The following is a 57,671-nucleotide window of genomic DNA, read 5'->3' on the forward strand; positions in this document are numbered from 1 at the left end:
CGCAGACCAGCGCCGTCACCGCCGCCATCGTCAGGCTCGCCGCGGACAGCAGCTGCCACTGCTGGACCGCCACCGGCAGGAACGCGGACAACGCCGCCAGCAGCGCGCAGCAGAGCAGCCACCACGTGTTCGACCACGCCCGGCCCAACCGGAACAGCGCCACGCACGTCGGCGCCCACGCGAGCCCACCGACCAACCCGGGCAGGCACAGCAGCAACGACAACAGCGGACACCGATGCCGCAGCACCAGGCCGGCGCACGCGACCAGCGCCGCGGGCAGGGCCCACGCCTGGTCGGTCTCCGACAGCAGCACCACCACCACCGGCACCAGCACCGCGAGCACGTCCAGCAGCAGGCGCTCGCGACCGAACCCGGCCGGCCCGCTCAACGCAGCTCGCCCTCACCCGTCCCCGCGACGCGCTGCGCGATCAACGCCGCCTGCACCCGGTTCTCCGCACCCAGCTTGCTCAACACCGTCGAGACGTAGCTCTTCACCGTCGCCTCGGTCAACCCCAGCCGGTCACCGATGTGCGCGTTGGACCGACCGGCGCCGAGCAGCTCCAGCACCTGCCGCTCCCGCGCGGACAGGCTCCGCACCAACCGCACCTCGTGCGTCGAATCGCCCATCGAGCGGAACCGCGGCAGCAACCGCACCACGATCCGCGGATCCAGCACCGCACCACCCGCGGCCAGGTCCTGCACCGCCCGCACCAGCGCGTCCGGTTCCGCATCTTTGAGCAGGAACCCGTGCGCCCCCAGGCGCAACGCCTCCGACACGTAGTCGTCCAGGTCGAAGGTGGTCAACATCGCGCACACCGGAGGACGGGGCAGGCCGCGCAGCTCCCGCAACGCCGCCAGCCCGTCCTTGCCCGGCATCTGCACGTCGATCAGCGCCACGTCCGGCTGGTGCGTGCGCACCACCGACAGCAGCTCCTCACCGGTACCGGCCTCGGCGACGACCCGGATCAGGCCGTCGTGCTCCAGCAGGACCCGCAGGCCGCGCCGCAGCATCACCTCGTCATCGGCCAAGACCAAGCGGATCGGCCGCACCGCGGAACCTTCCGCAGCGGAGTCAGCACGCACCCTGGGTCACCTCCCCCTGTACAAAGGGCCGACCGAAGGTTATCGGCAAGGCAATCTTGGTCTGCGTGCAGTACCCGGCCGTTGGTCCGATCAGCCGCGTGCCTTGCGCCCGTCCTTGCGCTCGCGCACCCGCACCGAGATCCGGACGGGACTGCCGGTGAACCCGAACTCCTCGCGGAACCTGCGCTCCACGAACCGGCGGTAACCGGCCTCCAGGAAACCGGTGGTGAACAGCACCAGTGTCGGCGGGCGCGGGTGCGCCTGCGTCGCGAACAGGATCTTCGGCTGCTTGCCACCGCGCACCGGCGGCGGGCTCGCCGCCACCAGGTCCGACAGCCACGAGTTGAGCCGCCCGGTCGGGATCCGGGTGTCCCAGGACTCCAGCGCCGTGCGCAGCGCCGGCGCCAGCTTCGCCACCGAACGCCCCGTCTCCGCCGAGACGTTCACGCGCTCCGCCCAGCGGGCGCGCACCATCTCGCGGTCCAGCTCCTTGTCCAGCCGGTGCCTGCGGTCCTCGTCGACCAGGTCCCACTTGTTGCACACCAGCACCAGCGCCCGGCCTGCCTCGATGACCATGCCGATCACCCGCAGGTCCTGCTCGGTCAGCGGCTCCGAGGCGTCGATCAGCACGACCGCCACCTCCGCCGCCTCGATCGCGGCCTTGGTGCGCAGCGACGCGTAGTACTCGGTGCCGCTGGCGGTGCGGACCCGCTTGCGCAACCCGGCGGTGTCGACGAACCGCCACACCTCGCCGTCCAGCTGCACCAGCGAGTCCACCGGGTCCACCGTGGTGCCCGCGACGTCGTCGACGACCGCGCGCTGCTCACCGGTGAGCCGGTTCAGCAGGCTCGACTTGCCCACGTTCGGCTTGCCCACCAGCGCCACCCGGCGCGGGCCGCCGGTGGCGCCGAACTGCTCGTGCGGCACCTCCGGGAACACGTCCAGGATCGCGTCCAGCAGGTCACCGGAACCGCGCCCGTGCAACCCGCTGATCGGCCGCGGCTCACCCAGGCCCAGCGACCACAGCGCCGCGGCGTCCGCCGCGGTCCGCTCGTCGTCGACCTTGTTCGCCGCCACCAGCACCGGACGCTTCGAGCGGCGCAGCACCCGCGCCACCGCCTCCTCCGTCGCGGTCGCCCCGACCTGGGCGTCCACCACGAGCAGCACCGCGTCCGCCGTGGACATCGCCATCTCGGCCTGCTGGGCCACCGCGGCCTGCAAGCCCTTCGCGCCCGGCTCCCAGCCGCCCGTGTCGACCACGGTGAAGCGCCTGCCGTTCCACAGCGCGTCGTAGGCCACCCGGTCCCTGGTCACGCCCGGCTTGTCCTGCACCACCGCCTCGCGGCGCCCCAGCAACCGGTTCACCAGCGTCGACTTGCCCACGTTGGGCCTGCCGACCACCGCCAGCACCGGCTGCGGACCACCTTCGGCGTCCTCCTCGGCGCCTTCGACACCGTCGAACTCGGCCCACTCGGCCTCGTCCGACCACGTCCCGTCCAGGCCGCCGTCGAGCGGCGCACCCACGTCTTCCGGGCCGCCCACCGACTCTTCGGTCACGCTTGTTTCCCTCTCGCATCGTCGCTTTCGGAGGTCCCGGCGATCAGCCCGTCCAATTCGGCGATCAGCCCGACCAGTTCGTCGCGGACCTGCTCGGTCGCAGCCGTCAACCCGGCGCGCCCCTTGGCGACCGGCAACGTCACCGGCTCGCCGAACAGCACATCCACCCTGGGCAGCAGCCTACGGCCCCGTCCCTCCGGACGGCGCGTGCCCCGGCAGGCCACCGGCAGCATCCGCGCCCCGGAGGTCCGCGCCAGCCACGCCGCCCCGTGCTCGGCGTTGGCCACGTCGCCACCGCCGCTGCGGGTCCCCTCCGGGAACACCGCGACGAGCCCGCCCGCGCGCAGCACCCGCACCGCCGCCAGCAGCGGGGTGCGGTCCGGTTCTCCGCGGCGCACCGGGATCTGCCCGATGCGGCGGAGGAACCAGCCCAGCGGGCCCTTGAACATCTCGTGCTTGACCAGGAACACCGCTTCGCGCGGCAGCATTCCGAACAGCAGCGGACCGTCGATCAGCGAGCTGTGGTTCGCCACCAGCACCAGCGGTCCCGTCCGCGGCACCCGGTCCAGGTGGTGGACGTGCGTGCGGTACGGCAACCGCACGAAGGTCCGGCCGATCCACCGCCCGAACCGGTGCATGCGCCGCGACGCGCCTTCCGGCAGATCGCCTTCGCCGGGCTCGCTCATCGGATCGTCCCCACTCCGGCGAACAGCCCGCGGGCCTCCGCCAACCCCAGCAGACGGTCCAGCACCCCGGCCACGTCCAGGTCCGTCGTGTCCAGCTCCACCGCGTCCTCGGCCATCCGCAGCGGCGACACCGCGCGCCCGGAGTCGAACGCGTCCCGCCGCTGCACGTCCGCGTGGGTGCGCTCCAGGTCGGCGAGCCGCCCGGCCGCCACGTCCTGGTCGCTGCGGCGGCGCGCCCGCGCCTGCGCGGACGCGGTGAGGTACACCTTCAGCCCCGCGTCCCGCGCGACCACCGTGCCGATGTCGCGGCCTTCCACGACCACGCCGCCCGGCGAGGCCAGCGCATCGGCGATGATCCGGCGCTGCTCGGCGACCAGCAGCTCGCGCACCCGCGCCACCGCCGACACCGCGGAGACCGCGCCGGTGACCTCCGGACCCCGGATCTCCAGCGCCACGTCCTCCCCGGCCATCGAGACCGCCGGGTCCCGCGGGTCGGAGCCCATCTCGGGCAGCGAGGCCGCCGCGACCTCCGCCACCGCGTCCGCGTCCGCGACCGGGACCCCGGCGCGCAGCACGGCGAGCGTCACCGCCCGGTACATCGCGCCCGTGTCGAGGTACGACGCCGACAGCGCCGCGGCCAGCTTCCGGGCCACCGTGGATTTCCCAGTGCCCGAGGGACCGTCGAGGGCCACCACCCCACGAAGCTCGGCGTGTGCCACGTCGAGTCTCCTCCTTCATCACCGCCGGCCGAGGAAACGCCGGACCAACAGCCCATTGTGCCCGCTGGTCCGAGCGGTTCCCCACTCGCGTCCGGATCCGGCGCGCGCCGCCCCCACCACCCGTTCGCGCTGCCCGTTCCGCCCCGGTTCCGCGCCGGTTCCGCGCGGGGCACGCACGTGCGCGCGGGTTCCTGTACTAGGATCGAACACGTGGACGTCACAGTGACCCCGCTTCCGGGACTCGGGACCCAGCAGGACTTCGTTACTCGTTCCGGGCACAGGATCGGTGTGATCACGTATCGCGACGGACGCTTCGAGCTGATCGTCTCCGGTCACGACGACCCGGACAAGGTAGCCGCCTCGGCAGGTCTGACCGCCGAGGAGACCAACACCCTCGCCAACTTGCTCGGCGCCCCCCAGCTGGTGGCCCGCCTGAGCGAGCAGCAGCGCGAGGTTGCCGGGATCAACACCTGGCAGCTCCCTGTCGATCAAGGCTCTCCCTACGACGGGCGCACTCTCGGCGAGACCGAGATGCGCACCCGCACCTCGGCGTCGATCGTCGCCGTGGTGCGCGGCGGAACCGTGCACCCGTCACCGCGTCCCGATTTCGAATTCAGTGCCGGCGACCTCGTGGTCGTGGTCGGCACCGCCGACGGCCTGCGGGCCGCAGGCGAGATCCTCGAACGCGGCTAGGCGCTCCGCGCCGAACGCCGCGAGGTGATGGTCGTCCGCACCGCCCGGGAGCACCGCGCTCTCGGGCGGGAACCCCGTGCGCTCTGGGCACGGGACAACTGAACAGGTACTCGGACAGGGCGAGAGGAAACACTGGTGCACGACACGGCGATCTCCCTCATCGAACTGGGAGCGGTGTTCTTCGGTCTCGGAGTTCTCGGCCGCCTCGCCTGGAAGATCGGCATCTCACCGATCCCGCTTTACCTCATCGGCGGAATCGCTTTCGGAACCGGCGGCTTAATACCGCTGCACGGTATCGAGCCGTTCACGCATCTAGCCTCCGAAATAGGCGTGGTGCTGCTCTTGCTCCTACTCGGGCTGGAGTACTCGGCTGGCGAACTCGTCACGGGGCTCCGGCGTTCCTGGCTGGCAGGTCTGGTGGACCTGGTGCTCAACGCGGCCCCCGGCGCGATCGTCGCGCTGCTGCTGGGGTGGGGCCCGATCGGCGCGCTGACGATGGCAGGCGTCACCTACATCTCCTCCTCCGGCATCATCGCGAAGGTCCTCGGTGACCTGGGCAGGCTCGGCAACCGCGAAACACCGGTGGTGCTGTCGATCCTGGTCTTCGAAGACCTGGCGATGGCGCTGTACTTGCCGATCCTCACCGCGGTGCTCGGCGGGGTGAGCCTGCTGGGCGGGTTGACCGCCGTCGGCGTCTCGCTGATCGTCATCTCGGTCGTGCTGGTGGTGGCGCTGAAGTTCGGGCGCTACGTCTCGGCGCTGATCGACAGCCCCGACCCCGAGGTGTTCCTGCTGCGGCTGCTGGGTTCGGCCCTGCTGGTCGCCGGGATCGCCTCGGAGCTGCAGGTCTCGGCGGCGGTGGGATCGTTCCTGCTGGGCATCGCGATCTCCGGTTCCACGGCGCAGAACGCGACGCGGATGCTGGAGCCGCTGCGCGACCTGTTCGCCGCGGTGTTCTTCGTGGTGTTCGGCTTGAACACGGATCCTTCGAAGATCCCGCCGGTGCTGGGCTTCGCGCTGCTGCTGGCGGTGGTCACCGCGATCACGAAGATCGGCACGGGCTGGTTCGCCGCCCACTCCCAGGGGATCGGCAAGATGGGCCGGGCGCGCGCGGGTGCGGCGCTGGTGGCCCGTGGTGAGTTCTCCATCGTCATCGCCGGCCTCGCGGTCGCCTCGGGCGCCGTCTCGGGCGAGCTGGCCGCGCTGGCCACCGCTTACGTGCTGCTGATGGCGATCCTCGGGCCGGTCGCGGCGCGCGTGGTGGAGCCGGTGGCGCGCAGGCTGGTCTCGCGGAAGCAGGCCGCGAAGGCGTGAACCCGCGGCACGGCGCGGATCTTCCACCTACCCGCTGAGGTCTCCCGCGCGGCCGAGCGCCGCCGGACCCGTCCAGGCCGGGGACGCCGGACGACCACCAGGTCGCCGCGCCTCCCCGGCCTGCTTCGTCTCCGGGTCTCCGGCGAATTGATTTCACCCGGCACTGAGACGATCGCAGATTCCGAACACGTCGGGCGAAGAAGAACCCGCCTCGCCGAGCGGGGCGGGTTCTCCGGGAAGATCACATGCCGACGGCCCGGTAGAGCGCGCCGACCTCCTTGCGGTCCAGCTTGCGGATCGCGCCGGGACGCTCGTTGCCCAGCCGGACCTCGTCGATCGCGGTGCGCACCAGCCGCTTCACCGGGTGACCCACGTGCTCCAGCACCCGGCGGACGACGTGCTTGCGGCCCTCGTGCAGCACGACCTCGACCAGCGCGCGCCCCTCGTTCACGTCGACCAGCCGGAACTTGTCCAGCTTCACCGGACCGTCGTCCAGGGTGACCCCGGCGCGCAACCGCTTGCCCAGGTCCTTCGCGATCGGCCCCGGCACCTCGGCCAGGTAGGTCTTGAGGACCTGGTACGACGGGTGCATCAACCGGTGCGCCAGCTCACCGTCGTTCGTGATCAGCAGCAGGCCTTCGGTGTCCACGTCCAGCCGCCCCACGTGGAACAGCTTGCCGTCCCGCTCCCGCAGGTAGTCGCCGATGCACGGCCGCCCCTGGTCGTCGGACATCGAGCAGAGGATGCCCTTGGGCTTGTTCAGCAGCAGGTGCTGCACGTCCTCGTTCACGACGACCCGGGTGCCGTCCACGTGGATCACCGAGTTCTCCGGGTCCACCCGCCTGCCGAGCTCGGTGACGACCTCGCCGTCCACCTCGATGCGGCCCTCGGTGATCATTCCCTCGGCGGCGCGGCGCGAAGCCACCCCCGCTCGGGACAGCACCTTCTGCAGGCGGATTCCCTCCGGCTGCGCATCCGCGGCGGAGGAAGAAGCCGGGGCACGGTGTTCAGACATCGTCGATCGTATCCACTTCAGGCAGCAGGGGAGCCAGCGGCGGAAGGTCCTTCAGCGACGACAGGCCGAGCCGTTCCAGGAACAGCTCCGTCGTGCAGTACAGGAACCCGCCGGTCTCCGGGTCGGTACCGGCCTCCTCGACAAGGCCGCGCCCCACCAGGGTACGGATGACGCCATCGACGTTGACACCGCGTACCGCCGCCACCCGCGCCCGGGTCACCGGCTGCCGGTAGGAGATGACCGCGAGCGTCTCCAACGCGGCCCTGGTCAGCTTCGCGCGCTGCCCGTCGAGCAGGTAGCGCTCCACGTACGGCGCGTAGGTCTCCCTGGTGTAGAACCGCCACCCCTCGCCGACCCGGCGCAGGTCGATGCCCCGCCCGGCCTCCTCGTAGCCGCTGGCCAGCCGCTGCAGCGCGGTGCGGATGCGGGCGACGGGCTGGTCCAGGACGTCGGCCAGCAGCTCCTCCCCCGCCGGGACGTCGACCACCAGCAGCAGGGCCTCCAGCGCGGAGTCCAGGGCGTCGTCCTCGGTCAGGTCCGGCGGGGTGCGGGACACCGCGACGGCCGCGTCGGACCGGGCCGGGGCGTCGTCCTCGGGTTCGGAGCCCGCGGGGCGCCCGTCCTCGGCCTGGCCGGTTCCGGGCGCTACCTCGGCCGGATCTGCCGCCGGGTCTTCGGCTCCGGTGGGCGGGGTGTCGATGGCGTCGGTTCCGGACCGCTCGTCGGCGGACGGCTCTCCGGTCGCGGACTCGTCGCCGGTGGAGTCGGCGTCGTCCGGCGCGGCAGTGCCCGTCCCGGCGTCGTCCGGCTCGGCGGCTCCCGGCTCAGCCGTGTCCAGTCCGGCGTCGTCCGACTCGGCAGACCCCGGCTCGGCAGCCCTCGGTCCGGCAGCCCTCGGTCCAGCAGTGCCCGGCTCGGGAGTGCCCGGCTCGGCGTCGTCGGTGTCGGCGCCCGGTTCCGCGCCCGGCTCGGCGGCGGAGATCTCGTCCACAGCGGCCTCGCCACCGGCGGGCTCGGCCGCGGGGAGCTCGTCGCCGACGGGTGCACCGCCGATGGGCGAGTCGCCGGCGGACGTGCCCGCGTCCGGTTCACCGCTCACCACGCGGGATCCGGTCGACGGCTCGGCACCGGCCCGGCCGTCACCCGGCTCGGCGGGCCGAGTCCGTCCCCCCGGCACGGTCTCCGGCGCCACCGCCGCATCCGCGGCCTGCTCGGCCTCGTCCGCACCGGAAGCTTCGTCGTGCACTGCGCTCACCCGTATTCCTCTTCGTTCGCGCTGCGCCGGTCGGCCTCGGCCGCCAGCCGCGCGTCCTCCAGGCTGCCGCCGACCCAGCGCACCACCAGGTCGCCCAGCGGATCCTCCTGCTCGAACGCCAGCACCTTCTCCCGGAACAGCTCCAGCAGCGCCAGGAAGCGGGCGACGATTTCCACCGTGTGCTCGCAGTCCGCGACCAGCGCCGAGAAGTCCGCCGCGCCCCACTCGGCCAGCCGCACCCGCAGCAGCGCGGCGTGTTCGCGCACCGACACCTGGTGCTGGTGGATGTGGTCCAGCGACACCGACGGCGGCGGCTTCGGCCGGAACACCGCGGCCGCGATCTCCGCGAGCCGCTGCGGCCCCACCCCGATCATCACCTCGGGCAGCAGGTTCTCGTAGCGCGGCTCCACCGCCACCGACCGCGGGTAGCGGCGCAGCGCCCCCGCTTCCAGCTCGCTGAACAACGCCGCGACCTGCTTGTACGCGCGGTACTGCAACAGCCGCGCGAACAGCAGGTCCCGCGCCTCCAGCAGCGCCAGGTCGTCCTCGTCCTCCACGTCGGCGGCGGGCAGCAACCGGGCCGCCTTCAGGTCCAGCAGCGTCGCGGCCACGACCAGGAACTCGGTCGTCTCGTCGAGGTTCCAATGCTCGCCCAACGCCTTGGTGTAGGCGATGAACTCGTCGGTGACCTTGTGCAGCGCCACCTCGGTGACGTCCAACTGGTGCTGCGAGATCAACTGCAACAAGAGGTCGAACGGGCCCTCGAAGTTGTCCAGCCGCACCGTGAACCGCCCGGTCGAGGCGGTTTCCTCCGCGGCGGCCACGCCCGGAGCCTCGGCGTCGGCCTCGTCCTGCACCTCAACAGCATCGACCCCGCCGGGAACGGAGTCGGTCACTCGCCGGACTCCCGCCGCAATTCGCGCACCAGCACCGAATCCGCACCCCGCGCCTCAAGATCAGCGAGCAGCATCGCCACCCCTTCACGCACGACCCTGCCGCGATCCACCGCGATGCCGTGCTCAGCGCGCAGCGCGAGCCGGGCCTGTTCCAACGCCAGCAACTCCTCATCGGAGACGTACACGGTGATTTTCGCATCGTGCTTGCGGCGTCCCGACCCCGACCTGCCCCGCGATCCGCCGGAGCCCGGCTCGGCCGCACGCGCACCGGCGCCGGGGGCGGGCTCGATCCGGGGCTCGGCAGGTGGTTCCGGCAGCTCGGAGGCGCGCGCCGTGGTCCGGAACAGCTCGGACGCACCGGGCAGCTCGGCACGACGCCTCACGCGCCCTCCCCGACAGCGGATCGCACGGGAACCGTCACCGCGCGATCACCTCGCGCGCCAGCGAGCGGTACGCCTGCGCGCCTGCGGAACGCGGCGCCCAGCGGGTGATCGGCTCCCCGGCGACCGTCGTCTCCGGGAAGCGCACCGTCCGGTTGATCACGCTGTCGAAGACGACGTCGCCGAACGCCTCGACCACGCGCGCCATCACCTCGCGGGAGTGCAACGTCCGCGGGTCGAACATGGTCGCCAGGATGCCGCTGATCTCCAGCTTCGGGTTCAGCCGCTCCTGCACCTTCTCGATCGTGTCGATCAGCAGGGCCACCCCGCGCAGGCTGAAGAACTCGCACTCCAACGGGATGATCACGCCGTCCGCGGCGGCGAGCGCGTTCACCGTCAGCAGGCCCAGCGACGGCTGGCAGTCCACCAGGATGAAGTCGTACTCCTTCATCGCCGGGAACAGCACGCGCTGCAGGGTCTGCTCGCGGCCCACCTCCGCGACCAGCTGCACCTCGGCGGCCGACAGGTCGATGTTGCTCGGCAGCAGGTCCATGCCCTCGACGGTCGTGGACATCACCACGTCCCGGATGTCGACGGACCGCTCCATGATCACGTTGTAGATCGTCTGGTCCAGCTGGTGCGGCTGCACCCCCAGGCCGACCGAGAGCGCACCCTGCGGATCGAAGTCCACCAGCAGCACCCGGCGCCCGTACTCGGCGAGCGCGGCACCCAGGTTGATCGTCGACGTCGTCTTGCCGACGCCGCCCTTCTGGTTGCACATGGCCAGCACCGAGGCCGGGCCGTGCCGGTCCAGCAGCGGCGGTTCCGGGACGTGCCTGCGCGGGCGGCCGGTCGGGCCGATGTTCGCGTCCGGCGACAACTCGGCCTCACCGCCCGAAGCCGAGGGCTTGTGCGGGGCGATGCTCAGGTCGACCGCGCCCCGGGACCGCCCTTCGGCGGAGGGCTGCGGTGTCGACATGGCGCTAGGACTCCTTGTCTGCCGGCGACGATCATACCGATCGAGCGCAGCCTAAGTGGCATTCGCGACCAGCGGCAACGCGCCTCGCCGAGCACCGGCGAAATGCGTTCCACCCCACTCCATCGGGTTCACGGGTCCCGCCGCAACGCCCTCGGATGGGCGGTCGCGTACACCTCGCGCAACGTGTTCACCGTGACCAGCGTGTACACCTGCGTGGTCGTCACCGAGGCGTGCCCGAGCAATTCCTGCACCACTCGCACGTCCGCTCCGCCTTCCAGCAGATGGGTGGCGAACGAATGCCGCAGCACGTGCGGCGACACCGCGCTGCTGATCCCCGCCCGGTCGGCGGCGGACTTCAACGCGTTCCACGCGCTCTGCCGGGACAACCTGCCGCCGTGCGAATTCAGGAAGACCGCCGCGTCGCCCTTGCCGCGGGCGGCCAGCACCGGCCGCGCCCGCACCAGGTAGGCATCCAGCGCCTCCAACGCGGGACGCCCGATCGGGACCAGCCGCTGCCGGCCGCCCTTGCCGTTGAGCAGCACCGTGCGCTCCGCCGAGTTCACGTCGTCGACGTCCAGCCCCACCGCCTCCGAGATCCGAGCTCCCGAGGAGTACAGCAGTTCCAGCAGCGCCCGGTCCCGCAGTCCGCGCACGTCCCGGCTGTTCGCCCCGTCCAGCAACCGCAGCACGTCGGCCACCGGCAACGCCTTCGGCAATCGGCGGGCCGGGCTCGGCGGCGACACCTCGCGCGCGACGTCCGCGTCCACCCACCCCTCGGCGTGGGCGAACCGGTGCAGGCCGCGCACCGCGACCAGCGCCCGCGCCGCCGAGGAGGGCGCGAGCGGCGGGTGCTCGTCCGTGCCCTCGCGCAATTCCGCGGCGAACTCCGCCAAGTGCGACGCGGTCACCTCGCGCAACGCGCGCACTCCCGAACCGGCCAAGTGCCCGCCGTAGCGGCGCAGATCTCGCGAATACGAATCCAAGGTGCTGCGGGCGCTGCCCCGCTCCACCGCCAAGTGGTCCAGGAAACCGGAGCAGGCGGTGCGCAATCCCTCGGGAAGGTCCTCGAAGGCTTTCACGGGCCGAACTCCTCTGCGCGAAACGAACAGGTCGCAGCGTAAGCCGCCGCACCGCCGGAACTCCGGCCACCCGCCATGGTGCCGAAGGACTCCCGACCGCGAGCAGTGCGTATCCCGCAACGAGAGAACGGAGCAAGCGCGATTAGCCCGAAAGCATGCCGACCCGCTCCGAATCGCCATTCCGAGCGGCCCGGTTCGACTAGCCTGATCACCGTGACTTCCCCGTACGATCCCGGCCGGATGCGCATCGGCGACCACGAGCGGGCGCAGGCCATCGAAGCGCTCGGCGAGCACTACTCCCTGAGCAGGCTGAGCCTCGGCGAGTACGAGGAACGCGTCGACCAGGCGACCCGCGCGGTCACCGGCGACGACCTGGTGGCCCTGTTCACCGACCTGCCCGCGCCCCGCCCCGCCGGAGGCGCGGCCCCCTACCCGGCGGCACCTCCCCCACCCGGGCCGAGCTGGGGCCAGGGCGCCCCGATGCCGTACGGCATGCCGCGGAACCCGTACGAGGACGTCGCGCTGTCCGACAAGTCCAAGCTCGGGGCGGGGTTGTTGCAGATCCTGCTGCCGTTCGGGGTCGGGCGGTTCTACACCGGGCACACCGGGATCGCGGTCGCGCAGCTGCTGTTGTTCACCCTCGGCGGGTTGATCTTCTGCGGGTTGGGCACCATCGCTTCCATCATCTGGTGCGTGATCGACGGGATCGTCATCCTCAGCACCGAGAGCACCGACTCGAACGGGCGCGTGCTGCGGTCCTGAGCCGGTCGTGCTCGGGTGGTGCGGCGCGGGAGCGTTCGGGCCGGCATCCGATCGGCGGCGAACCGCACGGGTCGATCCGCCGGGGGGCGTAGGACTCCGGTCCGCGTCTGAACGCCCGGATGGAGCCGGTGCCCGGAGAAAGCCGGGTGATCGGATCGGGAGGCGGGGCCGACCGTATCGGGGCCCGGCCGCCGGATCGGGCCGTGCCGGCGGACTGGGCGGGATCACCGGGCCGAACCGGACCACCGGGCCGGACCGAACCACCGGACCGGACCACCGGATCGGACCGGCTGCCGGGCGGGGGCGGGTGTCCGGGCGAGCGGACCTCGACATGGATCGGGCGATTGAATCGAGGCTGGGCGTCGGGATGGCGTCGCTCGCCGGGTGCGGCTGCCGCACGAACAGCTGCAAGATCAACTCGAAGCGACAGGTGACATGTCGTCCCTGCTGCCGAGTCCCCCGGTACCGGCCGTCGGAGTTTCCCGCGGTCCCGGGCCTGCGAGTGGAATCGAGATCAGCGCGGCGGCGGGCCCTCCATCCCGTCCACGCGCACCGGCACCGGGCACCTCTGCGCCGGAACCGACTGCGCACAGCCGAACGCCCCACTCGATCGACCGATCGAGTGGGGCGCTGCACATCAGCTCTGCGCGGGACCGCTTCCCGTCAGCCGGGCAACCGCTCGGCCAACCGGTGCGGGCGGTCGAGCCACTCCGCCGACGCGGGCCGCGGCTCGGCACGACCGGACCGGACCGCGGCCGCCGCCAGCAGTCCGGACACCGCGGGAGCGTTCACGATCTCCCCGGCGAACACCATCCGCAGCGCCTCGTCGAACGGGACGCGGCGCACCACCAGGTCCGCTTCCTCGTCACCGGCGGCAGGCGGCCTGCCCACCTCGGTCAGGGAGCGGGCCAGGAACACCCGCTCGCTCTGGTCGGTGAAGCCCGGGGACGAAGCGATGTCCACCAGCACCGACCAGTCCTCGGCGGCGAGTCCGACCTCTTCGGCGAGTTCCCGCTGCGCGGTGCGCAACGGGTCCTCCCCCGCGACGTCGAGCAACCCGGCGGGCAGCTCCCAGAGCCGCCGCCCCACCGGGTACCGGTACTGGTGGATCAGCACGACCCGGTCGTCCGCGTCGAGCGCGACGATCGACACCGCACCGAGGTGCTCGACGACCTCGCGCCGCGCCTGGCCACCGCCCGGCATCGCGACCTCGTCGGCCCGCAACGCGAGGATCTTGCCCACGTACACGTCCTGGGACGCGACGGTGGCGAACTCGTGCGTGCCGTCGGTCCGCTGGACGTCGCCACCACCACTACCCGTGCCGTTCGTATTCGCTGCGCTCACGGCGTCACCCTACGGGCCGGATCAGACCCCGGCTTCCACGTTGTCCGACAGCTCGACCGGAAGCCGCTCCGCCGCGCGGTAGTCGACGGCGGCCCGGACGAAGGCGGCGAACAGCGGGTGCGGGCGGGTCGGCCTGCTCTTGAGCTCCGGGTGCGCCTGCGTGCCGACGAAGAACGGGTGCTGCTCGCGCGGCAGCTCCACGAACTCCACCAGGCGGTCGTCGGGCGAGGTGCCCGAGAACACCAGGCCGGCCTTGGTCAGCCGGTCGCGGTAGGCGTTGTTCACCTCGTAACGGTGCCGGTGCCGCTCGGCGATCTCGGTCTCGCCGTACGCCTCGGCGACCACGGACCCCTCCAGCAGCTTCGCCGGGTAGGAACCGAGCCGCATCGTGCCGCCCATGTCCCGGTCCCCGGAGAGCACGTCCCGCTGATCGGCCATCGTGCTGATCACCGGGTGCTGGCAGGGCTCCTCGAACTCGGCTGAGTTCGCCCGCTTCAGGTCGGCCAGCGAGCGGGCCGCCTCGATCACCATGCACTGCAGGCCGAGGCACAGGCCGAGGGTGGGGATGCCGTGCGTGCGGGCGTAGCGGATCGCCCCCAGCTTCCCCTCGATCCCGCGCACGCCGAAGCCGCCGGGGATCAGCACGCCGTCCATGCCGGCCAGGGCGTGGGCCGCCCCCGCATCGGTGTCGCACTCGTCGGAGGGCACCCAGGCGATCTCGACCTTCGCGCGGTGCGCGAACCCGCCCGCGCGCAGCGCCTCGGTGACCGACAGGTACGCGTCCGGCAGGTCGACGTACTTGCCGACCAGCGCGATCCGCACCCGCTCGGTCGGCTTGTGCACGCGGTCGAGCAGGTCGCCCCACACCGTCCAGTCGACGTCCCGGAACGGCAGTCCGAGCCGCCGCACCAGGTACGCGTCCAGGCCCTCGCCGTGCAGCACCCGCGGGATGTCGTAGATCGACGGGGCGTCCGGGCAGGCGACGACGCCGTCGGAGTCCACGTCGCACATCAGCGCGATCTTGCGCTTGAGGTCCTCGGGGAGCTCGCGGTCGGCCCGGCAGACCAGCGCGTCGGGCTGGATGCCGATGTTGCGCAGCGCGGCCACCGAGTGCTGGGTCGGCTTCGTCTTGAGCTCGCCCGACGGCGCCAGGTACGGCACCAGCGACACGTGCAGGAAGAAGCAGTTGTCCCGGCCCACGTCGTGCCGCATCTGGCGGCACGCCTCCAGGAACGGGAGCGATTCGATGTCGCCGACCGTGCCGCCGACCTCGGTGATCACGACGTCGGGCGTGCGCCCGTCCTCGTCCGGTTCGGCCATCGCGCGGATGCGGGCGATGATCTGGTCGGTGATGTGCGGAATGACCTGCACGGTGTCGCCCAGGTACTCACCCCGGCGTTCCTTCGCGATGACCGCCGAGTAGACCTGCCCCGTGGTGACGTTCGCGTTCTTGGTGAGGTCCCGGTCCAGGAACCGCTCGTAGTGCCCGATGTCGAGGTCGGTTTCGGCCCCGTCCTCGGTGACGAACACCTCGCCGTGCTGGAACGGGTTCATCGTTCCGGGGTCGACGTTGAGGTAAGGATCGAGCTTCTGCATCGTCACCCGCAGTCCGCGGGAGGTCAGGAGTTCGCCGAGGCTCGACGCGGTCAGGCCTTTGCCGAGCGAGGAGGCGACACCTCCCGTGACGAACACGTGCTTGATCGTGCGTGTTTGCGGCACCAAGAAGGCTCCCCGTGGTCAAGCCGTCGCCGGGCTGAATGAATCTGCGCTGGCAGGACGGCTGAATCCGTCGCTCCCACGGGATTTCAGCCTAACGCACGATGAACCGCGGGTACACGGCGACCCGCATGGCCTCCACCACGGCGCAGAGCTCCAGGTCAACCGCCGTCGGGGGCACAGTCCGGACGACCACCCCAGTCACCGCACGCGCCCCGCGCGGTCACCCGGACATCGCGGGGCTCCCTTCCGCGCGGAGCCAGCGGACCGATTCCTCGGGTGGCAGCGCGGCCGCCGCCAAGCGTCGCAGCAGCTCGTGGTGCGCCCCCGCCGAAGCCGGGTCGTCGGCGAGCTCGGTGGCCCCGGCGGCGGAGGTCACCACCACCTCGGGCAGGTCGAGTTCGAAGGACAACACCGAGAAGGGCACCCCCGTCGCCAGCGCGCCGGCGCTGAACGGCAGCACCCGGACCGCCACCGTCGGCAGTTCCGCGAGCCCGCGCAGCGCGTCCAGCTGCCGCGCCAGCACCTCCGGACCGCCCACCTCGCGGCGCAGGGCCGACTCGGCGAGGACCAGGTCCAGCGCCAGCGCGCCACCTTCGACCCGGCGCCGCCTGCGCCGCAGCACCTCCAGCGACCGCTCGGCCGCCTCCGACGAGCGCTCCGGAGCACGGGCGTCGTCGACCGCTGCGGCGTACTCGTCCGTCCGCACCAGCTCGGGGAGCTCTTCGACGGCGAACGCCCGCACCACGACCGCCTCCGCCTCGAACCCGACGTGCCGGCGGACGTCCGGGGGCAGGACGTCCCGGTACGCCTCCCACCAACCGCGGCCTCGCGCGGAGTGCGCCAGCTCGACCAGCCGGTCCCGCCGGTCGGCGCCCGCGTGGCAGATGTCGGCGAGCGCGATGACCGCCTCCACCCCGACCTGCTGGCGGGCACCTTCGATCTTGCTCACCTTCGCCTGCGGCCAGCCCAGCCGCTGGGCCACGTCGGCGTGGGTCAGCCGCGCCGCGTGCCGCAGCTCCCGGAGTTCGCCCGCGAGCAGGTGCCGCCGGACCATGGGGCTCGGTTCGGTGCGCGGCTGGCGGTCGTCCTGCTGCCGGTCGTCCTGCTCCGGGCCGCCGGGCGCTCGCCCTGTCGAGCCGGGGTCCGCGGCGCTTCGCATCTCGTCCATGGATCCGATTCTGGCCGCGATCTTCGGCGCAGCACAGGAATGTCACTCCATCGAATTATCGCGGATCGAATAATTCTCGAACATCATCGATGGCATGGCTCTCCGAACCCGGCTCGGCACCGACCCGACCCGCCGCGTCCACCCCCGTCCCGAGGCGCGGCGCGGGTGCCCCCCGTGCCGAGCCGCCCAGCCGGGCGGCGCCCCCGCGTCCGCGCCGCCCGGCGCGGCCATACCGCCGGGCCGGGCACCGCGCCGGTCAGTCGCGCACGCCGGGGACCGCTCCCTGCGCGCTGCTGGCCGTGCCGTAGTGCCCGGCCCGGTGGTCGAGCTGCTCGCGGAGCGCCAGCACCGCGGCCACCCGTCCCTGGGGGCTGTCCGCGTTGTCCACCGTGGACAACGCGGAGGACACCGTCCGGTCGGCGCGGGCGACGCCGACCGCCCCGTCGCCGTCGGCGGAACCGCGCGCACCCGCGAGCACCGCGCCGCCCCCGGAGCGGTCCAGCTGCGAGGCGAAGCGGGCCAGGAAGGCAGCCCGGTCGGCCGCACCGGGCTCTGCCCCGGGGCCCGCCTGATCGCCGCCGGTCATCACCAGCGCGAGCGGCGCGGCGCGCACCTCGCCCACCACCGTGGCGAAACCGCCCTCGGACAGGCCGGTCAGCGCCGCCGCGCGCTCCTCCGGCGAGACCTGCGGCGCACCGGCTCCTTGGTCGAGCAGGGTCAGCGGCCCCAGCAGCCCGCCGGTCAGCGTTCCGACGTCGGTGGCGGTGGGCAGCTGCACCCCCGCGGGGAGCAGCCGGGTGACCAGCTTCCGCGCCTGGTCGGCCCGATCCGGTTCGGCGATCGCCCGGTCCAGCTGCACCTCACCGGTCACCTCCGCGCCCGACTCCTCGATCAGCCGGCGCATTCCGGCGCGGTCCTGCTCGGAGACGTCCCAGGTGCTGAAGAGGACGACACCGCGATCGGCCAGGCTGCCGCGCACCGTCATCGGGGCCGTGGCCGCGCTGAACCGGTTGGCGCCGTCCAGCTCGTCCCGGAGCGCGGTGCGCTCCGCACCGAGCTCGTCGACCTGGTTGCTCAGCGAGTCGCGCTCCTCGCCGACGTGCGAGAGCAACCGCTCGCTGAGCGAGGTCGAGCCGAGCACGATGCCGACCCCCAGGGCCAGCAGCACCGCGGCCAGGGAGATCACGTGTTGGCGCATCGAGATCATGCGAACCACTCCTGCAGCTGCCCGAACGCGGACCGGCCGAAGTCGGCGAGCACCGCGAGGAAGGACGTTCCGAACCCGGACACCGCCAACGCCACGCCGAGCACCAGCAGCGCGGCCACCAGCAGCAGGACCACCGCCCAGTTCGACCCGGCGTTGCGCTGCAGCGCGGTCACCGCGGCACCGTCGACGAGCCTGCTCCCCAGCCGCAGCCGGGTCAGGAACGTGGACGGGTTGGAGCCGGACCGGCCGCGGTCCAGGAACTCGTGCAAGGTCGCCTGGAAGCCCACGGTCACCACGAGGCGGGCGTTGTGAGCATCGGCGATCAGCAGCGCAAGGTCCTCCGGGTTCCCGGAGGCGGGGAAGGTCAGCGCACCGATGCCGAGGTCCTGGATGCGCGCGATCCCCGGTGCGTGCCCGTCCAGGTGCGCGGGCACCACGACCTCGGTGGCCCGCTTCAGCGTGTCCTTCTCGATGCCGTTCGGATCACCGACGATCACGTCCGGGCGGTACCCGGCCCGCAGCAGCGTGTCCGCACCTGCGTCCACCCCGATCAGGACCGGCCGGTAGTGCTTGATGTAGCGCTTGAGGCGCTTCAGGTCGTCGGCGTGCCCGTAACCGGGCACCAGGACCAGGACGTGGCGGTCCTCGATGGGCACGGTCACCGCGGGCACCCCGACGCCGTCGAGGATGAGCATCCGCTCGGTGCGCAGGAACTCGATGGTGTTCGCCGAGAACGCTTCGAGCTGCGAGGTCATCCCCGTCTTGGCCTCGATCAGCTGGTCCGCGATCGAATCGGCGTCCTGCTCCACACCGGACGCGATCTCGCGGTCGCCCGAGTAGATCGTGCCCTCGTGCAACCGCACCTTGGAACCGTCCTTGACCGCGCGCATCGCCTCCCGGCCGGCGCGGTCGATCAGGGTGACGCCGGCCGCGGACAGCACCTCGGGGCCCAGGTTGGGAAACCGCCCCGAGATCGACGGCGCGGCGTTGACCACCGCGATGACCCCTGCCGCCACCAGGACGTCCGCCGTCCGGCGGTCGAGGTCGACCTGGTCCAGCAGGACGATGTCACCGGGACCGAGCCGCGAGGGCAGCTCGCCGGTGCGGCGCGGGACCCGCGCCGTACCGGTCACTCCCGGCAGCTCCTCCTCCTGACGTGTGAGCAGACCACTGAGCTTCATGCACCGATGGTGACAAATGGATCACCGCCCGGGAGGTCGCCACGCCGTACGACCACACCCGTTCAGCCCTACTTGATTGATCCAAATGGATCAATCGGGTCAGCGGGGGTTCGCGGCGGCGCTCTTCCCGCCGCGCCCGCCCTTCGCGGGTCCGGCCTTCGACTTGTCGGACGCGGCGGTCGCCAGCAGCTCCTCGGCGTGCGCCCGGCCGGTGGCGGTGGAATCCAGACCCGCGAGCATCCGGGCCAGCTCGGCGACTCGTTCGCCGTCGGCGACCGTGCGCACGTCGCTCCGGGTGAGTCCGGTGTCGTTCGACCCCTTGTCCACCACGAGGTGCCGGTCCGCGTAGGCGGCCACCTGCGCGAGGTGGGTCACCACGACCACCTGGTGGGTCCGCGCCAACCTCGCGAGGCGGCGACCGATCTCGACGGCCGCCCGGCCACCCACCCCGGCGTCGACCTCGTCGAACACCAGCGTCGGCACCGTGTCCGCGTCGGCGAGCACGACCTCCAGCCCGAGCATCACCCGCGAGAGCTCACCACCCGAGGCGCCCTTGTGGATCGGCAGGGACGGGGCCCCGGAGTGCGCGATGAGCCGCAGCTCGACCTCGTCGGTGCCGTCCGGGCCGGCGGCCAGCGTCCGGTCCCCCACCGCCAGCGCCGAGGTGTCCGACGCCTCGGTCTCCTTGGGCTCGACCACGACCTCCAGCCGTGCCTGAGCCATCGCCAGTCCGGCGAGTTCCTCGGAGACCGCGGCCGCGAGCCCCACGGCGGCCTCCTGCCGTTCCTTCGTGAGCACCTGGGCGTGTTCCGCCAGTTCGGCGGCGAGCTCGTCGCGGCGCTGCGCCAGGGCGGCCAGCGCCTCGTCGGAGGTGTCCATCCCGGCCAGGCGCTCCCGCGCGTCCGCGGCCCACGCCAGCACGCCGTCGACGTCGGCGGCGTACTTCTTGGTGAGGTTCTTCAGCTCGGCCTGCCTGGCGAGCACCTGCTCCAGCCGTCCGGGGTCGGCGTCGAGCCGGTCCAGGTACCCGCCCAGCTCGGCACCCACGTCCGAGAGCACCGCGGTCGCCTCCGCGACCCGCGAGTCGAGGTCGAGCAGCACCGGGTCCTCGGCGGCACCGAGCCGGCGCCGGGCGTCACCGAGCAGGCCCATCGCGCTTGGAGACTCCGGATCGCCGTCGGCCGCACCGCTCACCGCGTGCTGGGCACCGGCCGCGATCTCGCGCAGTTGGTCGACGTCGGACAACCGCCGCGCCTCGTCGACGAGGGCTTCGTCCTCGCCCTGCTCCGGCGCCACGGCTTCGATCTCGTCCAGGCCGTGCTTCAGCAGCTCCGCCTCCCGCGCCCATTCCCGGGCCCGGTCGGTGCGCTCCGCAAGCTCCCGCACCACGGCGGTCCAGTCGGCGCGAACCCGCTGGTACTGCTCCAGGACGGCGGCCACCGGCTCACCGGCGAAGCGGTCGAGCACCGCGCGCTGCTCGCCGGGGCGCAGCAGCCGGAGCTGGTCGTTCTGCCCGTGCACCGCCAGCAATTGCTCCGACAGCTCGGAGAGCACAGCGTTCGGCACGGCCCGGCCGCCCAGGTGCGCGCGCGATCGACCATCGCTGTTCACGCTGCGCAGCGCGATCAGGCTGCCGTCCTCGTCCGGTTCGGCACCGGCTTCCCCGGCGACCTTCGCCGCCCCCGATTCGGGGGCGACCTCGAACCGCCCTTCCACCAGAGCCCGCGGAGTGTTCGATCGGACTCGCGAAGCATCGGCGCGACCACCGCTGAGCAGGTGCAGCCCCGTGACCACCATCGTCTTGCCAGCTCCGGTCTCACCGGTCACCACGGTCAGGCCTGGGTGCAGCTCAAGCGTGGCATCGTCGATGACTCCCAGTCCCTGGATGCGCATCTCAGCCAACACATCAAGCACCCTAGCGGGCGGCCCCGACCGCTCGGCCCCCGCCAGTCCGATCAATCCCGCCGATCCGCGCGCGGCGGTGCCGCGCGACCGCGCTCGACTGCGGTTCGCAGCCGGTCAGTCGGCTGCCGGGCCGCGCCACCCCTGGACCGGGAGCTCGAACTTCCGGACCAACCGGTCGGTGAACGACGCGTCATACAACCGGACCAGGCGCAGCGGGTTCGCCCCGGCCACGACCTCGACCCTGGCCCCCGCGGGCAGGTCGAAGTGCCGCTGCCCGTCGCAGCACAGCACCGCGTCGTGCCCGCCGTGGTCGATCTCCAGCGCTACGGTGGAGTTCCGCGACACCACCAGCGGGCGGGCGAACAGCGCGTGCGCGTTGCTCGGCACCACCAGCAACGCCTCCACTTCCGGCCAGACCACCGGCCCGCCAGCGGAGAACGCGTAGGCCGTGGATCCGGTCGGGGTGGAGCAGAGCACCCCGTCGCAGCCGAACGCGGACACGGGATGGCCGTCGACCTCGACGACCACGTCGAGAATGCGTTCCCGGCTGCTCTTCTCCACGCTGGCCTCGTTCAGCGCCCACGTGGTCGCGAGCACCTTCCCGTCGAGCATCGCGGTGATGTCGACGGTCATCCGCTCTTCGACGTGGTACCGGCCTTCGACCACGGCCAGCACCGCTTGGTCCAACGCGTCCGAGTCGGCCCCGGCGAGGAAACCGACCCGCCCGAGGTTGACGCCGAACACGGGGACGCCCGGCAGCCGGGCCAGCTCGGCGGCGCGCAGCAACGTCCCGTCGCCACCGAGCACGAACACCAGCTCGGTGCCCGCGGCGGAGTGCGGCCCGGAAGGAACCGCTTGGGTGTAGCAGCCGGGGCTGAGGTCGCGCGCCTCGTCCTCCAGCACGCGCACGCGCACGCCGGCTCCCACCAGTTGCCCGGCGACCTTCTCCGCGGTGCGCAGGTTGTGCTGTTTACCGGTGTGGACCACCAGCAGCACCTCTCGGGTCAACTGCGGCCCCCTCGTCGGTTTCCGGCCGTGCCGGCGGCGGCCTTCTGGGCCCCACCGCCCTTGTCCGCCGTCTGCGGCCCGGTGCGCACCGCTTCCGCGACGAGTTCAGCCGCTTCCGCCGGGTCGGTGCTCGCACCGGACCGCAGCCAGACGAAGAACTCCACGTTGCCCGAGGGCCCCGGCAGCGGGCTGGCGGTGACGCCGCGCAGCCCCAGCCCGGACTCCGCAGCGAAGCGGACCACGTCCAGGACCGCTTCCGCGCGCAGCTCGGGGTCCCGCACCACGCCGCCGGAACCGAGCCGCTCCTTGCCGACCTCGAACTGCGGTTTGACCATCGGGACCAAGTCGGTCTCCGGCCCGGAGCACGCCAGCAGCGCGGGCAGCACGAGCTTCAGCGAGATGAAGGACAGATCGGCCACGACGAGATCCACCGGACCGCCGATATCGGCGGGTTCCAAGGCACGCACGTTGGTGCGGTCGTGCACCCGCACCCGGTCGTCGGTCTGCAGCGCCCACACCAGCTGGCCGTACCCGACGTCCACCGCCACCACTTCCCGAGCACCCTGCCGCAGCAGCACGTCGGTGAAGCCACCGGTGGAGGCACCGGCGTCGAGGCACCGGCGCCCCTCGACGGCCAGCCCGTCGGCGCCGAAGACCTCCAAGGCGCCGAGCAGCTTGTGCGCCCCGCGAGAAGCCCACTTCGGGTCGTCGACGTCCTCGGCCACCACGACCGGGGCATCGATCTCGACGGCGGTGGCCGGTTTCCCGGCGACCATGCCCCGCACGGTCACCCGACCGGCGGCGATCAGTTCCGCGGCCTGCTCCCGCGACCTCGCGAGCCCGCGGCGCACGAGTTCGGCGTCCAAACGCGCCTTGCGCGGCACTCCGATCACCCGCCGCCCGTCGAACCGGACAACATGTTCTCGGCTCTGCTCAACGCATCGGACAACGCCGTGTGCACCGCCTCGAACCGCTGGACGTGATCGGCCACCGGCAACTCACGCACCTCGTCGAGACGCGCGAGCGCTTCGCCGATGGCGTGCTCGGCCGCCGAACCGTCGTCCGAGGACTTCGCCAGCATCGACGGGTTCGGCGCGAATGCACCGTCCTGCCCTGGAGAGGTCATCGTCTCCCGCTTCTGTCGCCCACATCGCCGGACGTCTCGCGGCGACTACATCAACGCTATCCGAACTGAACCGCGGACGTGCGGAGCCGGTCGCTTCAGGCGAAGCCCAATCGGCGCAACGCATCGGTGGACGTGGAATCCGCCGAGCGCACGGTCACGTGCCCGGAGCCGACCGGCCACCACGCGGCGCACAGGGCCCGGAGCGCACCGAGCGCGTGCTCCCGCGTCCCGGACGACTCCGGCCGGTCCGACGCGGCCGACAGTTCGAGAACACCGTCCGCGACTCGAACCTTCCAGTCGGGCTGGTCGCCGACGGCGGTCACCTCGTGCGGCAGGTGCAATCCGCGCAGATCGTCCGCGATGTGCTCGGGACGGAGTTCCACCGGCGCGAACAACGCGTCGGCCGGGGTTCCCACCCCGGTCAGGACCATCAGCGAGGGCATCCCGGACCGCACGGCACCGCTGATGTCGGTGTCGAGTCGGTCTCCGACCATCAGCGGCCGACCGGCCCGCGCCGAAGACACGGCGCGGTCCAGCAACGGGCGTTCCGGTTTGCCGGCGACCTGCGGTTCCTGACCGGTCGCCGCGCGCAACGCCGCGACCATGGAGCCGTTGCCCGGCAGCTCACCGCGTTCGGTGGGGAGCGTGGCGTCCGCGTTGCAGGCGACCCACGTCGCTCCGGCGCGGATGGCCAGGCACGCTTCCGCCAGGTTCCACCACCCGGTGTCCGGGGAGTGGCCTTGCACGACCGCGACCGGTTCGTCCGCGTTCTCCCGGACCGGGGTGAGTCCGAGCTGCTCGACCTCCGCTGCGAGCGCCTCCGAGCCGACGACGAGCACCTTCGCGCCGGTCGGCAGCTGTTCGGCGAGCAGGGCGGCACCGGCTTGAGCGCTGGTGCTCACCTCGTCCGCGGTGGCCTGCAGGCCGAGCGCGTTGAGGTGGTCGGCGACGGCCTGTGCCGGTTTGGACGCGTTGTTCGTCACGTACCGCACCTGCACGCCCTTCCGGCGCACCTCCTCGATGGCCTCGTCCGCCCCGGGCGCGAGTTGGCCGCCGCGGTACACGGTGCCGTCGAGGTCGAGCAGCACCGCGTCGTGGTGGTCGAGCAGCGTTCCGGTCACTGCGATTCGTCCCCTCGCGGGTCGCTCGCCTTCACCGCTCGGTCGGCCGACTGCGTTCCGTCCACCGCTGCCTGCTTCGAGGCCGGGGCCTGTTCCACCGCGGCGGCATCGGGCTCGGCGGTCGCGGGGGCGTCCTGCGCCGTGGTCGGTTCCGCAGCGGAGTCACCCGCGGCCACGGGTTCCTCCACCGTCACCTCGGCTTCGGCTTCGGATTCGGTGGTGAGCTCGACGTCGTCGGCGTCGTCGAGCGCGGCGGGTCCGGCAGCGGTCGCTTCAGCCACGAGTTCTTCGGCTTCGGCATCACCGCCGAGCAGGACCACCAGCTCGTCCAGGCGTTCCGGGGCGTCCGTCTCACCGTCGTCGTCGGCGTGCGCGGCGTGCACGAACCAGGTGAACGCCTCCTGCACCCGGCCGGCGGCGAGCAGGTTGTCGGCGTACGCGTAGAAGAGCCGGGCGCTCCACGGTTCCTGGACCTTCGGGTCCAGTTCGGGAATCTGCAGGCTCACCACGGACGCTTCGACCTCGCCGAGGTCGCGGCGGGCACCGGCGGCAACGATGCGGAGCTCCACCGCTTCCCCACCGGTCAGCTCGGCGGCTTCGGCGCTGCGGCTCAGTTCCAGGGCCCGTTCCGCACGGCCCAGCGCACGCTCGCAGTCCGCCATGATCGCGATGTGCCCGGGGCCACCACCCATGCGGCGCGCGGCGCGCAGCTCGGACAGCGCCTCGGTCCACTCACCCATCTGGTAGGCGCACAGCCCGTTGGCTTCGCGCGCGGCACCGATGCGGGAAGCGCGGTGCCGCGCGTACCGCGCGTGCACGAGCGCCTGTTCCGGGTCGGTGTCCATCAGCTTCCCGGCCGCGACCAGGTGCAAGGCGACCTTGTCCGCGAGTCCCTTCGGCAGCGAGCGCATGTCCCGGCGGACCTCACCGTGCAGCTCGGAGACGTCGACGTCCTCCGGCAGTTCCGGGGCGACCTCGACGGGCTTGGTCTCGACGTTCTCCTCGGCTGCCGCACCGGAACGCTGCGCGGCGTCCCGGTCGTGTCGGCGCGGACCGCGGTTGTCGGACTGCGGCCGCTGCCGGTCGTCGCGCCGCGGGCGGTCGTTGTCGAAGCGGTCGCGCTTGCCCTGCGGACGGTCACCGCCCCTGCGGTCGTCCTTCGGACGCCCGTAGGAGGGACGGCCGCCGCGGTCATCGCGACGATCGTCGCGTTGCCGCCGGTCGCCGCCACGATCGTCGCGCTTGTCCGACCAGGAGCGGCCGCCGCGGTCCCGGTTGTCGCTCTTGCGGTCCTGCCACGGGCGGTCGTTGCGCGGACGGTCGTCGGAACGGTGGCCGCCGCCTTGGTGGCGGTTGCCGCCCGCGCGGTTGTCGCTGCGCCGGTCGCCGCCCCGCTTGTCGTCGTCGCGCCGGTGATCAGGGCGCCGGTTGTCCGGGCGCTGGTCGTCGCGCTTGAAGTTCGAGCCCTGGCGATCGCGGCGGTCGTCGAACCGCGGCTTGTCCCGGCGGTCACCGCCGCGGAAGTCACCACGGTTCCGGTCGCCCCCGCGGTCGTCCCGAGGCCGGTCGTCGCGAGGCCGGTCGTCGCGGTAGGAACGGTTGGGCCGGTCGTCCCGGTTGAAATTACGGCCGCGGTCGTCCTGCCGGTCGAAGCGACGTGCGCCTCCCGAGCCGCCACGGCCGCCGTCGTTCCGACGATCGTCACCGCGACGCTCGTCGCGGAAGCCACCACGACGTTGTTCGCCCGGACGTCCGCCCTTGCGGTCGTCGAACTTGGAGTCCCGTCGGAAGCCGCCCTTGTCGGCCGGACGGCCCCGGCTGTCCTTGCGGAACTTGGAGTCGCCCTTGTCGCCCGGGGCACCCCAGGTCTGCTCGTCGCGTCCCTGCCCGAAGGCGCGCTGACGGTGCCCCCCATCGGCCCGGCGATCTTCGATGCGCGGTCCGCCGCGGTCGCGGTTGTTCGAGAACCGGCTCCCACCGCCCTGCCGGCCGCGGTCACCGCCCGAGCCGCGGGATCCGCCGTCTCGGCCTCGGTCGTTCCGGCCGCCGAAACCGCGCCCTGCCGATCCGTTCTTGCCGGCCTGGCCGCTGCGGCCGGAATCGGCTCCGCGGCGGTCGCCGCCGCCACGCGTGTCGTCGGACCCGGACACCAGACCTCCTGGACGTGCAAACTCGGTTGAGTACCAGCGTAGACCTCGGCGCCACCGCTCTACCGGTGCCGTCCGAGTGTGCGATGCCGCGTCGCTCCAGTCGAGGCGCAGCACAAAAAAGGGCCGACCGGGCCGTCCTGCTGGACAGGCCCGGTCGGCCCCTCATGAGTATTGTCGGCGGTGTCCTACTCTCCCACACCCTATCGAGTGCAGTACCATCGGCGCTGGAGGGCTTAGCTTCCGGGTTCGGAATGGGACCGGGCGTTCCCCGCTCCGCTAAAACCACCGACAAATCCAACCACACCAACACCCCACCCGGGGCGCCGTGTGAAACCTCTATCCAATTCAACAACCAACCAGTTGCTGTCTCAGACACCGTATAGTGGATGCGTAGCAATCTTCGTGAACAAGTCCTCGGCCTATTAGTACCCGTCCACTCCACACATTACTGTGCTTCCATGCCGAGCCTATCAACCCCATCATCTCTAGGAGGCCTTAACCCACAAAGGGGTGGGAGACGTCATCTTGGAACAGGCTTCCCGCTTAGATGCTTTCAGCGGTTATCCCTCCCGAACGTAGCCAACCAGCCCTGCTCCTGGCGGAACAACTGGCACACCAGAGGTCCGTCCGTCCCGGTCCTCTCGTACTAGGGACAGCCTTCCTCACATCTCCTACGCGCGCGGCGGATAGGGACCGAACTGTCTCACGACGTTCTAAACCCAGCTCGCGTGCCGCTTTAATGGGCGAACAGCCCAACCCTTGGGACCAACTCCAGCCCCAGGATGCGACGAGCCGACATCGAGGTGCCAAACCATGCCGTCGATATGGACTCTTGGGCAAGATCAGCCTGTTATCCCCGGGGTACCTTTTATCCGTTGAGCGACACCGCTTCCACCAGCCAGTGCCGGATCACTAGTCCCTGCTTTCGCACCTGCTCGACCTGTCAGTCTCACAGTCAAGCTCCCTTATACACTTACACTCAACACCTGATGACCAACCAGGCTGAGGGAACCTTTGGGCGCCTCCGTTACCCTTTAGGAGGCAACCGCCCCAGTTAAACTACCCACCAGGCACTGTCCCTGAACCCGATCAGGGTCCGAGGTTCAGATGCTCAGAACGACCAGAGTGGTATTTCAACAACGACTCCACACCCACTAGCGTGAACGCTTCACAGTCTCCCACCTATCCTACACAAGCCGCACCGAACACCAATACCAAGCTATAGTAAAGGTCCCGGGGTCTTTCCGTCCTGCCGCGCGAAACGAGCATCTTTACTCGTACTGCAATTTCACCGGGCCTGTGGTCGAGACAGCGGAGAAGTCGTTACGCCATTCGTGCAGGTCGGAACTTACCCGACAAGGAATTTCGCTACCTTAGGATGGTTATAGTTACCACCGCCGTTTACTGGCGCTTAAATTCTCCGCTTCACACACCAAAGATGTGCTAACAGGTCCTCTTAACGTTCCAGCACCGGGCAGGCGTCAGTCCGTATACCTCGTCTTACGACTTCGCACGGACCTGTGTTTTTAGTAAACAGTCGCTTCTCCCTGGCCTCTGCGGCCACCACCAGCTCCAGGAGTAAATCCCTTCACCAGCAATGGCCCCCCTTCTCCCGAAGTTACGGGGGCAATTTGCCGAATTCCTTGACCACAGTTCACCCGACCGCCTCGGTATACTCTACCTGACCACCTGTGTCGGTTTCGGGTACGGGCCATGCACACACATCGCTAGAGGCTTTTCTCGGTAGCACGGGATCACTGACTTCACCACAACGGCTACGCATCACCCCTCACCCTTCACACCGCCCGGATTTACCTAGACGGCAGGCTACAGGCTTACACCAGTACTACCACTCACTGGCACAGCTACCCCACTACGTCACCCCATCACTTGACTACCGCAGAATCAGGTCCCATGCACTCACACAGAACATCCGAAGACACTCCATGCTCGCGGATGGTTAGTCTCAACCGTTTCGCCATGGGCGCGTGCACACGGGTACGGGAATATCAACCCGTTCTCCATCGACTACGCCTGTCGGCCTCGCCTTAGGCCCCGACTCACCCTGGGCGGACGAACCTGCCCCAGGAACCCTTAGTCAATCGGCGGCAGAGATTCTCACTCTGCTCTCGCTACTCATGCCTGCATTCTCACTCCCACACACTCCACGCCAACCTTACGGTGACGCTTCACTGCATGCAGGACGCTCCCCTACCCAACAAGCCACAAGGACTCATTGACACGGCTTCGGCGGTGCACTTCAGCCCCGCTACATTGTCGGCGCAGGACCACTTGACCAGTGAGCTATTACGCACTCTTTCAAGGATGGCTGCTTCTAAGCCAACCTCCTGGTTGTCTGGGCAATCCCACATCCTTTCCCACTGAGCACACACTTAGGGGCCTTAGCCGGTGTTCTGGGCTGTTTCCCTCTCGACGATGAAGCTTCTCCCCCACCGTCTCACTGCCGCGCTCTACCCAGGCGTATTCGGAGTTTAGCTGACGTCAGTAACCCATAAGGCCCATCAACCAACCAGTGCTCTACCCCACCCAGGAAACACACGACGCTGCACCTAAATGCATTTCGGGGAGAACCAGCTATCACGAAGTTTGATTGGCCTTTCACCCCTACCCACAACTCATCCCCCAGGTTTTCAACCCTGGTGGGTTCGGGCCTCCACACGGTCTTACCCGCGCTTCACCCTGGCCATGGGTAGATCACTCCGCTTCGGGTCTGCACCACGCGACTCCACGCCCTCTTCAGACTCGCTTTCGCTCCGGCTACCCCACAACAGGTTAACCTCGCCACGCAGCAGCAACTCGCAGGCTCATTCTTCAAAAGGCACGCCATCACACAACCCAAAGATCATGCTCTGACGGATTGCAGGCACATGGTTTCAGGAACTATTTCACTCCCCTCCCGGGGTACTTTTCACCATTCCCTCACGGTACTATCCACTATCGGTCACCAGGAAGTATTTAGGCTTAGCGAGTGGTCCCGCCAGATTCACAGCGCCCTCCACGGAAACGCTGCTACTCGGGAACAAATCCACACGTATCGCATGTGCTTTCGCCTACGGGACTCTCACCCACTCCGGCCAGGCATCCCAACCTGTTCAACTAACACACACAACCACGCTGAAACGGTGACAGCCGCCTCCAGACAAGCCCCACAACCCCAGACACGCAACCCCTGCCAGGTATCCCACGCGCCCGGTTTAGCCTCCTCCGCTTTCGCTCGCCACTACTCACGGAATCACCAGTGTTTTCTCTTCCTACGGGTACTGAGATGTTTCACTTCCCCGCGTTCCCTCCCAACACCCTATACATTCAGGTGCAGGTGACCCGACATCACTCGGGCCGGGTTTCCCCATTCGGACACCCTCGGATCACAGCTCGGTTGACAGCTCCCCGAGGCATTTCGCAGCCTCCCACGTCCTTCATCGGCCCCTGGTACCAAGGCATCCACCATGTGCCCTACATAACTTGGCCACAAAGATGCTCGCATCCACTATACAGTTCTCAAACAACAACCGACAAGACACCAACCACAACCCACAAACAGGCCACGGTCACCAGTGTGTCCTCTCAGACACCCAACAGCGTGCACGATGACGAAAACTCCGAGTGGCATTTCCACTAAATCCTTGAGCACCCAGAACAGAAGAACACATGCCTTCTCAACCCTGGACACCCCACCAACACCCACCCTGAGGTGAACATTCGCGGACGTGTATTGCTCCTTAGAAAGGAGGTGATCCAGCCGCACCTTCCGGTACGGCTACCTTGTTACGACTTCGTCCCAATCGCCAGTCCCACCTTCGACCACTCCCCCCGGGCGAACCGGTTGGGCCATGGGCTTCGGGTGTTACCGACTTTCATGACGTGACGGGCGGTGTGTACAAGGCCCGGGAACGTATTCACCGCAGCACTGCTGATCTGCGATTACTAGCGACTCCGACTTCACGGGGTCGAGTTGCAGACCCCGATCCGAACTGAGACCGGCTTTAAGGATTCGCTCCACCTCACGGTATCGCCACCCTCTGTACCAGCCATTGTAGCATGTGTGAAGCCCTGGGCATAAGGGGCATGATGACTTGACGTCATCCCCACCTTCCTCCGAGTTGACCCCGGCAGTCTCCTGCGAGTCCCCACCATCACGTGCTGGCAACACAGGACAAGGGTTGCGCTCGTTGCGGGACTTAACCCAACATCTCACGACACGAGCTGACGACAGCCATGCACCACCTGCACACAGGCCACAAGGGAAACCCCCTCTCAGGGGCGATCCTGTGCATGTCAAACCCAGGTAAGGTTCTTCGCGTTGCATCGAATTAATCCACATGCTCCGCCGCTTGTGCGGGCCCCCGTCAATTCCTTTGAGTTTTAGCCTTGCGGCCGTACTCCCCAGGCGGGGCGCTTAATGCGTTAGCTACGGCACAGGAACCGTGGAAACAGTCCCCACACCTAGCGCCCACCGTTTACGGCGTGGACTACCAGGGTATCTAATCCTGTTCGCTCCCCACGCTTTCGCTCCTCAGCGTCAGTATCGGCCCAGAGACCCGCCTTCGCCACCGGTGTTCCTCCTGATATCTGCGCATTTCACCGCTACACCAGGAATTCCAGTCTCCCCTACCGAACTCAAGTCTGCCCGTATCGACCGCACGCCCACCGTTAAGCGGCAGGTTTTCACGGCCGACGCGACAAACCGCCTACGAGCTCTTTACGCCCAATAATTCCGGACAACGCTCGCACCCTACGTATTACCGCGGCTGCTGGCACGTAGTTAGCCGGTGCTTCTTCTACACCTACCGTCACCCGAAGGCTTCGTCGATGTCGAAAGAGGTTTACAACCCGAAGGCCGTCATCCCCCACGCGGCGTTGCTGCGTCAGGCTTTCGCCCATTGCGCAAGATTCCCCACTGCTGCCTCCCGTAGGAGTCTGGGCCGTGTCTCAGTCCCAGTGTGGCCGGTCACCCTCTCAGGCCGGCTACCCGTCGTCGCCTTGGTAGGCCATCACCCCACCAACAAGCTGATAGGCCGCGGGCTCAACCTGCACCGCCGGAACTTTCCACACGCAGACCATGCGGCCACGTGTCCTATCCGGTATTAGACCCCGTTTCCAAGGCTTATCCCAGAGTGCAGGGCAGATTACCCACGTGTTACTCACCCGTTCGCCACTCATCCACCCCGAAGGGCTTCAGCGTTCGACTTGCATGTGTTAAGCACGCCGCCAGCGTTCGTCCTGAGCCAGGATCAAACTCTCCAACAATGTCTTAGAGAAAATCCTGCCCCGAAATAAACGAGGCACCCCAGCAATCCGAAGAAAGCCGAGGCATGTAATTCATCAAGATGAGTTTACCACTCACCATCATCGGCACGCTGTTGAGTTCTCAAAGAACACACCCACACCATCACCCACAACCCCTCATCAGGGCCGCGAACTCCGGGGAGTCAGTTCATTTCGTCTTTCGTTCTTGCGATGTTTCAAACTCTAGCAGGCCCGATTTCCGGCCGTTTCAGGGGGGTCGCTTTCGCGTTTCCGCGGTTTCCCGCGCCCGCCCAGCCAAGTTCCGGCCTGCTTTTAGAGTTTTCCACTTCGGTTCCACCCACTCTACCAACACCAGTTGGGAGCTTGGTTCGTGGCCCCGCTGTCGCGCCCGGTCCGATTTTTTCGGCCCGTTCCGCGCTGACTTGAAGTAATTTACGCGTCCGCCAACCCAAAGTCAAGTCAGCCCGCAGTAGGACCGGAACGAGGTAAACCCGCAGGTCACCTGCCGTTTCCGGCCCTACGAACAGGCTAGTACAGCACCTTGATCCCCGCAGTGTGACGCTTGCCACGTCGGATGACCGCCCAGTGGCCGTGCAGCAGGTCGTCCTTCGACGGAGACCACGTCTCATCAGCGATTTTGGTGTTGTTGACGTAGGCGCCGCCCTCGTTGACGGTGCGCCGCGCGGCGCCGCGGCCCTGCGCGAGACCCGCTTCGACCAGCAGGTCGACGATGGTGGGCTCGTCGGACAGGCGCACTTCGCCGGTGGGGACCTCGGCCATGACCGCGTCCAGCGTCGCCTCGTCCAGCTCCGCGAAGTCGCCGCGGCCGAACAGCGCCTGGCTGGCGGCGATCACCTGGCGGGTCTGGTCGGCACCGTGCACCAGGGTCGTCAGCTCCTCGGCGAGCCTGCGCTGGCCGGCGCGCTGCTGCGGGCGTTCGGCGGTGGTGCGCTCCAGCTCCTCGATCTCCTCGCGGTCGAGGAAGGTGAACAGGCGCAGGTACTTGGCGACGTCCGCGTCCGCGGAGTTCACGAAGTACTGGTACCAGGCGTACGGCGAGGTCAGCTCCGGATCGAGCCACACGTTGCCGCCGCCGGTGGACTTGCCGAACTTCCGCCCTTCCGCGTCGGTGACCAGCGGCAGGGTCAGCGCGTGGGCGGTGGCGTTCTCCTGGCGGCGCAGCAGGTCCACGCCGGCGACGATGTTGCCCCACTGGTCGGAGCCGCCGAGCTGCAACCGGGTGCCGTGCCTGCGGTAGAGCTGCACGTAGTCGTTGGCCTGCAGCAGCATGTAGCTGAACTCGGTGTAGGACAGGCCGTCGCCCTCCAGGCGGCGCTTCACCGTCTCCCGCGCGAGCATCGTGTTGATCGAGAAGTGCTTGCCGACGTCGCGGAGGAACTGGGTGACCGGCAGCTGCGCCGTCCAGTCCGAGTTGTCGGCGACCAGCGCGCCGGTCGAGGTCTCGTCGAAGTCGACGAACTTCGCCAGCTGGTGGCCGATCCGCTCGGTCCACGCCCGGACCGTGTCCTCGTCGTGCAGGTTGCGCTCCCCGACGTCCCGCGGGTCACCGATCAGGCCGGTCGCGCCGCCGGAGAGCACCACCGGGCGGTGCCCGGCGAGCTGGAAGCGGCGCAGCGTCAGCAGCGGGATCAGGTGGCCGGCGTGCAGGCTGGGTGCGGTGGGGTCGAAGCCCGCGTAGAGAGTGAGCGGCCCGGAATCCAGGTCCGAACGCAGCGCGTCGAGGTCGGTGGATTGCGCGATCAGGCCGCGCCAGGACAGCTCGTCAAGGATGTGCTCACTCACGCGACCCAGTCTGTCGCATGCCGACGAGCGGTTTCATGCCTGGTCCCGGATGCGCCGGCGTCCCCCGCGCCGGTAGGGGCTCACCGCCGGGGAGCCGTCGATCCAGGACCGCCAGGGCAGGTCGACCGCGGTGGCGACGCCGACGCGCGGCCCGGTGCGCACGTCGTCCTCGTCGACGGCGGGGCCGTCGAGCAGCCGGATCGGCGAGTCCGGGTCGGTGAGGTCGATGCCGTTGTGCTCGCGGGTGATGCCGAGGACGCCGGCCAGCCGGGCGGGGCCGCTGGCGAGCTGGACGTCCTTGCGCACCGCGGGGCGGCGGCTGCGGGCCAGCTCGGTGCCGTCGAGGACCTCGGCCGCGCGCAGCAGCACCGCGCCGGGCACGCCGTCCTCGGTGCACACGACGTTGATGCAGAAGTGCAGCCCGTAGACGAAGTAGACGTAGAGGTGCCCGGCCGGGCCGAACATCACCGCGTTGCGCTGCGTCTTGCCGCGGTAGCAGTGCGAGGCCGGGTCGTCGCCGCCGCGGTACGCCTCGACCTCGACGAGCCGCACCCGCACGTCGCCCTCCGGGTGGCTGGACCGCAGCTCGCAGCCGAGCAGGCTGCGGGCCACCCGGAGGGGGTCGTGGGCGAGTTCCGCTCGCGTCAACTGGTGGCTCACGAGCGGAACAGTACCGACCGGACGCGAACGGTTCTCACGCCGCCAGCCAGGCGCGATGCGCCTCGATCGCGGCGAACACGCGGTCCCGCTGCTCGCGCACCCGGTCGGGCGCGGTGCCGCCGTGGGCGTCGCGGGAGGCGATGGAGCCGGGAACGGTCAGCACCTCCCGCACCTGCGGGGTGAGCGCGGGGTGCGCGGCGGTGAGCTCCTCGTCGGTGAGCTCGTCGAGCCCGATGCCGCGGGCTTCGGCGGTGCGCACGCACTCCCCCGACGCCTCGTGCGCCACCCGGAACGGCACGCCCTGGCGGACGAGCCATTCGGCGATGTCGGTGGCGAGGGTGAACCCGGCCGGCGCGAGTTCGGCGAGCCGCTCGGTGTGGAAGGTGAGCGTGCCGAGCATCCCGGCCATCGCGGGCAGCAGCAGGTCGAGCTGTTCGACGGAGTCGAAGACCGGCTCCTTGTCCTCCTGCAGGTCCCGGTTGTAGGCCAGCGGCTGCGCCTTCAGCGTCGCGAGCAGCCCGGTCAGGTTGCCGATGAGCCGCCCGGACTTGCCGCGGGCCAGTTCGGCGACGTCGGGGTTCTTCTTCTGCGGCATGATCGAGCTGCCGGTGGCCCAGGCGTCGTCGAGCGTGACGTAGCCGAACTCGGCGGTGTTCCAGATGATCACCTCTTCGGCGACCCGGGACAGGTTCACCGCGAGCATGGCCAGGCAGAACGCCGATTCGGCCGCGAAGTCGCGGGAGGCGGTGCCGTCGATGGAGTTGTCCACCGCGCCGTCGAAGCCGAGCTCGGCGGCCACGGCCTGCGGGTCCAGGCCCAGCGAGGAACCGGCGAGGGCGCCGGACCCGTACGGGGAGAACGCGGTGCGCGCGTCCCAGTCCCGCAGCCTGCTCACGTCGCGCAGCAGCGCCTGGCAGTGCGCGAGCAGGTGGTGGCCGAGCAGCACCGGCTGCGCGTGCTGCAGGTGGGTGCGGCCGGGCAGCACCGCGTCCGGGTGCGCCCGGGCCTGCTCGGCGAGGGCGTCGACGACGTCGAGCACGCCGGCGGCGACGCGGCGGGTGGCGTCGCGCAGCCACATCCGGAACAGGGTGGCGACCTGGTCGTTGCGGGAGCGGCCTGCGCGCAGCTTGCCGCCGAGGTCGGCGCCGACGCGTTCGAGCAGCCCGCGTTCGAGAGCGGTGTGCACGTCCTCGTCGTCGATGACGGGCTGGAACGCGCCGGACTCGACGTCGGCGGCGAGCACGTCGAGGCCCTGGTGCATCCGCTCCAGCTCGTCGGCCGTGAGCAGCCCGGCCGCGTGCAGCACGCGGGCGTGCGCGCGGGATCCGGCGATGTCGTAGGGGGCCAGCCGCCAGTCGAAGTGGGTGGACAGGCTCAGCGCGGCCATCGCTTCGGCCGGGCCGGAGGCGAAGCGGCCGCCCCACAGCTTGGTGGGCTCGCTGCCTTGCTGGGTCACGGTGGGTCCTTATCGGGAGTCGTTCGGATGGTGCGGATTCGGTCGGTCATCGTCCTCGCCGCCGGCGGGGTGCGCGTCGCCCGGTTCGCCGTCCTCGGGCCGGGCGCGTTCGCCGGAGGCCATGTTGGTGAACCGTTCGGCGAGGTCGAGGCCGGTGAGCGGTTCGCGGGCGACGACCATGACGGTGTCGTCGCCCGCGATGGAGCCGACGGCTTCGAGCAGGGCGGCGCGGTCGATGGCGCTGGCCAGGAACTGCGCGGCGCCCGGTGGGGTGCGCAGCACGGTGAGGTTGCCGGAACCGTCGGCGGACACGAGCAGTTCCGCCAGCAGCCTGCTGAGCCGGGTGGTGCCGCCCTGCACGCCGCGGACGGGGCTGCCGTCCTCGGGGATGACGTAGACGGCGGCTCCCCCGTCGGGACCGCGCAGCTTCACCGCGCCCAGTTCGTCGAGGTCGCGGGACAGCGTGGCCTGGGTGACGTCGATGCCGTCCCCGGCGAGCAGCCGCGCGAGCTCGGTCTGGCTGCGGATGCCCATCGCCGAGACGAGCTCGACGATGCGGGCCTGCCGGGCCGCCCGGGTGCTCATGACCGCTGCACCAGCCAGGCCAGCAGTGCCTTCTGCGCGTGCAGCCGGTTCTCGGCTTCGTCGAACACGGCGCTGGCCGGTCCGTCGAGCACGTCGTCGGTGACCTCCCAGCCGCGGTGCGCGGGCAGGCAGTGCAGCACGGTGCTCTCGACGCCGGTGGCGGCGAGCAGTTCGGCGTTGATCTGGAAGGGGCGGAACGGGCTGACCCGGTCCTTGCCGTCGTTCTCCTGGCCCATCGAGGTCCAGGAGTCGGTGACGAGCACGTCGGCCCCGTCGACGGCGGCGCGCGGGTCGGTGTCGACGCGCACGGAACCGCCGGTCTCGGCGGCCCGCTTGTTCGCCGCGTCCAGCACCCACTGGGCGGGGGCGAAGCCGTCGGGGGCGCCGATGCGGACGTGCATGCCCGCGGTGACGCCGCCGACCAGCAACGAGTGCGCCATGTTGTTGGCGCCGTCGCCGAGGTAGGTGAGGGTGCGGCCGGGCAGTTCGCCGTGGCGCTCCCGCACGGTCTGCAGGTCGGCGAGGACCTGGCAGGGGTGGAACTCGTCGGTGAGCGCGTTGATGACGGGCACGGTGGCCGCGCCCGCCATCGCCTCGATGCGCGGCTGCGCGAAGGTGCGCCAGACGACGGCGTCGACGTAGCGGGACAGCACCCGCGAGGTGTCCTCGATGGTCTCCTCGCGGCCGAGCTGCATCATGCGGCCGTCGACGACCAGCGGCTGGCCGCCGAGCTGGTGGATGCCGACTTCGAAGGACATCCGGGTGCGGGTGGAGTTCTTCTCGAAGATGACCGCGATGGAGCGGCCCTCCAGCGAGCGGTCCCCGTTGCGGTCGGCCTTGAACCGAGCGGCGAGGTCGAGGATGTCGGTCTGCTCCTGCGGGCTCAGGTCGTCGTCGCGCAGGAAGTGCCGGAGCGTCACGGGATCACCTCCGTGGCTGTCGTGGTGGGATTCGGGTGTTCGGGCAGGTCCGCCGAGCAGGCCGGGCAGGTCGGCGACGAGCCGCCGGGCCTGGTCGGCGTCGAGCACCAGTGCGGGGCTCAGCCGCAGCACGTCGGGCTGCACGGCGTTGATCAGGTAGCCGGCGTCCTGGGCCGCGGCGGCGGTGGCGGCGGCGATGGGCTCGGTGAGCCGGATGCCGAGCAGCAGGCCGAGGCCGCGGACCCCGGCGATCTTCGGGTGGCCGAGCCCGCGGACGCCGTCGGCGATGAGTTCGCCGATGGCCTTGACGTGGTCGAGCAGCCCGTCGGCGGCGATGGTGTCGAGGACGGCGAGCGCGGCGGCGCAGGCGACGGGGTTGCCGCCGAAGGTGGTGCCGTGCTGGCCGGGTTGCAGCAGTTCGCCGGCGTCGCCGACGCCGATGCAGGCGCCGAGGGACAGCCCGCCGCCGAGCCCCTTGGCGAGGGTGATCACGTCGGGTTCGATGCCGTCGCGCTGGAACGCGAACCAGTGCCCGGTGCGGCCGATGCCGGTCTGCACCTCGTCGACGACGAGCAGCGCGCCGTGCTTCGCGGTGATCTCGCGGGCGGCCCGCAGGTAGCCCTCGGGCGGGACGACGACGCCGTTCTCGCCCTGCACGGGTTCGACGACGAACGCGGCGGTGGTGTCGTCGACGGCGGCTTCGAGGGCGGCCACGTCGCCGAAGGGCACGTACTCGACGCCGGGCGGCAGCGGGGCGAACGGTTCCCGCTTGGCGGGCTGGCCGGTGAGGGCGAGCGCGCCCATGGTGCGGCCGTGGAACCCGCCCTCGGTGGAGACGATCTTGAGCCGCCCGGTGCGCCGGGCGATCTTGAACGCGGCTTCGTTGGCCTCGCCGCCGGAGTTGCAGAACAGCACCCGGCCGCGCCCGGTGAACCCGGCGAGCTCCAGCAGCCGTTCGGCGAGTTCCAGGCCGGGTTCGTGGGCGTAGAAGTTGGAGACGTGCCCGAGGGTGCCGATCTGGCGGGTGACGGCGTCGACGACGTTCGGGTGCGCGTGGCCGAGCGCGTTCACGGCGATGCCGCCGACGAAGTCGAGGTAGGTGTTGCCGTCGGCGTCGGTGACCTCGCAGCCGGAGCCGCGGGTGAGGGTGAGCTTCGGGGTGCCGTAGTTGCCCATCATGGACGCCTGCCAGCGCTGGGTCCCGGTGGTGTTGGTGGTCATGCGGGTTCGCCTTCCTGTCCGGGCAGCACCATCGTTCCGACGCCTGCGCTGGTGAACACTTCGAGCAGCACCGAGTGCGCGAGCCTGCCGTCGATGACGTGGGCGCGCGGCACGCCGCCGCGCACGGCCCGCAGGCATGCCTCCATCTTCGGCACCATCCCGGCGGCGAGGCCGGGCAGCAGCGCTTCGAGCTCGTCGGCGTCGAGGCGGGCGACGAGCGAGGAGCGGTCCGGCCAGTCGGTGTAGAGCCCTTCGACGTCGGTGAGCACCACGAGCTTCTCGGCGCCGAGGGCGACGGCGAGCGCGCCCGCGGCGGTGTCGGCGTTGACGTTGTGCACCACGCCGTCCACGTCGGGGGCCACGGTGGACACGACGGGGATGCGCCCGGCGCTGATCAGGTCGAGCACGGCGTCCGGGTTGACGGCGACGACGTCGCCGACGAGGCCGACGTCGACGGGTTCGCCGTCGACGGTGGCGGTGCGGCGGGCCGCGGTGAACAGCTGCGCGTCCTCGCCGGACATGCCGACGGCGTGCGGTCCGTGCTGGTTGATGAGGCCGACGAGTTCGCGGCCGACCTGGCCGACGAGCACCATCCGCACCACGTCGAGGGTTTCGGGGGTGGTGACGCGCAGCCCGCCGCGGAATTCGCCCGCCATGCCGAGCCGGTCGAGCATGGTGGTGATCTGCGGTCCGCCGCCGTGCACGACGACGGGGTGCAGCCCGGCGAGGCGCAGGAACACCATGTCCTGCGCGAACGCGGCCTTGAGCTCGTCGTCGATCATGGCGTTGCCGCCGTACTTGACGACGACGGTGGCGCCGTGGAAGCGCTCCAGCCAGGGCAGCGCTTCGACCAGCACGTTGGCCTTCTCGGCGGCGGTGGCGAGCCGGTCGGCCGGGCTCTGGTCTGCGCGGCTCTGGTCGGCGCGGCTCTGGTCGGCGCGGCTCTGGTCGGCGCTCATGAGGAGTACGCGCTGTTCTCTTCGACGTAGTCGTGGGACAGGTCGGTGGACAGGATGGTGGCGGCCTGGTCGCCGAGGTGCAGGTCCACGACGATCTCGATGTCGCGGCCGGTGAGGTCGGCTTCGCCGCGGTCCCGGTTGGGCAGTCCGCCCACGAACAGCGAGACGCCGTTGGTGATGATCTCGACGCGGCTGACGTCGATCTCGGCCTGGGCCCGGCCGAGCGCCATCGCGATCCGGCCCCAGTTCGGGTCGGAGCCGAACAGCGCCGTCTTGACCAGGTTGTCCTCGGCGATGATCCGTCCGATGTGGACGGCGTCGTCCTCGGTGCGGGCGCCGCGCACGGTGATGTCGACGGCCTTGGTGGCGCCTTCGGCGTCGGCCTGCAGCTGGCGCACCAGGTCGGTGCTGATGGCGGTGAGGACGTCGGTGAGCTCCGCGGCGCTCGGTTCCACGCCGGAGGCGCCGGAGGCCAGCACCAGCACGGTGTCGTTGGTGGAGGTGCCGCCGTCCACGTCGAGCCGGTCGAAGGTGGTGCGGGTCGCGGCGCGCAGCGCGGTGTCCAGCACGTCCGGTTCCACGACGGCGTCGGTGGTGAGCACGCTGAGCATGGTGGCCATGTTGGGCGCGAGCATCCCGGCGCCCTTGGCGAAGCCGCCGACGCCGAACCCGTTCCCGGCGGCGGTGGCCTGCTTGGCCTTGCTGTCGGTGGTGAGCACGGCGGTGGCGGCGGCGGTGCCCGCCTCGGCGGTCCCGGCGAGCGCGGCGGCAGCACCGTCCACTCCGGACACGACGGCGGGCATCGGGAGGCGTTCGCCGATCAGCCCGGTGGAGCAGACGGCCACGTCGATGGCGCCGACGCCGAGGACTTCGGCGACCTTCTCGGCGGTGGCGTGGGTGTCCTGGAAGCCTTCGGGACCGGTGCAGGCGTTGGCGCCGCCGGAGTTGAGCACCACGGCGTGCAGGCTGCGTTCCTGCAGCACCTGCTGGGACCACAGCACGGGTGCGGCCTTGACCTTGTTGGTGGTGAAGACCCCGGCGGCGGTGTGCCGCGGGCCGTCGTTGACCACGAGGGCCAGGTCGAGCGCGCCGGTGGGCTTGATCCCGGCGGCCACGCCGGCCGCCCGGAATCCGGCGGGGGCGGTGACGCTCATGCGTTCTCCTCCGTGCTGGTGGTGCTGCCGGGTGCGGTGGGGGCGGCGGTGGCCCGGGGGATCACGGGGCGATCCCGGCGAGCGGCAGGCCGGTGGTCTCGGGCAGGCCCTTGGCGAGGTTCATGCACTGCACGGCGCCACCGGCGGTGCCCTTGGTGAGGTTGTCCTCGGCACCGATGACGACGAGGCGGCGCGCGTCGGCGTCCACCGCGACCTGCAGGTGCACCGTGTTGGCGCCGAGCGTCGCGGAGGTCTGCGGCCACGAACCCTCGGGCAGCACCTGCACGAACGGCTCCTCGCCGTAGGCGTCCAGGTAGACCTTGCGGGCGGCGGCGGTGTCGAGGTCGCCGCGCAGCGGGGCGCTGCAGGTGGCGAGGATGCCGCGCGGCATCGGCGCGAGCACGGGGGTGAAGGACACGGCGACGGGTTCGCCCGCGACGGCGCTGAGGTTCTGCACCATCTCCGGGGTGTGCCGGTGCGCGCCCGCGACGCCGTAGGCGCTGGCCGAGCCCATCACCTCGGCGGAGAGCAGGTGCGGCTTGAGCGCGCGGCCCGCGCCGGAGGTGCCGGTGACCGCAACGACCTGCGCTTCGGGCGCGACGAGACCGGCGGCGAAGGCGGGTGCCAGCGCCAGCGAGGCCACCGTGGGGAAGCAGCCCGCGACGGCGATCCGGTTCGCGGTGCGCAGTTCCGCCCGCTTGCCGGGGAGTTCGGGGACGCCGTAGGGCCAGGTGCCGGGGTGGTCACCGCCGTACCAGCGGGTCCACGCCTCGGGATCGTTGAGCCGGTGGTCGGCACCGCAGTCCACGACGAGGGTGTCCGCGCCGAGTTCGGCGGCGATGGCCGCGGAGTGCCCGTGCGGCAGCGCGAGGAACACGACGTCGTGGCCGGAGAGTTCGGCGACGGTGGTCTCGGTGAGCTCGCGGTCGGCGAGCGGCAGCAGGTTCGGGTGGTGCGCGCCGAGCTTGGTGCCCGCGTTGCCCCCGGCGGTCAGCGTTCCGATCTCGACTTCGGGGTGCGCCAGCAGCAGGCGGAGGAGTTCTCCGCCCGCGTAGCCGCTCGCACCCGCCACTGCCACCCGAATCACCATGCGGATGATTATGCATCGTCGTGCAACATCAATCAAGAATGGGGCCGGTCACGCGCGCCACAGCCGGGCTCCGCGACCAGCCGGGCCGCGACCGGTCGGGCTTCAGAGCCAGACGAGCCGCACGTCCCCGACGATCTCGAACATCGCACGGACCCGTTCGGCCGAATCGGCGTCGCCCTTCAAGCCGCCCGGCCCCACGAACACCGCTCCCGGCGGCACCTGGACCGACGGGCACTCGCCGCTGATGTCCAGGCCCCACGCGCAGACGTCCGCGTCGACGACCTCGCCGTCCTCGCTGGTCAGCTCGTAGACCGCGAACGGACGCGGGCGGGCGCCCTCGCGGAGGGCGTGGAGGAGTTCGGCTTCGGGGTCGTCGTGCATGGCGGGGTCCTTTCGTCGTCCGGATCGGCCACCACGACGTTAGTGGGAATGATTCCTTGCGTCATTTACCTGACCAGGTGATCCACAACGGCGCCACGAGCTGTGACGATGATCCGCATGCAGACCACCCCCGATCCGCGCATGCTCCGAATCCAGCTCGGCATCGAGCTGCGCAGGCTGCGCGAAGAAGCCGACCGCAGCACCTTCGAAGCCGCCGACGTGCTGGGCTGCAAGCAACCGAAGATGAGCAAGGTCGAAGGCGGCAGCCAGGGCATCAAACCCGAAGAAGTGGCTCGGCTGCTGGACTTCTACGGCGCCTCCGCGAAGCAACGCCGCTACCTCACGGAGGTCGCCGAGCAGGCGGTGAAGCGCAACCGGCCGAAGAAGTACCACCGCGACGCGGTACCCGACTGGTTTCAGCGCTTCCTGGCCTTGGAGAGCGCGGCGACGGAGATCCGGCTGTACGAGGTGGAGACCGTCACGGGCCTGCTTCAGACCGAGGACTACGCGCGTTCGACCATCCAGGCTTGGGAACCCGCCGCGGACCCGCGCTTGGTCGAGCAGCAGGTGCGCACCCGCATGCAGCGGCAAGCGGTTCTGGGCGGCAAGAGCCGGTTGCGGTCGCTGGACGTGGTCGTCAGCGAAGCCGCGCTGCGACGGGTGCAAGGCAGCGGAGAGATCATGCGAGCCCAGCTGACGCGGTTGATCGAGCTGTCCGAACGGCCGGACATTGCGATCCGCGTCCTGCCGTTCAGCGCACCGAACCGGATCACGGTGCTCTCGTCCTTCACCTTGCTCCACCTTGGCGCGCAACGGCTTTCGTCGGTGTACCTCGAAGACGTGCTGGGTGCCACCTACCTCTGGGAGGCGGAGGAGTACACCCGGTACAGCATGACGCTGGACCGCTTGCAGGCTGCGTCGCTTCCGGCGGAGGAATCGCGCGAACTGATCGCTAAGGTGAGGGCGGAACACACCTGACCGATCGGAAGAGGTGCTATGCCAGCCCCGGACTTCTCCGCGGCCATCTGGCGCAAATCCAGCCGCAGCGGGTCCAACGGCGGCCAGTGCGTCGAGATCGCGTTCGTGCCCGCCACGGCCGACTGGCGGAAGTCCAGCCGCAGCGGCTCCAACGGCGGCGCCTGCGTGGAGATCGCCGTGCAGCCCTCCGTCGTCGGCATCCGGGACTCCAAGGACGCGGCGGGCCCGGTGCTCGCGGTGAGCCGGGACGCGTTCGGCGCCTTCCTGCGCGCGATCGACTCCGGGCGGCTGTGACCCCGAGCGGAGATCGCCCGGAACGCGACCTCCCCACCCCCTCGCGCTGTTAGTGTCCTGCCCCGCGAGGAGGGGTGCAGTGGGCTACGAGGTCGTCACGAAGGCGCTGGAGGACGCGGCGAAAGCCGCTCGGTCCGCCGCCGAACAGGCCAGGTCGGTGCGGCTGGAACCGGCCACTGACAAGATCGCGGAGGCGATGCCGGGCTCGGTGTCGGCTCCCGCCGCCGAGCGCACCGGCGGCAGCTGGCGCGGCTCGCTCGACGGGTGGAACCGGGACGTCGAGCACTACGCGGACTCGCTGTCCGGCAGCGCCCGCGACTACGACGGCCGCGAAGGCGCTGCCGCGGACGGGTTGAACGCGACTCAGGGCGGTGGTGCGTGATGGTGTGCCTCGGCGACCTGCGGCGGTGGAACGCGGACCTGCTCGACGACGCGATCGACGAGCTCAAGGCCCGGCAGGACCGGCTCGTGCAGCTCGACGACGAGCTCGCCGCCTCTGGGCGACCCAGCGGCTGGCAGGGCGAGGCCGCCGACGCCGCCACCGCCGAGCACGCGAAGCTCGGCGAACGGCTCCGCGAACTCGTGCTGGAGATCTCCACCGTCCGCACCACCGCCATCGCCACCGCGGACGAGATCCGGGCGGTCGGGAACGAGCTGGCCGAGGCCGAAGCGCTCGCGCACGCCCACCACTTCGCGATCACCGACGACGGCCGGGTCGAGGACCTCGGCACCCCGCCCGGCATCCGCCCCGACGAGGCCGCCGACGTCGACGCCGACCGGCACGACCGCATCCGGCCCGACCTCGTCCACCGGGTGGAGCGCATCCTCGCCCGGGCCGACGACGCGGACCGCGAACTCGCGAAGGTCCTCGGCGACGCGGACAAGGACCTGATGGACACCGGAGAGGCGAAGACCCTCGCCGACGCGGCCGCCCTCGGCGACGCCCGCGGCCTCGGCGAGACCGTCGAACCCCCGCCGCCCGGCGACCCGGCGAAGAACGCCGAATGGTGGAAATCCCTGCCCGCCGAGACGAGGTCCGCGCTCGCCGCCGCTCCCCCGGCCTGGCTCGGCGCCATGGACGGCATCCCCGCCACCGTCCGCCACACCGCCAACGTCAACAAGATCGACGACGAGCGGGCGGCGCTCAACGCCGAAGCGAACCGCCTCCGCGAGCAGATCAGGCAGCTGCCCAAGGGCCCGGGCTCCAGGAACCTCGACGGCAAGTACCAGCGTCCCCTCGACCAGATCGAAGCCAAGCTGAAGTCCCTGGACGAGGTCGAGAAGGTCGCGGCGAAACCCGACCGCCAACTGCTCGTCCTCGACACTTCAGGCGAACGGACCAAGGCGGCCGTCGGAGTGGGAAACGTCGATACCGCCGAGAACGTCTCAGTGTTCACACCGGGTCTGAACAGCACGGTCGAGGGCAGCATGAGCGACTACGACCGGAGCACCGCCCAACTCCGTTACGACGCGAAACACCAATCGATGATGTACGGCGACGGCGGAGATGTCGCAGCGGTGTCGTGGATCGGCTACGAAGCACCCCAGCTCAACGACAGCCTCGGCGAGAACTCAGTCGCCGGTTCGAGCGCAGCGGAACGCGGTGGAGAGAAGCTCGCAGACTTCTACCGCGGTATCAACGCATCCCGAGAAACCGACCCTAATCTCGTAGCGATCGGACACTCATACGGCTCTACCACCACCGGGTACGCACTGCAACACGCGGGAACCGGCGTGGACGCCGCCGTGACGATGGGCTCTCCGGGAGTGGGAACGGACTCTGCGGCAGACCTCAAGATTCCGGAAGGCCAAGCTTACAACCTCAAGTCGGACGGAGATTTCGTCGCCATCCTCCCCTGGTTCGACGGCAACCCCTCCTCGATAGCCGGCGTCCAGCAGTTGTCCACAGAGGACTCAACTGCTCCGGACGGGCAACGGCTCAACGAGTCGAGTGGGCACAACACAGGAGGCCCGGACGGCTACTTGACCAGTGGCAATACGAGCCAGTACAACGCAAGCGTTATAGCTGCCGGACTTCCGGAACGAGCTGTACGAGCACCCGACTGACCGACGATACCGGGCGCAGGGAACCGATTTGTTGAAACCTTGGACGCTTCTCGCAGTCGCAGCGCTCTTCGTGACCGGCTGCGGCAGCGACGAACCCTCAGAAGGAAACATGGATACGCAACGAGCGGAGCTGCTGCGGCGCCCTGGAATCGAAGAAATCACCAGGCGTTACGAGGAGATGCAAGCACGCACCAGGGACGAGCTCGCGCAGCAGTTCCCTTGGCTGGACTGGCGCCACGTCGAAGACGGGACCAAAGCGGGCTGCACCGGGTTCGACGAGTTCTCCGGGATCGCCGAAAGCAACACGCTCGACATGTGGAGCGCGGAAGGCAACATCCCCGACCCCGACTGGCCCCGAGCCGAGCAGATCGTCGCCCGCATCACCGCCGAATACGGCTTCACCCCACCCGAAACCGTCGTCAGCCGCCCCGCCGACCACCAGATCGTCGGCAGCGACACCTACGGCGCCGGCTACCGCTTCGGCACCGCCAAACGCACCGTCCTCTCCGGCAGCACCGGCTGCCACCTCCCCCAAGCGGAGAAGGACAAGTTCCAGAACCCCAGCTGACTCCAGGTGAGTGGCCCACCCGCCCACTCAGGCTGGGCGAACGGGCCACCCACCTGCGATGACGAACCCGCGCAGAGCTCCTGCAGCCGCACGGTGAGTGGCCCACCCGCCCACTCAGGCTGGGCGAAGGGGCCACTCACCTGGGTGGAACGCGGGCAGGGGCCGCCGCTTCGTGAGCGGCGACCCCTGCTCTCCAGGAAGTGGTCTTCGTGGCGCGTCAGCGCAGCGGGTTGAACGGCCGCAGCTGGTCGGGCTGCTTGCCGGTGACGATCTGCTCGGACAGCAGCCGCCCGGTCAGCGGACCGAGGGTGAGCCCCCACATGCCGTGCCCACCGGCGACGAACACGTCGGGCATCGCGGTCCCGCCGATCAGCGGCAGCCCGTCCGGCGTGACGGGGCGCCCGCCGACCCAGTCGTCCTTGCGGTCCGCCCAGGACACGCCGCGCAGCAGCGGTTTCGCCGAGCGTTCGATGGCGGCGATGCGCTCCGGGTAGAGCTTGGCGTCCGGGGAGCGGAACTCCATGGTTCCGGCGACCCGCAGCCCGCCCTGGTACGGCGTGCAGGCCACCCGCACGGCGGGCAGGTAGATCGGGCCGGGCACCGGTTCCTCGGTGGGCACGGTGAACGAGTAGCCGCGGCCCGCGCGCACCGCGGTCCGCACGCCGAGCGGCTTCGCCAGCGAGCTCAGCCAGGCACCGGTGGCCAGCACCACCGTGTCGGCGGTGATCGCGTCGTCGGCGGAGCGCAGCACGACGCCGCCGCGCTCGCGCCGCACGTCCTGCACGGCGAAACCGGTGCGGATCGTGCCGCCGCGCTGCTCCACGGAGCGGGCGAGGGAACGCACGAACTCGCCGGGATCCACGTAGCGCTGGCCTTCGATGCGCAGCACCGCCTCGATGTGCGAGGACAGCTGCGGCACCTGCGCCTCGGCGACCGAGGACTCCACGACCCGCACGTCCTGCCCGGACTCGCGGATCAGGTCGAACTCGCGGCGCAGGTCGGCGACCTGCTCGGCCTTCTCGAACCCGGCGGTGATCGGCGCGGGCCGGGTCGGGGCCTCCACGCCACCGGCGGTGAGCGCGTCGAACGCGTCCAGACACTCGTTGTTCATCGGCACGAACGGCTGCATCGCACGCCGCCACGACCCCATGTTGCAGTGCGCCGCGAAGCGCGCCAGGAACGCCCACAGGCCCGGGTCGACCTTCGCCGGCACGTACAGCGGGGCGTTGCGGTCCAGCAGCGAGCGCAGGCCGTAGCGCAGCACGCTCGGCTCCGGCAGCGGGATGGAGAACGCCGGCGCCAGGTAGCCCGCGTTGCCCCAGGACGAACCGGCGGCCACGCCGTCCCGGTCCACGACCGTGACCCGCACGCCGTGCTCCTGCAAGAACCACGCCGTCGACAACCCGACGGCACCGGCACCCGCGACCACCACGTGCCGCGGCGTCTGGTCGTTGCCAGCCATGTTCGCCCTCCTCAGCTCGGCTGCATCCGAGTGTGCTGGGCCACGGCGCCGGTCCGGTTGTCAGATCCGCACAACCTGGGCGCCGCCGTTTGGTGATCCGGAACTATTCGATGAGCAGCGCGACGATCAGCGCGAGCCGCTGGTCCGGGTCGGTCACGTCGATCGGTGCCACCTCGGTCATCTTCCGCATCCGGTAGCGCACCGTGTTCGCGTGCACGCCGAGCCGCCGCGCCGCCGCCCCCGGATCGCCCTGGCAGCGCAGCCACTCCCGCAACGTCGCCGCGTACCGGGTGCCGTGCTCGGCGTCGTGGCGGTGCAGCTGCCGCACCGGGCCGCGTGCGGGCAACCGGCCACCGGAGGCCGCGTTGCGGAGCCTGCGCAGCAGGATCTCGTGCCAGGCGTCGTCGTAGCCGACGATCTCGCGGGAACCGACGACGGCGAGGCTTTCGTCCGCTTCCCGCCTGCTCACCGGCAGCTCCAGGGGTTCCGCGGCACCACCGACCCCGGCGCGCAGCCGCACCTCCGCGGGCATCTCCCGCAGCAGCCGCCGGAACCACCGCTCCCCCGGTTCCGCCTCGGGCAACACCGTGTAGACGGTGTTCGCGAACAGCGCGCTGCGCCCCGGCCGCGCCCAGCCGAAGCCGGACGTGGCGCGTTCGAACGCGATGAGCACCGCCGCGTCCTGGGCGTCCTCGGCCTGCACCGCCACCACCTGGAAACCCGTGCCGCGCAACCCGAGCCTGCTCAGCACCGCGGGTGCGTCCGCCTGGCCCTCCAGCAGTCCGATCACCAGGTCCGATTCGACCTGCCGCTCCAGGTCGGCGCTGGCGCGCGCCCGCAGCAGGTGCAGCGAGGCGGTGCGGGCCCCTTCGCGCAGCGCCGCGGCCCGCTCCGGGCTCAGCGGCTCCGGCACCTCCACCCAGATCGACCCGAGCAGTTCCCGCCCCGCGCGGACCGCCACCAGGGCGCGGCCGTGGAACTCCGGCATCGGTTCGGCGAAGAACGGCTCGTCCGACGAGGCCAGGTGCGCGTACACGCCGCGCGCGGCCAGCTCGGCGCGGATCTCCGCGGGCACCCGCCTGCCCAGGATCGTCGCCAGCCGCGCCCGGTCCGCCGATTCCTGCCTGCTCGAATACGCCAGCACCCCCGAATGCCGGTCCTCGATGGTCACCGGGCCGCCCACCGACGCCGCCAGCGCATCGGCCAGCGCGAACAGGTCCGTCGGGCCGCGGCCCGCCTCCGTTTCGCGGCCCTCCAGCACCAGTCCGTAGACGACGGCCGCCAACTGCCCCCACAGCACGTCGCCGTCGACCAGCACCACCGCGACGCCCCGCTCGCGGGCCACCGCCAGCTCGGGGCCTGCGATCTCGCGCAGCAGCACCACCGCGGCCATCGTGGTGCGCAGCAGCTCGCCGATCGCGCCCGGTTCGACGCCGACGGCCAGCAGCACCTCGTCGGTGCCCGCCGAATCGTGCAGCGCCACCCCGCGCAGCTCCACGTCCCGCCCGCGCGGCGCGCACTCCAGCCGCGCCCCGTAGCCGCCGAGCACGTTGATCAACCGGTCCAGCTTCACCATCAGAGCAATCCCAGCACGGCCGACAGCTCCGGCAGCACCACGTGCGCCCCGCCCAGCGCTTCCCGCGGGTGCGTGGTGGTCACGGCCGCGACCAGCGCGCCCGCGGCGACGCCCGCCGCCACGCCCGGCGGCGAGTCCTCCACCACCACGCAGTCCGCCGGCTCCACCACCAGCTCCCGGGCCGCCGCCAGGTAGCCCTCCGGATCGGGTTTGCCGCGGGACACGTCCTCCGCGCAGATCAGCGTGCACGGCAGCGGCAGGCCCGCCGCCCGGAGCCTGCCCGTCATCAGCTCGCGGCCGCCGGAGGTCACCGCCGCCCACCGCCGCGGATCGAGCTGCCCCAGCACGTTCGCCGCGCCGGGCACCGCCACCACCGCGTCCGCGGCGGCCAGCTCCAGCCGCGCCACTTCCGCCAGCACCTCGGCGCGCACCGGTTCCGGGAAGAACTCGGCGGCCACGTCCGCGTCCCGCTTCCCGTGGCACACCGCCAGCACCGGCTCCCGCGGCACGCCGAACGCGGCCGCCACCCGCGACCACACGTGCTCGACGACCGCCGTCGAGTCGATCAGGGTGCCGTCGATGTCGAACAGCACCGCGCTCCGCTCCGGACGCATCCGCATGCCCGCAGGTTCTCACGATCCGGTGAGCTGGAGCGGAGGGAACCACTTCGCGGAATCGGGCGAAACCGGCGGGCGGGCGGCGCTAGGCTGGAGTCGATCTCCTCGGGGAAGAGGCGCGCCGCGACCGGACCGCGCCGAACCACCGACCCGCGCGACGTCCCCGTCGAGTACCGCCCGACATCCGCGCCGCCGAGGAGAGCCGCCCATGGCCGCTGAGCCCTTCGCCCAGGCCGCCATCGTGATCACCGGGATCCAGGCCGCAGGCAAGTCCACGGTGGCGCAGCTGCTCGCCGAACGGCTGCCGAACTCGGTGCACCTGCGCGGCGACCTGTTCCGCCGCATGATCATCAACGGGCGGGTGGACATGGCGCCCGACGCCACCGACGAGGCGCAGCGGCAACTGCGGCTGCGCCACCGGCTCACCGCCCAGTCCTGCGACCAGTACACCGCCGCCGGGTTCACCGTCATCACCCAGGACGTCGTGCTCGGCGAACACCTCCCCGAACTCGCGGCCACCATCCGCACCCGGCCGCTGTACCTGGTGGTGCTCGCGCCGAGCCCGGAGGAGATCGGGGCACGGGAAGCAGCGCGCGGGAAGGTCGCCTACGACGAGTGGTCCGTCCGAGCGCTCGACGCGGTGCTGCGCGACGAGACGCCCCGCCTCGGCCTGTGGCTCGACACCTCCGAGCAGGCCCCCGAGGAGACCGTCGAGGACATCCTCACCCGAGCGCCCGAAGCAGCGCTCTAGCGCAGCCGAATCGCCCCGCACCGCGACCACGACTCGCTACGATCCGATCAAACGTGATCAACCGGAGGGGCACATGGCGGGCGGGGAGGGAGGATTCGCCGCAGCGGCGGAAGGGCTGAACCAAGTCCGATCGCAGACGCAGTGGATCAACCAGCAGGTGGGAACGGGGAAACTCGCACTCGACCCGGAAGTGGCGGAACGGGCGGCGAAGAGGGTTGAGGAGGAGATCGGGGAGTTGGCGAAGCTGCTCATGGACGCCGACCAACTCGGCCACGTCGTCGGGCTGGGGAACTACCCGGATGGCCAACAACTCGCTCGGCGGTTCATCGACAAGGCGACCGATCCGAACTCCGGTGCGATTGCACTGGTGAAAGAACTCCAGCAAGTTCTCCGAGAGCAGGCACAAGCCTTCCGCTCCGCGGCGAAGGACTACCGTGCCACCGACGATCAGATCGCCGAAGACATGCAAAGAGGTATCCAGTGACCCGACGTTCCCGCCGGCTCATCACCACCGCCGCCTGCGCCGGACTCCTGAGCCTGTCCGGCTGCGCACTCGGCGGCGAGGAATCGCCCGCACCGCAGCCGAAACCGACCGGGCTTCGCGACTTCGATCCCTGCACGTTCCTCACCGCCGACGACCTCAAGACGGCAGGTGTCGCCGAACCGGGCGAACAGGTCGAGAACTTCTCGTTCGAACCGGGATGCAGGTTCGAAGGGGAGAAGACGCTGCTGACGCTGTACAAGAACCAGGACGAAACCGTCGCCAGCTACGCCACCGGAGGCAACTGGGACAGGTACGAGCAGCTCGACATCAACGGTCGGAACGCCGCTCGCGCCATTTCCGGAGGTTCCAGCGAATCCGGCATCTGCAACGTCCTGATCGACGCAGGTGGCGGAATCGCGATGGTCACGGTGGGCAGCGTGCTCCCCGACGACGTCCCCGACCCCTGCGGCGAAGCCGAGAAGCTCGCCCGCCAGATCGAGCCCCGCCTCCCCAGCTGACCTGAGGGTGAGTGGCCCACCCGCCCAGCGAAACCGGACGGATGGGCCATTCACCCGAGATGCGCCAGATGAACGAAGAAACTTCGAGTGATCCTCCAGCAGCGGGTTGAAGACATGCAGCGAGACGCCCCGTGACCCGACGATCCCGCCGGTTGCTCACCACAGTTGTTTGCGCGGCACTGCTCGGCCTGTCCGGCTGCGCGTTGGGAGGCGCGCCCACCGGCTCGGACGAGAACGGCCCCGATCCGCAACCCAAGGCTTCCGGGCTCAAGGACTTCGACCCGTGCACGTTCTTCACCCCGGACGACCTGGCGGCAGCAGGCGTGGGCAGTGCACCGGAACGCGTTGAAGACGTCTCCTTCGAACCGGGCTGCTCCTTCGAGGGCGAAAAAGCCATGCTGACGCTGTACAAGAACCAGGACGAGACGGTCGACAGCTATGCGACCCGAGGTACCTGGGACAGCTACCAGAAGTTCGACATCAACGGGCGGGCCGCGGCCACCGGGATCAGCGCCGGCGCCACGGACCGCGGGATCTGCAACATCGTCGTCGACGCGGGCGGCGGCGTCGCGATCGTCACCGTGAACGAGGTCCTCCCCGGCGACATCCCCGACCCGTGCGGCGAGGCGAAGAAGCTCGCCCAGCAGATCGAACCCCGCCTCCCCCGCTGAGCGGATCACCGAGGTGATCGGCCCATCCGCCGGACGAGCCCGCCGGATGGGCCATTTTCACCTGGGACGGCGCCAGATGATGAAGGAGCATCGCGTGATCCCCGAGGAACAAGCTGAAGTCATGCGGAGAGGCACCCTGTGACCCGACGTTCCCGCCGGCTCATCACCACCGCCGCCTGCGCCGGACTGCTGAGCCTGTCCGGCTGCGCACTCGGCGACACCGCCCCGGGCCAGGAATCACCCGCACCGCAGCCGAAACCGGCAGGCCTCCGGGACTTCGACACCTGCACCTTCTTCAGCCCGGACGAGCTCACCGCGGCGGGCGCGAACGGCCCGTCCGAACCCGTCGAGGACTTCACCTTCGAACAGGGCTGCGAGATCGAAGGCGAGACCATGCTGCTGACCCTGTACAAGAACCAGGACGAAACCGTCGCCAGCTACGAGACCGGCGGCCACTGGGACAGCTACCGGAAATTCGACATCAACGGACGGGCAGCGGCGACCGGCGTCTCCGCCGGATCCACTGGGCAGGGCATCTGCAACACGCTCGTCGACGCGGGTGGCGGAGTCGTCATCCTCTCCGTCACCGGCTTCATGAAGGACGACATCCCCGACCCGTGCGGCGAAGCCAAGAAGCTCGCCGAGCAGATCGAACCCCGCCTCCCCCGCTGACACCGAGCCGAACGGCCCACCCACCCGGCGAAACCGGGCGGATGGGCCGTTCACCTGAGGTGAGGGTTCAGCGGGTCCGGCTGCTCAGCACCGTCGTCGCGGCGATCTTCCAGGAGGAGCCGTCCCGCACCAGCGTGTAGCGGGTCCGCTCCTCGACGGTGCGCCCGTCGTTGAACTGGTAGGTGATCGTGGCCTGCGCCGTGTTGGTGCCCTCGGTGGTCACCCCGGAGGCCTGCACGCCGGTGATGGGCTGCCAGAACTCGCGGAACGCGTCGTAGCCGCCCGCGTGGTTCGTCTGGTAGTCGGGGGTGAGCTGCTGCCAGGCCGCGTCGAGGTTCCCGGGCATGGCCGCGTAGTACTCGGAGACGACCTGGTCGGGGGTCTCCGGCTGCTGCGGTGGCTCCGGCGGCGCGGGCTGCTCGGCGGAGGTCGGCTCGTCCGCGGTGCTCGACGGAGCCGGTTCCTGGCCGGACGAGGGCTCGGGGCGCGGCTGCACCTCTTCGGAGGTCGCGGGCGGCGCCGCGGTGCGGTCGCCGCTGAGGTTTCCGGTCAGCAGCGCGGCCGCCACTCCGGCACCGACGACGAGCAGCGCCCCCACCAGGATCAGCCCGTACCGGCCGCGGTTCTTCGATTCTCGTGCCGGTTCCGCGACCGGGGCCGGGGCGGGCGCGGGCTGTTCCTCGCGCAGCGGGCGGGTCGGGGTGGGGATCGGGACCGCGGTGAACTCGGCCGGGAGTTCGTCACCCGCGGCGACCGCGGCGAGCGCGCGCTGCGCCTGCTGCATGGTGGGCCGCAGCGCCGGGTCGGCGGCCAGCATCCGCAGCAGCACCGGCCCCAGTTCGCCCGCGTTCTCCGGCGGGTCGAACTCGCCCGAGGCGACCCGGTGCAGCAGCACGATGGAGTTGTCGCCGAGGCCGAACGGTGGCCGGCCTTCCAGCGCCGCGTACAGCGTGGAGCCCAGCGAGTACACGTCGGTGTGGAAGTCGGCCTTGCCGCCCTGCGCCACCTCCGGCGCCAGGTACGCGGGGGTGCCCGCCAGCACGCCGGTGGTGCTCGCGTCGCCCAGCGCGCGGGAGATGCCGAAGTCGGTGATCTTGGTGATGTCGTCGGCGACGAGGATGTTGCCCGGCTTCACGTCGCGGTGCACGATCTTCGCGTCGTGCGCGGCGACCAGCGCGGCGGCGACGTCGGAACCGAGCTTCGCGACCTCCGGGACGGGCAGCGTGCCGCGTTCCGCGAGCACCGCTTCGAGGCTCCGCGAATCCAGGTACTCCATGATGAGGCACGGTCGCCCGTCCTCTTCCACCACGTCGTAGACCGCGATCGCGTGCCGGTGCATCAGCCGCGCGGTGATCCGGCCTTCGCGGATCGCGCGGCGCTTCGCGGTCTGCACGTCCTGGTCGTTCGACGACTGGCGCAGGTGCAGCTCCTTGACCGCGACCATGCGGTTGAGGCGCTCGTCGGAGGCCTTCCACACCACGCCCATCGCGCCACTGCCCAGCCTCGACTCCACCCGGTACCGCCCGGCGACCAGTCGATCCTGAGCGCTCATGACACGACTCCTCCACACCTCCGCGACGATCACTGCCACGATCGACTCTGCCAGGTCCGGCGTCATGTTCGAACACAGGGGTCGTCACTCCAGGAGACATTTCGGCATTGCGCCGAACGAGCCGCATTGTTGCCTCATTCAGGTGAACCTGAACGGAACCGATTGAACGCATCAGCTGCGTCCACGACTCTGTGCGGCTGCCCGAGAAACGGAGGACTGCATGGCGCCAGGTGGAGTGTCCCACTCCGAAGCTTTGAGCAAGACCGCAAGTCTGGTCAACTATCTCGGCGAGCTCACCGGCTCCGCCCAGCAGGACTCGCCACGCGACATCACTTCCCAAACCTCATCGGCGCCGAAAACCGTGCTGTGGGGGGATGAGTTCCCCGACGGAACACGGCTGCGAGCAGAGAACGAGGACGTGCTCCTGAGCATGGCCCCGGTGAAATCAATCCCGTCCCCGGCCCTGCCCGACGAACTGGTCGGGCGAGTCAGCCCAGAGCGCCGCCAGTCCCCTAGCGGCGAAGAACCAGCATTGCTGCCCCCGGCGGACGGCGGTGCGAGCACCGACGCCGAGCTGCACTCATTCGGCCGTTGGCTGACGCAGTGGCGGGAATGGGCCGCGAAAGAACGTCCGAACGAAGCGCGCCGAAGCTTCTACCGGGAACTGGAAAGCATCGCGAAGACCATGGAGCAGCACGACGACGAGTACGAACTGGTGCTCGCCGCAGGGCTGGTGCGCTGGCGTACTCCGGACGAGCAGGACATCCGCCGCCACCTGCTCGTCGAGCAACTGGTCCCGTCCCTCGACAAGGACGCCACGGTGCGCCTCACCCGCTTACCGGGGAAGAAGCGGCTGGAAGATCGCGAACTCTTCGAGGGACAGCCGGATTACCGAGCCGAACGCGCGCGGGAGGTGAAGGAGCGGATCCTCGGTTCCGAGACTTCGCCGCTGTCCGAACGGTCGATCGGTCACCTGCGCAACTGGCTCGGCCTGGCGCTGGACACCTCATGGCAGGAAAGCACCTCCGACGTCCGCTCCGAGCTACCGGACGCCCCGACGTTCAGCGTCTCCGCCGCCGTGATCCTGCGCCCCAGGAACAAGGTGCTGCTGGCGGAGGCCTACCGGCGGATCGCGGAAATGCTGCGCGCGCCGGACTGCCCGGTTCCGGTGGGGCTGGCGCAGCTGGTCGTCGACACCGAACGCGAACAGCGCGCGGACTGGCTCAGTTCCCAAGGCGCGGCCAGCGGTGATCTGCTCGGCGCCGACCCGCTGTTCCCGTTGCCCGCCAACGCGGAGCAGAGCCGGGTGATCGAACTGCTGCGCTCCGAGACCGGTGTCGTCGTGCAAGGCCCGCCCGGCACCGGCAAGACGCACACCATCGCCAACCTGATCTCCGCGCTGCTCGCCCGCGGACAACGAGTTCTGGTGACGAGCCAGAAAGACCAAGCGCTGCGCGTCCTCCGGGACAAGATCCCGGACGAGTTGCGGAAGCTGTGCGTGCTGCTGACCGGCGGCAGCAAGGACGCGGCCGTCGAAGTGCGGCAAAGCCTCGACGCCCTCGCGCAAGCGGTGGCGCTCAACGACCGGCCGAGTCTGAAGCGTCGCACCGAAGCTCTCGACAAAGAGCGCAAGGAACTGCTCGTCGCAGGGAACCGGCTCAACATCGAAGTACGCCGTGCCCGGACGGTGGAACTCGACCAGCACTCCGCCGTCGTACCCGGTTACCGCGAAGACCGGTACCGCGGCACGCTGGCGGACATCGTGCGCGAGGTGGTGGCGGGCGCACCGAAGCACGACTGGATTCCTCCGGTGCCGGACACCGCGCACGACGTCCCGCCACTGCCCCCGGCGGAACTGTCCGAACTCACCCGGCTGCTGGCGCAACGCGACGACCAGCCCGACCGCCTCGACCAGCAGATTCCCGACGCCGCGGAACTTCCTACCGCGCAACAACTCGCGGACCTGGTGCGCGCCGAGCAGCAGGCTCAGCAGCAAGCGGGCCGAACGGTCGGCCACACCGCGCAGGCGCTCGCCGGTCTGCCCGAACCCCAGCTCACACGTCTGCGCGACCTCGGACAGCGGGCGGAACCGATCCTGGCGCGGTACGGATCGGAGCAACCGCCCGCCGGGCAGGAATGGGTCTTGCAAGCATTGGCCGACCGGTTCGCCGATCGCCACCAAGGTTTGTGGGCCGATCTCCTGTCGGTGCGCGAGGAACCCGCGCGCCTGCAACGGCAGCTGCACTCGCACAACCCCGGATTGCAGGTGGACAAACCCACGATCGACCCGGACAACCTGGGGACGGCTCGCGGCTGGTTGCGCAGCGGCCAAGCCCTGCTCGAACATCTGCGCGCGGGTGGTTCACTGCGGCGATTCCTCCCTCGAGCGCCGCAGAAGGACGCGCGGGAACTGCTCGACGTGGTCCGGGTGGACGGTCGGGCCCCGCGCAACGCCGACGAGCTGGCGGCGGTGCTGGAAGTCATCGAAGCCGAAACCGCCGCGGCCCAGCTCGTGGCCAAGTGGCGCCAGGTCGGCGTGACCGTTCACACCGGTGAGGTCAAGCGAACTCTCTCGGAGCTCGCGGACAACGCCACTGCGCTGGACGCCGTCACCGAAGTGGGCGAGCTTCGCCGGCAGATCGCCGCGATACTCGCCGCCGAACGCGTCGCGGTGGACCTCTCAACGGTGCCGAACTTCACCGAGGTACTCCGCGCCATCCCCGCCGCCGAGCAGCAGCGCGCGTGGGAACGCGCTCGCGATAGCGTCATCCAGCTGCACGAGCTGGTGCGGAACATGACCCACCAGCTGTCGGCCTGCCCCGAACTGGAACCGCTGCGCATCGCCGTGGACGACCGTGACGTGGCCGCGTTCACCGCGGGGCTCCGGGCGCTGGACGCGGCACGTGCGCAACATCGGGAACAGCAGCACCGGGAAAGCCTGCTGCGCACGATGACCCAGGTGCACCCGGAACTGGTGCGGCTGTGGCAGGACACGCGCACCGATCCGGTCTGGCAGGAACGCGACGTCCGAGCCGCGTGGGCGTGGTCCCGGGCTCGCCGCTTCGTGCAGCGCCACCGCACCGCGGAACACGAGCGGGAACTGCTCACCGAGTACGAGCGGGTCGAAGAACGGCTCCGCCAGGTCACCGAACAACTCGCGGCGGCCGAAGCGACCGGGCAGTGCCTGGACCGCATGTCCGACGACCACAGCCGGGCACTGCACGCGTACCAAGCGCACATCAACAAGATCGGGGCGGGCACCGGGAAGAAGACCAAGGAATTCCGCCGGGCCGCGCGGCAGGCCATGGACAAGGCGCAAGGCGCGGTTCCGGCGTGGGTCGTACCGCTGCCCAATCTGCTGGAGAACATCGAACCGATCCGCAATCGCTTCGACGTCGTCATCGTGGACGAAGCCAGCCAGGTCGGCATCGAGCACCTGTACCTGCTGTGGATGGCACCGCGCGTGATCGTCGTCGGGGACGAGAAGCAGTGCACCCCCGGCATCGGGCAGATGGGCAAGCTGGACCGCGTCTTCGACGCAGCCGAGAACCACCTCGCCGAGCTCGACGAGGACATCCGCCGGATCTTCACGCCGAAATCGCACCTCTACGAGGTGC

At 70.3% G+C, this 57,671-nt stretch carries 49 protein-coding genes, 3 rRNA genes and 1 pseudogene (2 of these 53 cut by a window edge); 14 read left to right on the plus strand and 39 right to left on the minus strand.

Going from position 1 to position 57,671, the window contains the following annotated elements:
- From H1226_RS18345 to cmk, 5 genes are all read right to left on the minus strand, one after another.
- Positions 1-388, minus strand: partial view of a sensor histidine kinase gene (locus tag H1226_RS18345; RefSeq protein ID WP_258341833.1) — the beginning only. It extends 761 nt beyond the left edge of the window; the window shows 388 of its 1,149 coding nt (coding positions 1-388); its start codon is at positions 386-388; the stop codon falls past the left edge of the window.
- Positions 385-1,050, minus strand: a complete 666-nt coding sequence (locus tag H1226_RS18350; RefSeq protein ID WP_258341834.1) for a response regulator — start codon at positions 1,048-1,050, stop codon at positions 385-387. The genes H1226_RS18345 and H1226_RS18350 overlap by 4 nt, the downstream gene beginning before the upstream one ends.
- A 123-nt stretch (positions 1,051-1,173) precedes the next feature.
- Positions 1,174-2,640: a ribosome biogenesis GTPase Der gene (gene der, locus H1226_RS18355; protein ID WP_258341835.1), complete on the minus strand. Its 1,467-nt coding sequence runs from the start codon at positions 2,638-2,640 to the stop codon at positions 1,174-1,176.
- Positions 2,637-3,326 (minus strand): lysophospholipid acyltransferase family protein, encoded by a 690-nt coding sequence (locus H1226_RS18360; RefSeq protein ID WP_224958174.1) that lies wholly within the window; start codon positions 3,324-3,326, stop codon positions 2,637-2,639. Before H1226_RS18360 ends, der begins: the two co-directional genes overlap by 4 nt.
- Entirely contained in the window at positions 3,323-4,045 is a 723-nt protein-coding gene (gene cmk, locus H1226_RS18365) for a (d)CMP kinase (RefSeq protein WP_224968397.1), read from the minus strand. Before cmk ends, H1226_RS18360 begins: the two co-directional genes overlap by 4 nt.
- 210 nt (positions 4,046-4,255) lie before the next feature.
- Here cmk and H1226_RS18370 point away from each other — a divergent pair, with 210 nt between their 5' ends.
- Both H1226_RS18370 and H1226_RS18375 read left to right on the plus strand, forming a co-directional pair.
- On the plus strand, positions 4,256-4,738 hold the full coding sequence (locus H1226_RS18370; RefSeq protein ID WP_224958169.1) for a cation:proton antiporter regulatory subunit: 483 nt from the start codon (positions 4,256-4,258) through the stop codon (positions 4,736-4,738).
- A 135-nt stretch (positions 4,739-4,873) separates the two neighbouring features.
- On the plus strand, positions 4,874-6,052 hold the full coding sequence (locus H1226_RS18375; RefSeq protein ID WP_224958167.1) for a cation:proton antiporter: 1,179 nt from the start codon (positions 4,874-4,876) through the stop codon (positions 6,050-6,052).
- Positions 6,053-6,293: 241 nt separating this feature from the next.
- Here H1226_RS18375 and H1226_RS18380 read toward each other — a convergent pair whose 3' ends face one another.
- From H1226_RS18380 to xerD, 6 genes are all read right to left on the minus strand, one after another.
- Positions 6,294-7,067, minus strand: coding sequence for a pseudouridine synthase (locus H1226_RS18380; protein ID WP_224958165.1), 774 nt, complete (start codon positions 7,065-7,067; stop codon positions 6,294-6,296).
- Positions 7,060-8,322, minus strand: a complete 1,263-nt coding sequence (gene scpB / locus H1226_RS18385) for an SMC-Scp complex subunit ScpB (protein WP_373689960.1) — start codon at positions 8,320-8,322, stop codon at positions 7,060-7,062. Before scpB ends, H1226_RS18380 begins: the two co-directional genes overlap by 8 nt.
- Positions 8,319-9,179: a segregation and condensation protein A gene (locus H1226_RS18390; RefSeq protein WP_425565780.1), complete on the minus strand. Its 861-nt coding sequence runs from the start codon at positions 9,177-9,179 to the stop codon at positions 8,319-8,321. The genes scpB and H1226_RS18390 overlap by 4 nt, the downstream gene beginning before the upstream one ends.
- Positions 9,180-9,214: 35 nt before the next feature.
- Positions 9,215-9,601, minus strand: coding sequence for a hypothetical protein (locus H1226_RS18395; RefSeq protein ID WP_258341836.1), 387 nt, complete (start codon positions 9,599-9,601; stop codon positions 9,215-9,217).
- Between the two features lie 34 nt (positions 9,602-9,635).
- Positions 9,636-10,577 (minus strand): ParA family protein, encoded by a 942-nt coding sequence (locus H1226_RS18400; RefSeq protein ID WP_224958163.1) that lies wholly within the window; start codon positions 10,575-10,577, stop codon positions 9,636-9,638.
- A 128-nt stretch (positions 10,578-10,705) separates the two neighbouring features.
- Positions 10,706-11,656, minus strand: a complete 951-nt coding sequence (gene xerD, locus H1226_RS18405) for a site-specific tyrosine recombinase XerD (protein WP_258341837.1) — start codon at positions 11,654-11,656, stop codon at positions 10,706-10,708.
- Between the two features lie 213 nt (positions 11,657-11,869).
- Here xerD and H1226_RS18410 point away from each other — a divergent pair, with 213 nt between their 5' ends.
- On the plus strand, positions 11,870-12,418 hold the full coding sequence (locus H1226_RS18410; RefSeq protein ID WP_258341838.1) for a DUF1707 domain-containing protein: 549 nt from the start codon (positions 11,870-11,872) through the stop codon (positions 12,416-12,418).
- A gap of 663 nt (positions 12,419-13,081) precedes the next feature.
- Here the strand turns inward: H1226_RS18410 and H1226_RS18415 are convergent.
- From H1226_RS18415 to H1226_RS18530, 24 genes and pseudogenes are all read right to left on the minus strand, one after another.
- The gene (locus H1226_RS18415) at positions 13,082-13,762 is read right to left on the minus strand and encodes an NUDIX hydrolase (protein WP_309148742.1); all 681 of its coding nucleotides are present in this window, start codon (positions 13,760-13,762) and stop codon (positions 13,082-13,084) included.
- Between the two features lie 21 nt (positions 13,763-13,783).
- Positions 13,784-15,481 carry a CTP synthase gene (locus H1226_RS18420; RefSeq protein WP_373689962.1) on the minus strand — a complete coding sequence of 566 codons (1,698 nt, stop codon included), beginning with the start codon at positions 15,479-15,481 and terminating at the stop codon, positions 13,784-13,786.
- Between the two features lie 220 nt (positions 15,482-15,701).
- Positions 15,702-16,649, minus strand: coding sequence for a helix-turn-helix domain-containing protein (locus H1226_RS18425; protein ID WP_258341839.1), 948 nt, complete (start codon positions 16,647-16,649; stop codon positions 15,702-15,704).
- A 256-nt stretch (positions 16,650-16,905) separates the two neighbouring features.
- Positions 16,906-17,856: a copper transporter gene (locus H1226_RS18430; RefSeq protein WP_258341840.1), complete on the minus strand. Its 951-nt coding sequence runs from the start codon at positions 17,854-17,856 to the stop codon at positions 16,906-16,908.
- The gene (gene steA, locus H1226_RS18435; RefSeq protein WP_258341841.1) at positions 17,853-19,037 is read right to left on the minus strand and encodes a putative cytokinetic ring protein SteA; all 1,185 of its coding nucleotides are present in this window, start codon (positions 19,035-19,037) and stop codon (positions 17,853-17,855) included. Before steA ends, H1226_RS18430 begins: the two co-directional genes overlap by 4 nt.
- Positions 19,038-19,136: 99 nt before the next feature.
- Positions 19,137-20,942, minus strand: coding sequence for a DNA repair protein RecN (recN, locus tag H1226_RS18440; RefSeq protein WP_258341842.1), 1,806 nt, complete (start codon positions 20,940-20,942; stop codon positions 19,137-19,139).
- Positions 20,943-21,056: 114 nt separating this feature from the next.
- The gene (locus tag H1226_RS18445) at positions 21,057-21,950 is read right to left on the minus strand and encodes an NAD kinase (RefSeq protein ID WP_224962225.1); all 894 of its coding nucleotides are present in this window, start codon (positions 21,948-21,950) and stop codon (positions 21,057-21,059) included.
- Positions 21,947-22,834 (minus strand): TlyA family RNA methyltransferase, encoded by an 888-nt coding sequence (locus tag H1226_RS18450; RefSeq protein WP_309148820.1) that lies wholly within the window; start codon positions 22,832-22,834, stop codon positions 21,947-21,949. Before H1226_RS18450 ends, H1226_RS18445 begins: the two co-directional genes overlap by 4 nt.
- 5 nt (positions 22,835-22,839) lie before the next feature.
- The gene (locus tag H1226_RS18455) at positions 22,840-23,076 is read right to left on the minus strand and encodes a hypothetical protein (protein ID WP_258341844.1); all 237 of its coding nucleotides are present in this window, start codon (positions 23,074-23,076) and stop codon (positions 22,840-22,842) included.
- Positions 23,077-23,171: 95 nt separating this feature from the next.
- The gene (locus tag H1226_RS18460) at positions 23,172-24,197 is read right to left on the minus strand and encodes an HAD-IIA family hydrolase (RefSeq protein WP_258341845.1); all 1,026 of its coding nucleotides are present in this window, start codon (positions 24,195-24,197) and stop codon (positions 23,172-23,174) included.
- Positions 24,194-26,347, minus strand: coding sequence for a hypothetical protein (locus tag H1226_RS18465; protein WP_258341846.1), 2,154 nt, complete (start codon positions 26,345-26,347; stop codon positions 24,194-24,196). The genes H1226_RS18460 and H1226_RS18465 overlap by 4 nt, the downstream gene beginning before the upstream one ends.
- A gap of 172 nt (positions 26,348-26,519) precedes the next feature.
- A 5S ribosomal RNA gene (rrf, locus tag H1226_RS18470) occupies positions 26,520-26,637 on the minus strand.
- Between the two features lie 112 nt (positions 26,638-26,749).
- Positions 26,750-29,836 (minus strand): 23S ribosomal RNA (locus H1226_RS18475).
- 255 nt (positions 29,837-30,091) lie between these two features.
- Positions 30,092-31,615: ribosomal RNA gene (locus H1226_RS18480) — 16S ribosomal RNA — on the minus strand.
- Together the 16S, 23S and 5S rRNA genes form the textbook arrangement of a ribosomal RNA operon.
- Before the next feature lie 528 nt (positions 31,616-32,143).
- On the minus strand, positions 32,144-33,418 hold the full coding sequence (gene tyrS, locus H1226_RS18485; RefSeq protein WP_258341847.1) for a tyrosine--tRNA ligase: 1,275 nt from the start codon (positions 33,416-33,418) through the stop codon (positions 32,144-32,146).
- A gap of 33 nt (positions 33,419-33,451) precedes the next feature.
- Positions 33,452-34,078: a DNA-3-methyladenine glycosylase gene (locus H1226_RS18490; RefSeq protein WP_224961619.1), complete on the minus strand. Its 627-nt coding sequence runs from the start codon at positions 34,076-34,078 to the stop codon at positions 33,452-33,454.
- A 34-nt stretch (positions 34,079-34,112) separates the two neighbouring features.
- Positions 34,113-35,534 (minus strand): argininosuccinate lyase, encoded by a 1,422-nt coding sequence (gene argH / locus H1226_RS18495; protein WP_258341848.1) that lies wholly within the window; start codon positions 35,532-35,534, stop codon positions 34,113-34,115.
- A gap of 9 nt (positions 35,535-35,543) precedes the next feature.
- Entirely contained in the window at positions 35,544-36,119 is a 576-nt protein-coding gene (locus tag H1226_RS18500; protein ID WP_258341849.1) for an arginine repressor, read from the minus strand.
- Positions 36,116-37,039 (minus strand): ornithine carbamoyltransferase, encoded by a 924-nt coding sequence (gene argF, locus H1226_RS18505; RefSeq protein ID WP_258349448.1) that lies wholly within the window; start codon positions 37,037-37,039, stop codon positions 36,116-36,118. The genes H1226_RS18500 and argF overlap by 4 nt, the downstream gene beginning before the upstream one ends.
- A 54-nt stretch (positions 37,040-37,093) precedes the next feature.
- Positions 37,094-38,260, minus strand: a pseudogene (locus tag H1226_RS18510) (acetylornithine transaminase); the annotation flags it as partial.
- Positions 38,257-39,219 carry an acetylglutamate kinase gene (gene argB, locus H1226_RS18515; RefSeq protein WP_258341850.1) on the minus strand — a complete coding sequence of 321 codons (963 nt, stop codon included), beginning with the start codon at positions 39,217-39,219 and terminating at the stop codon, positions 38,257-38,259. The gene argB and the pseudogene H1226_RS18510, both read right to left, overlap by 4 nt.
- Complete coding sequence (gene argJ, locus H1226_RS18520) at positions 39,216-40,373, minus strand: bifunctional glutamate N-acetyltransferase/amino-acid acetyltransferase ArgJ (protein ID WP_258341851.1); 1,158 nt, start codon at positions 40,371-40,373, stop codon at positions 39,216-39,218. The genes argB and argJ overlap by 4 nt, the downstream gene beginning before the upstream one ends.
- Before the next feature lie 61 nt (positions 40,374-40,434).
- Complete coding sequence (gene argC, locus H1226_RS18525; protein WP_258341852.1) at positions 40,435-41,463, minus strand: N-acetyl-gamma-glutamyl-phosphate reductase; 1,029 nt, start codon at positions 41,461-41,463, stop codon at positions 40,435-40,437.
- A gap of 102 nt (positions 41,464-41,565) precedes the next feature.
- Positions 41,566-41,844 carry a hypothetical protein gene (locus H1226_RS18530; RefSeq protein WP_258341853.1) on the minus strand — a complete coding sequence of 93 codons (279 nt, stop codon included), beginning with the start codon at positions 41,842-41,844 and terminating at the stop codon, positions 41,566-41,568.
- Between the two features lie 117 nt (positions 41,845-41,961).
- Here H1226_RS18530 and H1226_RS18535 point away from each other — a divergent pair, with 117 nt between their 5' ends.
- The 5 genes from H1226_RS18535 (at position 41,962) to H1226_RS18555 (ending at position 45,751) form a co-directional block, all read left to right on the plus strand.
- Positions 41,962-42,822: a helix-turn-helix domain-containing protein gene (locus H1226_RS18535; protein WP_258341854.1), complete on the plus strand. Its 861-nt coding sequence runs from the start codon at positions 41,962-41,964 to the stop codon at positions 42,820-42,822.
- Positions 42,823-42,840: 18 nt separating this feature from the next.
- Positions 42,841-43,116: a DUF397 domain-containing protein gene (locus H1226_RS18540; RefSeq protein WP_258341855.1), complete on the plus strand. Its 276-nt coding sequence runs from the start codon at positions 42,841-42,843 to the stop codon at positions 43,114-43,116.
- Positions 43,117-43,195: 79 nt separating this feature from the next.
- Positions 43,196-43,498, plus strand: coding sequence for a hypothetical protein (locus tag H1226_RS18545; RefSeq protein ID WP_258341856.1), 303 nt, complete (start codon positions 43,196-43,198; stop codon positions 43,496-43,498).
- Positions 43,499-43,584: 86 nt separating this feature from the next.
- Complete coding sequence (locus H1226_RS18550) at positions 43,585-45,183, plus strand: alpha/beta hydrolase family protein (protein WP_258341857.1); 1,599 nt, start codon at positions 43,585-43,587, stop codon at positions 45,181-45,183.
- A 70-nt stretch (positions 45,184-45,253) separates the two neighbouring features.
- Positions 45,254-45,751 carry an LppA family lipoprotein gene (locus tag H1226_RS18555; protein ID WP_309148821.1) on the plus strand — a complete coding sequence of 166 codons (498 nt, stop codon included), beginning with the start codon at positions 45,254-45,256 and terminating at the stop codon, positions 45,749-45,751.
- 217 nt (positions 45,752-45,968) lie between these two features.
- On the opposite strand, the gene H1226_RS18560 is transcribed toward H1226_RS18555, so the two are convergent.
- From H1226_RS18560 to H1226_RS18570, 3 genes are all read right to left on the minus strand, one after another.
- The gene (locus H1226_RS18560) at positions 45,969-47,213 is read right to left on the minus strand and encodes an NAD(P)/FAD-dependent oxidoreductase (RefSeq protein ID WP_258341859.1); all 1,245 of its coding nucleotides are present in this window, start codon (positions 47,211-47,213) and stop codon (positions 45,969-45,971) included.
- Positions 47,214-47,316: 103 nt separating this feature from the next.
- Positions 47,317-48,789 carry a PucR family transcriptional regulator gene (locus tag H1226_RS18565; protein ID WP_258341860.1) on the minus strand — a complete coding sequence of 491 codons (1,473 nt, stop codon included), beginning with the start codon at positions 48,787-48,789 and terminating at the stop codon, positions 47,317-47,319.
- Positions 48,789-49,409, minus strand: coding sequence for an HAD-IA family hydrolase (locus H1226_RS18570; RefSeq protein ID WP_258341861.1), 621 nt, complete (start codon positions 49,407-49,409; stop codon positions 48,789-48,791). Before H1226_RS18570 ends, H1226_RS18565 begins: the two co-directional genes overlap by 1 nt.
- 205 nt (positions 49,410-49,614) lie before the next feature.
- On the opposite strand from H1226_RS18570, the gene H1226_RS18575 reads away from it, so the two are divergent.
- From H1226_RS18575 to H1226_RS18595, 5 genes are all read left to right on the plus strand, one after another.
- Positions 49,615-50,157 carry an AAA family ATPase gene (locus H1226_RS18575; RefSeq protein WP_258341862.1) on the plus strand — a complete coding sequence of 181 codons (543 nt, stop codon included), beginning with the start codon at positions 49,615-49,617 and terminating at the stop codon, positions 50,155-50,157.
- Positions 50,158-50,230: 73 nt separating this feature from the next.
- A complete protein-coding gene (locus tag H1226_RS18580; RefSeq protein WP_258341863.1) occupies positions 50,231-50,641 on the plus strand; it encodes a hypothetical protein in 411 nt (136 codons plus the stop codon).
- Positions 50,638-51,159, plus strand: coding sequence for a DUF3558 domain-containing protein (locus H1226_RS18585; RefSeq protein WP_258341864.1), 522 nt, complete (start codon positions 50,638-50,640; stop codon positions 51,157-51,159). The genes H1226_RS18580 and H1226_RS18585 overlap by 4 nt, the downstream gene beginning before the upstream one ends.
- A gap of 131 nt (positions 51,160-51,290) precedes the next feature.
- On the plus strand, positions 51,291-51,830 hold the full coding sequence (locus tag H1226_RS18590) for a DUF3558 domain-containing protein (protein WP_258341865.1): 540 nt from the start codon (positions 51,291-51,293) through the stop codon (positions 51,828-51,830).
- Positions 51,831-51,968: 138 nt separating this feature from the next.
- Positions 51,969-52,502 (plus strand): DUF3558 domain-containing protein, encoded by a 534-nt coding sequence (locus H1226_RS18595; RefSeq protein WP_258341866.1) that lies wholly within the window; start codon positions 51,969-51,971, stop codon positions 52,500-52,502.
- Positions 52,503-52,569: 67 nt separating this feature from the next.
- Here H1226_RS18595 and H1226_RS18600 read toward each other — a convergent pair whose 3' ends face one another.
- Positions 52,570-54,054: a serine/threonine-protein kinase gene (locus H1226_RS18600; protein ID WP_258341867.1), complete on the minus strand. Its 1,485-nt coding sequence runs from the start codon at positions 54,052-54,054 to the stop codon at positions 52,570-52,572.
- Positions 54,055-54,739: 685 nt separating this feature from the next.
- Between H1226_RS18600 and H1226_RS18605 the strand changes: the two genes are divergently transcribed.
- On the plus strand, positions 54,740-57,671 hold the 5' portion of the coding sequence (locus tag H1226_RS18605; RefSeq protein WP_258341868.1) for an AAA domain-containing protein. The gene runs 1,091 nt beyond the window's last position; only the first 2,932 of its 4,023 coding nucleotides appear in the window; it begins with the start codon at positions 54,740-54,742; its stop codon lies beyond the right edge, outside the window.

The sequence above is a fragment of the Saccharopolyspora gregorii genome (assembly GCF_024734405.1).
GTDB classification, from domain to species: Bacteria; Actinomycetota; Actinomycetes; order Mycobacteriales; family Pseudonocardiaceae; genus Saccharopolyspora_C; species Saccharopolyspora_C gregorii.

Coding starts and splice junctions, on each gene's coding strand:
- H1226_RS18400 (WP_224958163.1), bottom strand. CDS start 10,577: ATGTCGACACCGCAGCCCTCCGCCGAAGGGCGGTCCCGGGGCGCGGTC.
- H1226_RS18580 (WP_258341863.1), top strand. CDS start 50,231: ATGGCGGGCGGGGAGGGAGGATTCGCCGCAGCGGCGGAAGGGCTGAAC.
- H1226_RS18380 (WP_224958165.1), bottom strand. CDS start 7,067: ATGTCTGAACACCGTGCCCCGGCTTCTTCCTCCGCCGCGGATGCGCAG.
- H1226_RS18575 (WP_258341862.1), top strand. CDS start 49,615: ATGGCCGCTGAGCCCTTCGCCCAGGCCGCCATCGTGATCACCGGGATC.
- H1226_RS18360 (WP_224958174.1), bottom strand. CDS start 3,326: ATGAGCGAGCCCGGCGAAGGCGATCTGCCGGAAGGCGCGTCGCGGCGC.
- H1226_RS18455 (WP_258341844.1), bottom strand. CDS start 23,076: ATGACCTCTCCAGGGCAGGACGGTGCATTCGCGCCGAACCCGTCGATG.
- argC (WP_258341852.1), bottom strand. CDS start 41,463: ATGGTGATTCGGGTGGCAGTGGCGGGTGCGAGCGGCTACGCGGGCGGA.
- H1226_RS18560 (WP_258341859.1), bottom strand. CDS start 47,213: ATGGCTGGCAACGACCAGACGCCGCGGCACGTGGTGGTCGCGGGTGCC.
- H1226_RS18570 (WP_258341861.1), bottom strand. CDS start 49,409: ATGCGGATGCGTCCGGAGCGGAGCGCGGTGCTGTTCGACATCGACGGC.
- H1226_RS18430 (WP_258341840.1), bottom strand. CDS start 17,856: ATGATCTCGATGCGCCAACACGTGATCTCCCTGGCCGCGGTGCTGCTG.
- H1226_RS18565 (WP_258341860.1), bottom strand. CDS start 48,789: ATGGTGAAGCTGGACCGGTTGATCAACGTGCTCGGCGGCTACGGGGCG.
- H1226_RS18530 (WP_258341853.1), bottom strand. CDS start 41,844: ATGCACGACGACCCCGAAGCCGAACTCCTCCACGCCCTCCGCGAGGGC.
- argB (WP_258341850.1), bottom strand. CDS start 39,219: ATGAGCGCCGACCAGAGCCGCGCCGACCAGAGCCGCGCCGACCAGAGC.
- argJ (WP_258341851.1), bottom strand. CDS start 40,373: ATGAGCGTCACCGCCCCCGCCGGATTCCGGGCGGCCGGCGTGGCCGCC.
- H1226_RS18535 (WP_258341854.1), top strand. CDS start 41,962: ATGCAGACCACCCCCGATCCGCGCATGCTCCGAATCCAGCTCGGCATC.
- steA (WP_258341841.1), bottom strand. CDS start 19,037: ATGAAGCTCAGTGGTCTGCTCACACGTCAGGAGGAGGAGCTGCCGGGA.
- H1226_RS18540 (WP_258341855.1), top strand. CDS start 42,841: ATGCCAGCCCCGGACTTCTCCGCGGCCATCTGGCGCAAATCCAGCCGC.
- H1226_RS18500 (WP_258341849.1), bottom strand. CDS start 36,119: ATGAGCACCCGGGCGGCCCGGCAGGCCCGCATCGTCGAGCTCGTCTCG.
- H1226_RS18600 (WP_258341867.1), bottom strand. CDS start 54,054: ATGAGCGCTCAGGATCGACTGGTCGCCGGGCGGTACCGGGTGGAGTCG.
- H1226_RS18425 (WP_258341839.1), bottom strand. CDS start 16,649: ATGGACGAGATGCGAAGCGCCGCGGACCCCGGCTCGACAGGGCGAGCG.